The following is a 57,671-nucleotide window of genomic DNA, read 5'->3' as shown; positions in this document are numbered from 1 at the left end:
TGGTGCGCCCAGTGCACGGCAAGCGACGTCTTGCCCACGCCGGCGGTGCCGGTAATCAACACGATGGACGGCGGGTCCGCGGGCCCGGTCGCGCTATCGGGCAGGAGCCCATCCAGTACGCCCAACGCCTTGCGCCGGCCGACAAAGCCGGCCACGTTGACGGGAAGATGGCGGGGCACCCGGGTAGGCGGGGCCGGGCTCGGTACGGCGGGCTCCTCACCACGCAGGATCGTCTGGTGCAGCCGCTGCAGCGTGGTCCCCGGCTCGACCCCGAGTTGCTCGTCCAGCAGCGTACGGGCACGACGAAACAGCTCGAGGGCCTCGGCGCGCCGCCCGTCGCGGTAGAGCGCGAGCATGAGGCACTCGTACAGATTCTCCCGGTACGGATGCGCCTGCACCAGGTCGGTGAGATCGGTGATCACCTCGCGGTGCCGGCCCAGCGCCAGCTGCGCACGCGCCCAATCCTCGTGGGCGTCCAACCGCAGCCGGTCCAGCCGGTCCGCCTCCGCGGCGAGCGTCTCGCACCCCGCGAACTCGCCGTACGCGGCGCCACGCCACAGCCCGAGGGCGGCCCGCAAGGTGGCCTCCGCCTGCCGCGTACTCCCGTCCTGCAACGCTTTGCGGCCATGGGCCGCCAGCTGGCGGAAGCGGGTCGCGTCGAGCCGGTCGCCAGCTACGACGCCGTACCCGTTCGGGTCGGTCCGCAGCCACTGCGCGCCCAGGCAGCCTCGAAGGCGGTGGACGTACAGCTGGATGTTGCGGCGTGCCGAGGCCGGCGGCCGGTCGCCCCAGACGGCCGCGACGAGCGTCTCGGTCGACGTGGTCTGATCCGCCCGGGACAGCAGGAGCGCCAGCGTCAACCGCTGCTTGTACGCCGCGGCGAGAGCGACCTCTGTCCCACCGCGGGTGACGCGGAGCGGACCCAGTACGTGAAATTCCACGGCGACCTCCGTGGACAGCGTGTGCGTGCCGGTCGGGGATGGTCAACGTCATTCGGGCGCCGCCGAATGACGCTGATAGCCCGACGGCCGATCCCTATTCGTTGACTAAGCCGTACCGGTAGGCCAGCGCCACCGCCTGGACGCGGTCGCGGAGGCCGAGTTTGAGGAGTACGCCGCTCATGTGGGTCTTGACCGTGCTCTCGGCAACCACCAGACGGGCTGCGATCTCGGCGTTGCTCAACCCGTACGCGGCGAGGCTGAGCACGTCGCGCTCCCGGGTGGTCAGGCGCGCGATGGTGGTGCGCGACGGCGGCGGCAGGGGCGAGGTGGGGCCGAGGCGGGACAGGACGGCGCGGGTCACCGCGGGGTCGAGCCAGCCGTCGCCGCTGGCCAGGGCGCGCACCGCCTCCGCCAGCCGCTGTGGCGCGGCGTCCTTGAGGATGAAGCCGGCGGCTCCCGCCCGGACGGCCGCGACGACCGCGTCCTCGTCGTTGAAGCTCGTGAGCATCAGCACCTGGAGGCGGCCGTCGCCGGCGAGCAGCGTGCGGGCCAGGTCCACGCCGCTGGTGCCCGGCATCCGGACGTCGAGCACGGCCACGGCGGGGTCGGTCAGGCGCCACGCCGCCAGCGCCTCGTCTGCGTCGCCGGCCTCGGCGACGACCTCGATGTCAGGCTCCGCCGCAAGGAGGAGGGCCAGGCCGGCCCGGACCATTGGCTGATCGTCGACGAGGAGGACCCGGATGGCCACCGCGACCTCCCTTACCGCTACGGCTGTGGGCACCTAGGCTATTGACCGCGTTATGCGGGCGCCATGGAGGCGCCGATCATCCGACAGGAGCATCGATGCTGTGCGTCGTTTCGCTTCAGAAGCCCGGCGCCCCCGATTTGCGCAGCGGCCACCTCGGGCCGGGGTTGCTCATCGGGCCGACCATCTTGCTCGTCACCGCTGACGTGCTGATGGCGAACAGGCGCGGCTTCGACGTCGTGATCGGTCCGGTCGCCGCCGGCCAGGGTCCGGTCGAGGTGAGCAGGGCCCGGCCTTTCCCGGACGGGCGGGTCTCCGTCGTCCGCCTGAAGGGGTACGAGAAGACGGTCGCGCTCGGCCACGCGCAGCTGTTGGGGCCGTCCAGTTACCCGGGGCGCGCCGCCCGGCTCGACCTGCTGGTGGAGTCGGTCACCGGCGGCGCCGTTCCGGGCCAGGGGCCTTGGGGTGTCTACGCCCCGATGGTGCCCGAGCAGATCCGATGGCTTCCCGACGACCGGTGGTTGAGCGCGACGCAGAACGCGATCGGACCGGATCTCCCGCCGGTCGACCTGTCCGTGCCACCGCACCTGTTCCGGCCGTGGCTGTGCCGCATGTCGCCGTGGTGGGATCCGGACGGCCCGAATCCGTCCTTCGTGGACTGATGCGACGGGTCGGCCCGCGCGACGCCGCTCTCGTCGCGGTATGCATGGCGGTCGACCTGTTGCTGTCGGCCAACTTCGGGCCGACACTCACCCCGGCGGAAAAGCTCGTCATCCTCGGGTACGCCCCGGTGGGCTGCCTGTTGCTGCTGTGGCGGCGGCAGCAGCCGCTGGCGGTGTTCCTCCTGGCGACCCTGCACGCGGTGGTCGGCATCGCCGTGGTGACCGGATACCGGCCGTTCGTCGCCTGCCTCGTCGCGCTCTACGCGACCGCGCGGTACGGCCGCCGCACCGACTCGTACCTCGCGTTCGGCGTCGCGTTGGTCCCGATCGCCGGCGCCGTCCAGGACGAGGCGGTCACGCTGCCAGCCGATGCGCGCGTCGCCGGGACCGTCGCGACGGCGCTGACGTACCTGCTGTTCTTCGTCGTCGCCTGGTGGCTGGGCCGGTGGCGGGCCGCGGCCCAGCGGCGGGTCGCGACGGCCGCCGCGCAGGAACGGCAGCGGCTGGCCGGCGAGATGCACGACGTGGTCGCGCACACCGTGACCGTGATGATGTTGTACGCGGCCGGCGCGCGCCGCGCGGTTCACCGGGATCCGTCGGCGGCCGAGCGCGCGCTGGGTGCGATCGAGGAGAGCGGAGTTGCCGCGCTCGGAGAGCTGCGGCAGCTGCTGGATGTCCTGGGCGCGGGCCCCGCGACGGGCGGGCAGGACGACGCGGTCGGGGTCGTGGAGATGGTCCGTGGCGCCGGTGTCCACGTCGACCTGGCCGGGGCGGAGCTGCTCGCGGGCGCCGACGAGGCCGTGCGCCGGGTCGGCCATCGTGTGGTCCGCGAGGCCCTGACGAACGCGGCCCGCCACGCGGGACCGGAGACGCGGATCGAGGTGCGGATCGCCGCCCGCGGCCAGCAGCTGGAGATCGAGGTACGCGACACCGGGCGGCCCGGTGCCGCAGCCTCGCCGGACGGTCGCGCCGGCACCGGCCGGGGCCTCGACGGCCTGCGCGATCGCTTGCGGGTACTGGGCGGCACGCTCGACGCGGGCCGAAACCCCGACGGCGTCGGATGGTTCGTCCGCGCGGTCCTACCACGGACAGCGGCCCGGGGCGGTCCGGCCGCCACCTGACAGCCGGGCCGCCGCGGGCCGGAGCGCCGGACGGTCACGCCAACGCGGCCAGCATGATCGTCATCTTGATCCACCCGCCGGGAGCGCGGACCTCGACGTTGCCGTAGCAGGTCTTGCCGCTGGCGAAACGGCACGCGCCGCCGGTAGGCCGCTCGTAGATCCATCCCACGATCCACAGCGGGTCGCGGTAGTTGTACGCGAACACCCGCCCGGTCGACGGCTCGATGATGAACTGCAGCTGCGCCGGATCGGCACCCGGCTGCGGGTTGACGTCGATCTGGTCATCAGGGAACGCGCAGGGGTCGTCGCGCTCCACGACGTTGATCCGCCCGGAGATCCACTCCTGTGCCGGGTAGTCCGGGCTGGTGAACGTCGTCACCTCGCCAGCCACGTCCACGTAGTGGTCGGCGGTGAGCGACCATGCCTCGTGCGGCGAGGGATTGGAGTACTCGTGCTCACGCCACGCGACCCGCGCCTGCTCGAACATCCCCACATCGGTCTTGACGAGGTATTCGGGCGAGCCGCACCAGAAGTCGTCCTCCTCGCGCAGCAGCCGGCTCATGGACGTGACGTCGATCGATACGAAGGCCCGCAAACCCGTCGCGGCCTGCGCAGCCTGTGGCGCCACGACAAACCCGACGCCCAGCAGAGAGAGCACCGCCAGCGTGACGACACCCCGGCGGAAGAACGCCGGCCGTCGCGGCATCCGGAATCTACCGTCCTGCATGGAACCTCCTTCAACGAGCGGCGCGGCGGTCGCGCCGTCAAGGCTCCACACTGGACTTTTGCGGCCCGCTACGCCTCCGGCGCAGGGCGGTACTCGCGGCTCCCACCCAGGACGGAGGTGGGCCGGAAGACGCCGTCGGGGTCGTACCGGTGCCACAGCTGTTTGCCCCGCTCGCCGATGGCGCCGGGGTAGGCGCGGTCGAAGGCCGCCGCTGGACCGGTGCCATCCTGCTCGCCGGGCTGCGCGGCGCCAGCCGGTTCGGCGAATACCGGGCCAGCGTCCCCGGCATCTCCGACCGGCTACTCGCCCAACGCCTACGCGAGTTGGAACTCGACGGGCTGGTCGAGCGCACCGTCATTCCGAGCACGCCGGTGCAGATCCGGTACGCCCTCGCCGCCGACGGCGAGGAGCTGATGCGCGTGCTCCAGCCACTGATCGAGTGGAGCATGCGCCGCCAGGCCCGCTGAGGCGAGCCTAGTCGTCATCGCCGTCATCGCCGTCGTCGTCATCGTCCTGATCGCCGCCGGGGCAGCCCGCGAGTCCTATCAGGGCAGGCACGGCGCCGGCTGCCAACAGCGCCCTGCCAAAGAACGCCCGCCGGCCCAGCGTGTCGTCGGTTCTCGGATCGTCCATCTGATTCACCTTCCGTGCTCAGTGGGTGTGTGGGTGGGGAGTCCGCGTAGCAGAACGTCGAGGAAGAGGTCGAAGCGCGGCTCGGTCGGCCCGAGGTCATGGGGTGTCTGCCGGGCGCCGAGCCATTGCACGATACCGAGGCCGAACACGAGCCAGCAGCGCGGCGTGAAGCGCGGGCCGGAAGATGCGGCAAACGTCGGCCCGCGGCAGGGCGGCGACGGCGGGGATCGGGCTGAGGTATCGGGTGAAGATCAACCCGCCGATCACGCCGACGGCGGCGGTGGCGCGCTCGGTCGCGTCCGGACCGCCGAGATATTCAGCAACGCGGACGAGTAGCTCACTTTCCAGGTAGCCGCGGAACGCGCGCATCGTGTCGTCGTCCTGCAACGCCATCCGGTTTTCGGTGGGTGCGGTGGCGTCCCAGAGCGCGGTCATGGTGGTGAGGAGCCGGTCGGCGAGGCCGGCCCGGTCGCCGCGCAGCGCCTGGTCGAGGGCGGCCGGCTCGACACACAGCAGGTCCAGCGACTGGCCGAACAGGCCCTGCTTGGAGCCGAAGTGGTAGCTGATGAGGGCGGAGTCCACACCAGCGGCCGCGGCGACCGCGCGGACGGTCGTGCCCTGGTAGCCGTGCTCCAGGAACAGGCCACGGGCGGCTGCGGCGATGCGGGCCTTGGTATCGGGGTTTCCCCGGGGGCGGCCACGCGTTTTATTCAGCACGGTTGAATTTTGCGCCGTCCGCGCGGCACCGTCAACACCACGAACCTCGTCCACAAGGAGCGAGCACATGCGAACCGTCATCTTCGGCGCCTCCGGACCGACCGGCCGCCAACTCACCGAGCAGGCCCTGGCCGCCGGCCACGAGGTCACCGCGGTCACCCGCCACGCGGGCGGCATCCAGGCCCGTGCCGGGCTCACCGTGGTGACCGCCGACGTCGCCGACGCCGAGGCGGTCGACCGCGCCGTCGCCGGAAGCGACGCCGTGCTGTCCAGCCTCGGCGTTCCGCTCTCCTCGAAACCGATTCACGTGTACTCGCACGGCAACGCGAACATCGTCGCGGCGATGCACCGGCACGGCGTCAAGCGCCTCATCACGGTCAGCTCCAGCGTCATGGACCCGACCTGGCGGCCGACCGGCGAGCACTTCTTCAACTACGTGATGGACCCCCTCGTCAACCGGCGCATGGGCCGTACCGCGCACGAGGACATGCGCCGCATGGAGGCCATCGTCCGCGACAGCAACCTGGCCTGGACGATCGCCCGACCGTCCGGACTGTTCGACCACCCCACCGCGACCAGGTACCAGGTGGCGCAGGACGTCGCCGACGGGCTGTTCACCGCACGGGCCGACCTGGCGGCGAGCATGCTGGCCCAGCTCACCGACGACCGGTTCGTCCAGCGTGCGATGGCGGTCATCACCACCGAGGTCCGGCCCAGCATCGCCGGCCTGATCTGGCGCGAAGCCGTAGCGAAGCGGGCAAAGTAGCCTGATGGCCATGACCTGGCGCCACCTGCCCCCTCCCGCGCGCGCGATCGCGGTCGCCGCCTCGGACGCCGTCGACCTCGTCCAGGCGGATGACCGGGACGCCTTTGAGGTGGCCGTCAAGGCCCTGGCCGGGACGGAAGGGGCCGGCCTCGTGCTGGGTGCGGTGGTCCGGCTACTGCTGGAGGACCTGCACCCGGACGGGCTGGCCGGCGACGACATCCGCCGGATCGGTGCAGAATGCCTACGGGCGGGCGCGGGGTGGGAGCCGCCCCCCGACCCGCACCTGGTGCTCGTCCTGTTGACCGGTGCGCTGGGCGTCCACGACCAGGACGAGGATGCGCCCCGCCCGGCCCCGGAGTTGTGGACCCGGCACGCTGCGCTGCTGGTGGCCCACCTGTTGACGTCGGCGCCGTACCCACTCGCCCGGTACCTCACGGCCGCGTTCGCCGAAATCGAACGCGCCGAACTGCACGACTAGAGACGTCTCGCGGTGAGGGTGAGAAAAAAATCGAGGGATTTCGAGCTGCCGCGACGCCCGTCGTGGTCCAAGCCGTCGCTCCCGCGGCCTCACCCTCCGCGTCCCACAACCCACGGCCCCGGCCCCCGGGGCTGGCAACCACAGAGGGTAGGGCGAGAACTCGATCCTGAACGTAACCTCAATCCCCGACCTACGCTGCCTGGCCCGCGAGACAAGCCCACCGGGGTCCAACAGGGACACCGCTCGCGGGGATACGGGGTCGTCAACCGCGGAGGGTGCGGCCGCGGGAGCAACGGCCCGGACCACGACGCACATCGCGGCAGCTCAAATCGATCTAGGAGATATCGTGGGTATCGAGTCCGATTTATACCCACGATAGTTCCTAGATCGACGCCGACCTGTGGTGATCATGAGGTTGGCGTCAGGGCAAGCGCTCTCCCTGACGCTAACTTCATGATCACCGCAGGCTGGCGTCGATCGCTCGACTTGGTGGGGCAGGGCGGGATCTCGCGCACCGGGAGCCGATGCAGGATCGGTGCCGTTTCGATGAGTCGCCCGTGCGACGGTGCCCGCAAGCGGTCGACCGCCAGGTGGCCGGAATCGATCCACAGTCTGGGGAGAGCCGATGAGAACGGGAGCCAGAATGCTGGTCGCGGCGAGCGCGGCCGTGATACTCGGGGTGTCGCTTGGCGCGTCGGCGCAAGCGAGCGCGCCGGCGATGACGTTTCAGGACGAGGCGGCCGCGATCGAATGGGACCTCGCCGTGATCGCCAAATCGAAGGGCTGGACCGTGGCGGAGGCCCGCGCCCAGCACGAGGCCGGCCTGCGCCTCGACCGGGTGCGGGACGCGGTCGCGTTCAGGCTGGGGGAGTCGGCCGTCGTCGGCGGCATGCTCGCCGAGGAGCCGCTCGGCGTGCCCAGTCTGCTGATCAAGGGGACGGCGACCGCCGAGGTACGCCAGCTCGCCGCGGCCAGCGGCGTTCGGATCCTGGACGGCCAGCCCTACACCGCGGCGCAGTTGCGGAAGCGGGCGTCCGTCGTGCACGACCGGCTGGTCGGCATGGGGTATCCCGAGGTCGTCACCGCCGTGGACATCGCCACCGCGGGTGTCTCGGCGACGGTGACGGCGCAGAGCGGCCTGCCCGCCACGGGTGCGGCGCTGGCCGCCTCGCTCCCCGCCGACCTGAACGACTTGGGCGACGGCGTGGCGCTGGCGGTGTCCGGCAAGCCGGCGGTACGCCGCGAGACGGCGGCGTTCGGCGGCCTGCGCAACCGCTTCAACGGCGCGGCCCGGTGCACCAGCGGCTGGTCGGTGATCAATTCCAGTGGCACCACCGGCGTCTCCACGGCCGCGCACTGCAGCGTCAACCAGATCACGCACGACGGCGTCAACCATCCCCTCGCCCTGCAGGCCCAGCACATCGGCAGCCAGGGTGACGTCGAGTGGGGTACTACCACCTTCCCGGAGCCCGACGACTTCCATCCCAACGGTTTGGTGATCCGGGACGTCGGCGCCGTCGAGCCCATCGCCAACATCACGCTCAACGAGACCATCTGCGTCTACGGCCGCACCACGAACGCCGAGGAATGCTCCACTGTGGACGCGCTCGACGTGACGATCACCGACTCGCTCGGCACGTCGAAGCGGCTGGTGGCGATGGGCCACGTGACACAGCCGGGCGACAGCGGCGGACCCTGGTACAACGGCGTCCGGGCCTACGGTTCGCACGTCGGCGAGGCGAGCATCGACGGCGAGCCCCGCTCCGTCTTCCAGGTCGCCGATCTCTACGACGAGGCCCTCGCCGTCCGCGTCCGCACCACCTAGGCACGGAGGCAATAGCACCGCGGCGCGTACGGGCGAAAGTGGCGGGCGTCGCTGGACAGGCCGTACGCTCGCGGTGCTATGAGTGACGACTCGTTGATCACCAGCCTGTCCGCCGCCATCGAAGCGAGACCCGATGATCTGCGGTTGCGCCTGCACCTGGGTGGGCTGCTGGTGGAAGCCGGCCGGACGCAGGAAGCGATCGCGCACGCCGCGCAGGTGCTCGCCCGCGACGCTGGCAACGTCGAGGCGCAGGCGTTGATGCAGCGGGCGCTGTCGCCGGCCCCGCCCAGCGAGGCGTCCGGCGGGTTCGGGGCGGCCGACGACGACCCGCTGTCCGCGTTGGACAGGGAGCTGTCGCAGGTGCTGCCGCCCCGCTTCGCCGCGGCGCCCGACGACGTGGCCGGAGCCCGCAGCGATGATCGTATGTTCGAGGTCGAGTCGTCGACGGTGCGGCTTGCCGACGTGGGTGGAATGACCGACGTCAAGGAGCGCCTGGAGCTGGCATTCCTCGGGCCGTTGCGCAACCCCGAGCTGCGCAGGCTGTTCGGCATGAGCCTGCGCGGCGGGCTGATGCTCTACGGCCCACCCGGCTGCGGAAAGACGTTCCTGGCGCGGGCCATCGCCGGCGAGATGGGCGCGAAGTTCCTCTCGGTATCCATTGTGGATGTCCTGGATATGTGGCTCGGCAACTCCGAACGCAACCTGCACGAGCTCTTCCAGACGGCCCGCCGCAACAGCCCGTGCGTGCTGTTCCTCGACGAGGTCGACGCGCTCGGGCTCAAACGGTCCAAAATCCTCTCCAGCGGATTGCGCAACGTGGGCAACCAGCTGCTCGCCGAGCTTGACGGCGTGGATGCCAACAACGACGGCCTGTTCGTGCTCGCCGCCACCAATACCCCGTGGGACGTCGACCCCGCGCTGCGCCGGCCCGGACGCCTGGACCGGATGGTGCTCGTACTGCCGCCGGACGCGCCGGCCCGCGCCGCGATCCTTCAACTGCACCTGCGGGACCGCCCGATCGCCGGCATCGACCTGCCGAAGATAGTCGCGGCCACCGACGACTTCTCCGGCGCCGATCTGGCGCACCTGTGCAAGAGCGCCGCCGAGTACGCGATGGCGGATTCGCTGCGCACCGGCGAGGTCCGCATGATCGAGCAGCGCGACTTCGATCGGGCGCTGCGGCAGGTGCGACCGTCGACCGGTTCCTGGTTCGCCACCGCCCGGAATGTGGCAACGTTCGCCAACGACGGCGGCGTCTACGACGACCTGGTCGCCTACCTGAAAAGGCGCAAGCTGCTCTGATGAGCGACGCCGCCGCGGGGGAAACGCTGCGCCGGGCCCTGCACCTGGCCGGGCTGGGCCGGGTCGACGACGCCGTGCCGCTGGTACAGCGGGTACTGGCCGACGAGCCCGGCAACGTCGACGCGTTCCAGGTGCTCGCGTACTGCATGCAGGTCGGACGCCGCTACGAGGAGATGCTGGCGGTGGCGGGGCAGGCGGTCGCGGTGGCCCCGGACCACCCGGCGCTCCACCGGCAGATGGCGCAGGCACTCGTCGGCTTGGGCCGCGGCCGGCAGGCCGCCGACGCCGCCCGTCAGGCGCAGCGGCTCGACCCGGACGACGTACGAAGCGAGCTCGTGCTCGCCGAGGCGCTGCTGACCGCTGGCGGCACGAAAAACATCCTGGCCGCCGCTGCCGCCACCACGCGGGCGCGCCACCTCGCGCCCGAGGACATGTCCGTGTACGTCGGTGCCGGCGACGTCCAGCTGCGGATGTGCGAGTTCGACCGGGCCCGGGCCGCCTACCGGCACGCGTTGTCGCTCGAGCCCGACAGCCCCGCGGCGCAGCAGCGGCTGGCCGCCCTGGACGCCAGCCGCGGCCTGACGCACCGCGCTCTGTCCACACTGGGGGACACCGTCCACGCGGCGCCGACCGACCCCGAGGCGCTGCGCACGGCGACACTCGGCATCCACCGGCTGCTGTGGCTGCTGACCGGAGCCGCCTGCGTACCCCTGCTGGCTACCGCGATCCTGGTCCTGACGTGGCGCGACCTCGTCGGCGGCGGGGCTGGCGTCGCGGGTGCGTTGGCGACGGTGACGTTCGCTATCGGTGGAGTCGTCGCGTTCGGCCGCTGGCGGCTGCGGCGCCTGCCCCGGTCCACCCGCGCGCTGATCCGCGTCAACCTGCGCAGGCGCCCGGTCAGCACCGCGCTGGTCCGTCCCCTCTCGATGGCCCTCGGGGTGCTCCTGCTCGCGCTCGCCCCACGGTCGGGCCCGACCGCCACCCTGGTCGCGGTCGCGCTCGGGTTGACCATCGGACCGCTGCTGCTGCTCGTGCTGGACGCCCGTGCCCTGGTCACCGTCGAGGCGTACTTCCTTATCCGCCGCCTCTGGTTTCGGCTGCTCGCCAGGCGAGCAGCCGCCGGTAGGCAGCTAGGCCGTCGGGCACCCACTCCCACTCGGTGAGGCGCCGGTCCAGTTCCGGCTCGGTCAGGAACGCGTGCCAGGCCACCTCCTCCGCCTGCGGGTGCACCGGTGCCTCGCACCGGACCTGGTAGATCGCCGTCCACCAGGTGTGCTCGGGCGTGTCGTACAGGAACCGGAACAGGGGCTCGGGCCGGGCCAGGCCGGTGACCCCCAGTTCCTCCTCGGCCTCGCGCAACGCGGCCTCGTCGTACGTCTCGCCGGCGCCGACCACGCCGCCGACGAACATGTCGTACAGGGAGGGGAAGACCAGCTTGCGCGCGGTGCGGCGGTGCACGAACACGCGTCCGGCCGGGTCCCGCGCCAGCACGAACACGCAGCGGTGCCGCAGCCGGCGGTCGTACGCCTCGCGCCGTGGGGCCTGACCCACGACCCGGTCCTGCTCGTCGACGATGTCCAGCACCTCGTCCGCCGACAGCGGCTCCTCGTCTGCCACGAGACCATCCAAGCACGGGGTCAGGCGGGCGATCTGGGCGCGGATGCCGCCCGCCTCGGGGGCGTTCAATCCGGTGTAGAGGGTCAGGGCCTTGTCGTAGTGGTGATGTGCGTGGGCGCGTTGGCCGAGGGCGTGGTACGTCTCGCCGAGTCCGGCGTGGGCGCGGGCCTGTTGGTCACGGGCGCCGATGTCGGTGGCGATGGCCAGCGCCGTGCGGTGGTGCTCCAGGGCGTCCGCGAGGTGGCGGGCGGCGTGGGCCGCTTCGCCGAGACCGTTGAGCGCCCAGGCTTGGCCGTCGCGTTCGCCGATCTCGTGGAAGAGCGCGAGCGCCTGCCGGAAGGCGTCGGCGGCCGGTCCGGGCCGGTGGAGTCGAATGTGGACGGCGCCGAGGTTGTCCAGGGCGTGGGCCTCGCCGGACCGCCGTCCGAGCTGGCGGAAGAGGGCCAGGGCCTGCTCGTGGTGCTCGGCGGCCATCGTGTACTGGCCCAGCCGCTGCTCGGCCAGCCCGAGGTTGTCCAGCGCGTTCGCCTCACCGGATCGGTCGCCGGCCGGCTGCAGCAGGGCCAGGGCTTGCCGCAGGTGTCGGGCGGCGGCCGCGTGCCGGCCTCGGCGGGTCTCCACGACGCCCAGGTTGGTCAGCGCGCGGGCCTCGCCGTGCGGATTGCCGGTCCGGCGGTACGTCGCGAGTGCCTGCCGGTGGTGGCCCGCCGCCGGTCCGTGCTGGCCGAGGATCGCCTCGATCTGGCCGAGACCGATGTGGACATCGGCCTGGCCCCGGCGGTCGCGTGCCCTTCGGAAGAGGCTCAGGGCGTCCCGAAGCCGCTCGGCGGCCGGACCGTACTGCCCCAGCCGGATGAGGGCGGTGGCGAGGCCGCGTAGGGCGTGCGCCTGCCAGGCCGGGTCACCGGTCCGCTGGGCGGCCCGGTGCGCGTGGCCGTGCAGGGCGATCGCGTCGGTGTGGTGGCCGCCTTCGAGGTAGCGGAACAGGGTGATCGACAGTTGGGCGCTGTGGGCGGGCCAGCCGTGGGTGGCGGTGTAGGCGGCGATCGCTACCAGGCAGGCCCGTTCGCTGTCCAGCCAGGCCCGTGCCCGGTCCGCGTCCGCCAGGTCGGGCACGAGGGTGGCGGGCACGGGGATCGGCGGCCGGTGCCGGGTATCGGCGGGGTACAGGCCGGTCATCGCGGCCGCGGCGGCCGTGAGGTAGTAGTCGAACAGGCGGCCGAGGGCCGGCGTGGCGGCGGCGTCCGGGGCCTGTGTGGCGAGTTGCTTGGCGTACGCGCGAAGCAGGTCGTGCATGCCGTACCGGCCGGGGCCGGTGGGACAGACCAGATGCGCGCGGGCGAGATGGTGCAGGGCCTCGCGGGCCGATGCCACGGCGACGCCGGCCAGGGCGGCGACCGCGTACGCGTCGGCGTCCGGCGCGGGATGGCAGCCCAGGAGCCGGAACACCCGAACCGCCTCGGCCGGCAGGTGCCGGATCGACCAGGACAGGACCGCCGTCACGCTGGACCGGGGGTCGCCGCCGGCGTCCAACAGGCCGTCGCCCCGCTCGCCGGCCAGCTCGGCTACCAGAGCGGACAGCGGATCGGCGGGCCGCGACACGGCCAGCTCGGCGGCCACCCGCAAGGCCAGCGGCAGGCGCGCGCACAGCTCCGCCAGGGCCGCCGTGCCATCGGGATCGGCGTCGCTGCGGGCTCCGATCAACCGGCGCAGCAGTACGGCCGCGTCGGTCGCCGGAAGCAGGTCGAGGTCCAGCCGCCGAGCACCGTCCCGGACCACCAGCCCGCGCAGGTTGTCCCGGCTCGTGACCACCACCACGCAGCCGCCCGTGCCCGGCAGCAACGGCCGGACGTGTTCGGCGTCGGCGGCGTTGTCCAGCACGACGAGCATCCGCCGGCCGGCGAGCTCGGTGCGGAAGCGGGCCGCCCGCTCGTCGAGACCGACCGGGATGTCCCGCGCGGGCACCCCCAAGGCGGTCAGGAATCCGGCCAACGCCTCCGCTGCCGGCAACGGCTGATGCGGGTCGTAGCCGCGCAGGTTCACGAACAACTGCCCATCCACGAACCGGTCGGCCACCCGTTGGGCCCAATGGACCACCAAGGCGGTCTTGCCCACGCCGGCGGTGCCACACAGCGCGCAGATGGTCAACGCGGATGGCTGCCCGCCCGCGGCCGTCAGGAGCCCGTCGAGCCGAGCCAACTCATGGTCCCGGCCGGTGAACGCCGCCACGTCCCCGGGCAGCTGCGCCGGGACCGCCGGTGGGCGCCGGGAGAACGGCGGCGCGGAGTCGCCGCGGAGGATCGCCTGGTTCAGGTCGGCCAGCTCGTCGCACGGATCGGCGCCGAGCCGCTCGGCCAGGTCCCGCCGGAACCTGGCGAAGTGGTCGAGCGCCTCCGCCGCGCGCCCGGTGAAGTGCAGCGCTCGCATCAACGCCAGCAGCAAGGGCTCGGCCAACGGATACTCGTCGTGCAGCTCGGCGAGGGGTCCGATGATCGCGTCGGCGTTGCCCAGCCGCAACTCGGTCGCGGCCCACCGGGCGGCCGCTTCGAGCCGCCGCCGCCGCTGCTCCTCGCGTACCCGCGAGATCCACTCGCCGCGCAGGTCGGCCAGCGGCGTACCACGCCACAGCGCCAGGGCGTCGCGCAGGAGCTGCGCCCGGGTGGCGTCCGGGCAGCGCGGGTCACCCGCCCGGCCGACCAACCGATCGAACCGATGCAGGTCGACGTGCTCGGGATCCACCTCCAGCACGTACGCGCCATGCTGTTGCCGTATCCGCCAGCGGGCACCGTACGCCTCGCCGGCCACCGAGAGCACCCGGCGCAGATTGGCGACGTAGCTGTACAGCCCGCTGCGCACGCCGCGCGGCGGACTGTCGTCCCACACGCGGTCGATGAGCGTCTCGGCCGTGACCGGGCGTCCGACGTCCACGAGCAGTGCGGCGAGGACCATGCGTTGTTTGGTCGAGCCCAGTCGGACGTCCTCGCCCGCCACCCACAGCCGCAGTGGACCCAACATCGCCAGGCCCAGGCCGCGCCCCTCGGACCATCCAAGCATTTACCAAGGTTGTATGCCAGGTCCGCCCGACACCATCGGCCTCGCGGTCCGCCATCCATCGCAGATTCCGTCGGCGGCCATCGCCATTCGCGCGTATGGAAGGGGATATCGATGCGTCGTGCTACCGACCGCGTTCGAATCGCGGCCGTACTTGCCCTGCTCATGGCCGCCGCTCCGGTGGCGCCGCCGGGCCGGGCGCAGGCCGCGCGGCCCGCCGCGCCGGCTCCGCTGTCGGAGGCGGCGGCCTCGGCGCGGGCCCAGGCGACCGGAAAGCCGGTGGAGGTCGGGGCGCTCACGTCGGAGACCCGCAAGGTGATGGCGAACCCGGATGGCACGTTCACCGCCGACCTGGCGGCCGGCCCGGCGCGGTTCAAGGACTCGGCCGGTGCCTGGCGGGACGTGGACCTGACGCTGGAGCGGCGCCCGGACGGGTCGGTGGCGCCGCGTGCTCACCCGCGCGGACTGGTGCTGTCCGGCGCCGCGGGCGGCGGCATCCACGACCTGGCGACGCTGGGATCCGGGCCGGCGCGGGTGGCGCTGGGCTGGCGCGGTGCGCTGCCCAAGCCGCTGCTGTCCGGCGTCACCGCCACGTATCCGGACGTGCGCCCGGGAGTGGACCTGGTGGTCGAGGTCCGGCGTACCGGCTTCGAGGAGTCCCTTGTGGTCCGGAGCCGGTCCGGACTGTCGGCGGTGGGCTCGATCGCGCTGCCCTGGCGGGTGGCCGGGGTGACGCCACGCGCGGCCGCCGACGGCGGTTTCGAGCTGCGCGGGCCGGGCGGAGGCTCGGTCGGGCGGATCCACCCGGCCCGGATGTGGGACGCCAGGGTCGCTCCGGGCTCGGGCGAGCACACGCACGTGGCCGCGGTGCCGATGCGGACGCTCGCCGTGGCGGACGGGTTGGGCACCGATGTGAGCCTGGTGCCGGACGCCAAGCTCCTGAGTGACCCGAAGCTTCAGTTCCCGGTCACCGTCGATCCGGCGGTGACGTACTACCCGGCCGGCTTTGACGCCTTCGTACAGAGCAACTTCACCACCGACCAGTCCGGGGCGAGCGAACTGAAGCTGGGCTTCACCGATGACACCGGGTCGTACACCGCTCGCTCGTTCCTGCGCTGGGACACCTCGGCGCTCATCGGCCGGCACGTGCTCGGGGCCACGATCTACCTGTACGAGACGTGGGCCTGGTCCTGCCGGGCGTTCCGGTGGCAGGTGTACGTCACCGGCTGGGCCGACACGTCGACGCGGTGGTCGAACCAGCCGTGGTGGGGCGGCCTGCTCGACTGGGGATCGACCATGACCAAGGGGTACGACCCGTGCGGCAGCGCCGATGGTTGGGTGACCTCCGACGTGCGCAACACCTTCCAGTGGGCCGCCGACAATTCTGTTTCCCTGTTTACCACCGGGATCCGCGCGGACCCGGCCGACGAGGGCAACCACGACTCCTGGAAGCGGTTCCACTCCGCCGAGGCGGCGAACGACCCGCACGTGGCGGTCACCTACAACACCAAGCCGAACACGCCCGACACCTTGCGGATCGACGGCAAGACGTGCGGCACCGGGGCCGGCCGTCCCGCGGTCGACACCGTCACCGGCCAGCCCGCGATGCAGGCCCGGCTCACCGACCCGGACGGCACCGAGGCGTCCCTGACGGGCTCCTTCTACCTCGCCGAGCTCGGCACCGCGCTGCCGGCCACCCCCACCGTGGTGGCCTCGGCGGTGGCCAGCGGAAACAGCGCGACGGCGGTGATACCCACCGCATTCGCCTTACAGGAAGGGCACGTCTACCACTGGCAGGCGCGTACGTATGACGGCAACGACCACTCGGTGATGACGGGCGACTGCGAGTTCATTGTGGACAACGGCGGACCGACAACCGCCCCACTCATCTCCTCGACCGACTATCCGGCCGACGGCAACTACCACGGCGGGCTGGGGGTGACCGGTTCCTTCACCCTCAGCGCCAACGGTGCCCCGGACGTGGCCAAATACCGCTACTGGTGGGAGGGCAAGCCCTTCCGCGAGGTGGCGGCGCCGACGCTGAGCGCCACCGTCACCGTGCCGATCACGCCGCCGTACCCGGACGTCGCGCGCCTGCTCGACGACGTGACGGTGGCCGGCCCGCGGGTGCTGCATGTGGCCAGTGTGGACCCGGTCGGGCACGTCGGGCCGGACCGGACCTTCTCGGTGCTGGTCGGCTCGGCACCGGCCCCGGCCGGGTGGTGGAAGCTGGACGACGGCGCGGCCGCGACGCAGCTGGCCGACTCGTCCGGCCGCAACCGGCCACTGACCGCGGAGGCCGCGGCCCCGGCCAAGCAGAACACCGGCTGGGGCGACGGCGGCAGCGCGTACACCTTCAACGGCTCGACGACGGCGCTGAAAGCCGGACAACCGGTGCTCAACACCGCGAAGAGCTTCAGCGTGTCGGCCTGGGCCCGGTTGACCGCGTTCCAATCAAGTTCGCAGAACGTGGTGTCGCAGGACGGCGCCCGGATGAGCGGCTTCCAGCTGTGGTACGCGCAGGTGGAGAACCGGTGGCAGCTGCAGATGGCCGAGGACGACGTGGACTTCGCCAGCCGTACCGAGGCACTGTCCACCCGGGCCGGACAGATCGGGGCCTGGACACACCTGGCCGGCGTCTACGACGCGGAGACCAAGCAGATGAGGCTGTACGTCAACGGGTCCCTGGAGGCGGGCGCGACCCTGGCCCGCGGCTTCAACGCGACCGGGTCGCTGCGGATCGGCCGTGCACAGTGGAACGGCCTTTCGGTCGACTGGTTCAACGGCGACATCGACGACGTACGGGTCTGGCAGCGGGTGATCGACCCCCGCGAGATCGCCGCCCTCGCCACGGCGGAGGTCGGCCGCTGGACGCTGGACTCGACCGTCGCGGACACCTCCGGCTTCGGGCACGACCTGAGCCCGGAGGGCAACGCGGGGTTCGACTATGTGGGCAACGATCCGGCCGACGCCGGCTCGGCGCTGCTCGACGGCTGGGGCAGCTGGTTCGCGACCGCCGGCCCGGTGGCCCGCACCGACCAGTCGTTCTCGGTGTCGGCATGGGCGCGGGTGTCGGCGGTGCCCACCGGCAACATCACCGCGATCGCCCAGGACGGCACCGGCCAGAGCGGCTTCTACCTCGGCCTGAAGCACGACGGGACCGCGCCGCACTGGAGCATGTCCATGGTGGACACCGACGCCCAGGCGACGGGTTGGGTGACCGCCGCGGCCGCGCCGGTGATCACCAACGCGGACGTGGGTCGCTGGTATCACCTGGTGGGCGTGTTCGACCGGCCGGCCCAGCAGATCCGGCTGTACGTCGACGGCGTGCTAGCCGCGACCGCGACTCGTACGGCGTTCTGGTCATCCACCGGCGTATTCACCGTGGGCCGCGCCCAGTGGTACTCGTCGGTCGGGCCGCTGCAGGTCGACTTCTGGCACGGCGCCATCGACGACGTGCGGGTGTACGCCGGCGTACTCACCCCGAACCGCATCGCCATGATCGACGACGGTCAGCTGTGATGGGGAGGCTTGACATGCGTAACAAGGTTTGCCTGGCGGGCGCGCTGGCGCTGTCGATGGTGGCCGTCCTGCTGCACCACGTACCCGCGCGGGCCGACGCGAAGTACCAGCCACCGCGGCCGGTGCTGGAGAAGCCGGTGCCCGGGGGCCCGCGCCGGAACGCCCGGCGCCCAAGCAGGCCGCGGTCAAGGCGTACGCGCCACCGGCGCCGGTGTGGCCGGCGCCCGGCGCGGCCGAGGTGGTGGTGTCGAGCACCGAGCCGGCCACCCGACTCGGTCCAGCGGAGGCGGCCACACCGATGCGTGCCGGCGCGCTGCCCGTGTGGGTGTCCCCACCGGCGGCCCCGGCAGCGCCGCGGCCCCGGCCCGGGTTCGCGTGGAGATGCTCGATCACGCGTCGGCGGCGAAGGCCGGGGAGCGGTCCTCGCCAGAGTGTCGCGTGTGGATGGACGGGCTGTCCGGTCGACGCTGCGGCTGCGGTTGGAGTACCAGCAGTTCGCCTCAGCGTACGGGGCCGACTGGGCAGACCGGCTGCGGCTCGTGGCGTTGCCGGAGTGCGCCCTGAGCACCCCCGAGCGTACGCAGTGCCGGGGCACCGTACTGCGTACCAGCAACGACGGCAGCGCGGTGAGCGCCGACGTGAGCCTGACCACCGCGAGCCTGGTCCTGCTGAGCGCCGGCACGTCGAGCGGATCGGGCGACTACGCGGCCAGCTCGCTGTCGCCCTCGTCGGTCTGGTCGGCCGGCGGCTCGTCCGGGGACTTCTCGTGGTCGTACCCGCTGCGGGCGCCGCCCTCCCTCGGCGGACCGGCGCCGTCGATCACCCTCGCGTACTCCTCACAGTCGGTGGACGGCCGGATGGCCGCGTCCAACAACCAGCCGTCCTGGCTGGGTGAGGGCTTCGAGTACTCGCCCGGCTACATCGAGCGGCGCTACGTCGCCTGTTCCGACGACATGGGCGGCACCGCCAACAACACGATGGCCAGCGGCGACCAGTGCTGGAAGACCGACAACGCGACCCTGTCCCTCAACGGTGGTGGCGGCGAGCTCATCTACAACGCGGACGAGGGCCGATGGCACCCCCGCAACGACGATTCCTCGAAGGTGCAGCGGATCGCCGGCGCCGACAACGGCGACAACGACGGCGAGTACTGGGTGGTCACCACCGCCAACGGCACCCGGTACTACTTCGGCCTGAACCGGTTGGCCGGGTGGACCTCCGGCAAGGCGAAAACCAACTCGGTGCTGACCGCGCCGGTGTACGGCAACAATCCGAACGAACCCTGCAACGCCACCGCGTTCACCGCGTCGTCGTGTACCCAGGCTTGGCGCTGGAACCTCGACTACGTCGTCGATCCGCACGGCAACACCATGTCGTACTGGTATGTGCCCGAGACCAACCTCTACGGGCGTAACAGGAGCACCACCGATCTCGCCTCGTACGTGCGGGCGTCGACCCTGCAGCGCATCGACTACGGCACCGACCAGCGCACGCAGGTCGCCGGGGTCGCCACCGACACCGTGTACACCGGGGCCAAGGCGCCGGCCCAGATCGTGTTCACCCCCGCCGACCGGTGCCTGTCGGCCTGCGCCACCCATGATGCGGCCCACTGGCCAGACGTGCCGTGGGACCAGGAATGCACGGCGAGCCCCTGCGACGTCAGCTCGCCGACCTTCTGGACCACCAAACGGCTCGCCGCGATCACCACCAAGGTGTTGCGAGGCAGTGACCACTCCGATGTGGAGTCGTTCACGCTGACCCACTCGTTCCCCGACCCCGGCGACGGCACACGGGCCGGGCTGTGGCTGGACCGGATCGGGCACACCGGTCTGGTGGGCGGCGAGATGACGCTGCCGGACGTGGCCATCACCGGCATTCCGCTCAACAACCGGGTCGACACCGCGTTGGCCAACGGGCTCAAGCCGATGAACTGGCGCCGCATCAAGACCATCACCACCGACAGCGGCGGGCTGATCGACGTCACGTACTCGCCGGTCGACTGCGTGTCCACGTCCCGGATCCCGAGCGCACCCGAGTCCAACGCCCTGCGGTGCTACCCCGTCCGCTGGACCCCGCCGGATCCCGGCCGCGAGATCGTCGACTACTTCCACAAGTACGTGGTGGCCCAGGTGGTCGAGAACGCCATCACCGAGCCGGCCAGCGGCAGCCCGTTGACCGCGACCACCGCGTACGAGTACGTGGGTGCGCCGGCCTGGCACTACACCGACGACGACGGGCTGACCAAGGAGAAGTACCGCACCTGGTCGGACTGGCGCGGCTACGGCACGGTGCGGGTCCGCAAGGGCACCGGCGCCGAACAGACGCTCACCGAGAACAGGTACTTCCGCGGCATGGACGGAGACCACCTGCCCTCGGGGCTGCGCAGCGCCAGCCTCGCCGACTCGAAAGGCTTGGCCACGCTGTCCGATGTGGACGGATACGAGGGCCTGCTGCGGGAGAGCATCACCTATAACGGACCGAACGGACCGGCGGTCGCCGGCGAGATCCACAACCCCGTCCGGTCCGCCCCGACCGCGAGCCGCACCATCAACGGCGTCACCGTCCATTCGCGACACGTCGGCTCGTCCGGCACCCACACCTGGGTCGCCCGCGACGGTGGGCGGGCCGACCGGTGGAGCCGCACCGCGACCCAGGTCGACTCCTTCGGGATGCCGGTCGCGGTGACCGACTACGGCGAAGACGCGGTCACCGGAGACGAACAGTGCACGCTGACCGACTACGCGCGCGACACCAACAAATGGCTGATGACATACCAGTCCCGGGCCCGAACCTACGCGTTGACCTGCGCCGAAGCGACCCAGCCGGGCCGGGTGCTGACCGCCGACGACGTCGTGGGCGAGTCCCGCACCTCGTATGACAACCAGCCCTGGGGCACGGCGCCGACGGCCGGCGACGTGACCGCCATCGAGCAGCTCGCGGACTGGAACGGCACGACCGGGAGCTACCTCACCGTGGCCCGGACCGGCTACGACGCGTACGGCCGCGGCGTCGACGCCTGGGACGTGGACGGCAACCACACCGCGACCGCCTTCACCCCGGCCAGCGGTGCGCCGGTCACCCGGATCACCGTCACGAGTCCGGCCGGCTGGACCTCCTTCACCGACCTGGACCCCGCCTGGGGAGCCACGGTCGCCTCCGTCGACCCGAACAGCCGGCGCACCGACCTCTCCTACGACCCGCTCGGCCGGCTCAGCGGCGTGTGGCTGCCCGGCCGCAGCAAGGCCGCACAGCAGGGCGCCACCACCACCTACACCTATTCGCTGTCCACCACCGCGCCGAACGTGGTCACCGAGTCGACCCTCAACCAGGCCGGCGGGTACACCACGACCTACACCCTGTACGACGCGCTGCTGCGCCCCCGCCAGACCCAGGTGCCGGCCAGCGGGAGCGCCGGTGGGCGGATCGTCACCGATACCTTCTACGACACCGCCGGCCGGGCGTACCAGTCCTACGACGCCTACCACGCCGCCGGCGCCGCGTCGGGCGTACTCTTCCTGCCGGCCAGCGGCCACGACGACATCCCGGCCTGGAACCGGACCTACTACGACGGCGCCGGCCGGGCCACCGGCAGTGTCTTCTTCTCGCGCCTGGTCGAGAAGTGGCGCACCACGACGGCGTACACCGGGGACCGCACCGACGTCACGCCACCGGCGGGGGCGACGACCACCTCCACCATCACCGACGCCCACGGCCGGGTCGTCGAACGGCGCCAGTACCACGGACGCCAACCCACCGGCACCTACGACGCCACCCGGTACACCTTCAACCGGAAGGGGCAGCTGACCAAGGTCACCGCGCCGGACGGGGCGCACTGGGACTACGGGTACGACCTGCGCGGCCAGCAGACGTCGGTGGAGGACCCGGACAAGGGCCGCTCGACGACGACCTACGACAACGCGGGCCAGGTGACCTCCGTCACCGACGCGCGCGGGACCACGCTGGCCTACCGGTACGACACCCTCGGCCGCCGGACCGGCGAGTACCTCGGGTCCACATCGGGCACTCAGCTCGCCGGCTGGGCGTACGACGAGATCTTCAGCGGCACCGGCGAGAACATCAGTCGCGGGCTGCTCACCAGCAGCACCCGCTACGTCGGCGGAGCCGCGTACACGACCGCCACCACCGGATTGGACGCGGTCGGACGCCCGTCGCGGCAACAGGTGACCATCCCGGCCAGCGAGGGCGCCCTGGCCGGCACCTACATCTCGTCCAGCACGTACAAGGTGGACGGCACCCTGGCCACCACGACCGTGCCGGCCATCGGCGGCACCGGTGGCCTGCCGGCGGAGACCCTCACCTACGGCTATGACGCGCTGGGCAAGCCGGCCACCCTGTCCACCTCGATAGGGTCGACCAGCTACGTCTCGGCGACCAGCTACACCCAGTTCGGCGAGGTGTCCGACACCACGCTGCGCAACGCCAGTGGACCGGTCGTCGACCTGCTCCGGTCCTATGAGGACGGTACGCACCGGCTCGCCCGGTCCTGGATGACCCGGCAGACCAACCCGGCCACCCTGTCCGATCTCACCTACACCTACGACCCCGCCGGCAACATCGCCAAGACCGCAGAGGTCTCGGCCGTGGCCGGCGCCGAGACCCAGTGCTACGGCTACGACTACCTGCGCCGGCTGACCGGCGCGTGGACGCCCCAGTCCGGCGACTGCGCGGCGGCGCCGGCCGCGAGCTCGCTCGGCGGTCCCGCGCCGTACTGGCTCAGCTGGACCTTCGACGTGTCCGGCAACCGCACCGGCCAGGTGAACCACACCGCCGCCGGTGACTCCACCACCACGTACCACTATCCGGCCGCCGGCCAGGCGCGGCCCATGGGCTCACCGCCACCAGCGGACCCGGCGGCGCGAGCGCCACGTACGGCTACGACGCCGCCGGCAACACGGTCAGCCGCCCGGCCCCGACCTCCGGGACCCAGAACCTGACCTGGGACGCCGAGGGGCATCTGGCCGGCGTCACCGACGGGTCGGGCGCGACCACGTTCGTCTACGACGCCGACGGCAACCGGCTCATCCGCCGCGATCCGCAAGGCGCCACGCTCTACCTGGGTGGCCAGGAACTACGGGTGGGCACGGGCGGGCAGGTGTCGGCCGTGCGCTACTACGCCCACGGCGGCCAGACCATCGGCATGCGCACATCGACCGGCCTGACCTGGCTGCTCCCCGACGAGCAGGGCACCGCCCAGACCAGCGTCGACTCGGTGACCCAAAACAGCCAGCGGCGCCGGCAGACCCCGTACGGCGGACCGCGCGGCACCGCACCGTCGTGGCCCAACGACAAGGGCTTCGTCGGCGGCACCCAGGACAACACCGGGCTGACCCATCTCGGCGCCCGCGAGTACGACCCGGTCATCGGGCGATTCGTCTCGGTCGACCCGGTCATCGACGACTCCGATCCGCAACAGATGCAGGGCTACTCGTACGCCTCGAACAACCCGGTGGTGTACTCGGACCCGTCCGGGCTGCTGTACCAGCCCCCGACGGCGGCAGCGGCCACACCCTGACCGGGCCGGCCGCCATGTATTCCTGCTACTACAGCGGCATCGGCTGCAACGCGGCTCCCGCCCCGACCACGCCCACCGTCACGCCGAACCCGAAGCCCGAACCGAAGAAGTGCGGCGTCCTCGACGTCAAGTGCAACGTCAAGAAGGCGGCCAAGGCGGCCAACAAGGCCATCCAGGCCACGGTGAACTGGGTCGACGAGCACAAGGCGCAGATCGCCGGATTCGCGGTCGGATTCGCGATCGGCTCCCTCTGCACGGTCGCCACCTTCGGCATGGGCGCGGTGGGGTGTGCCATCGTCGCCGGCGCGGTCGGCGGTGCGCTCGCTGCGGCGACCACGTACGGAGTCGAGGTAGCCGAGGGCAAACACAGCTTCGACCTCGGGGACTTCGGCAAGACGGTGGGCTTGGGCGCGGTCTTCGGCGCCGCCGGCGCGGCGCTCGGCTACGGAGCCGCGAAGGGACTCGGCAAGATCGTCGAGCATGTCACCCGCCCGGTGCCCAAGCCGGTGCCGCCGACGCCGAAGATTCCGCCGGCCAAGCCGTCCGGCAATACCCCGAGGCCGGGGTACCCAAGAACCGGATGGGTCCCTCGGAGGAAAAGTTCGCGAACTCCGACGACGCGCATAAGTTGGGGGCAGATGAGGCGGCCAAGGCGGAGGATGCGGACCTGGGGCAGACGCGCACGTACGCGGGCGTGCCGCCCAAGGAGACCGCAACGGCGCTGGATACCTCGACCGGTGCGGGCGGGTTCAACGTGGCGGCGAGCCTGGTCATCATCGGGATGCGGGTGAAGGGATTCGGACGCTGGATGCGCGGTCTGCCCCAGTACCCGCGGGGCAAGGTCCCCGACCCCAAGCACCCGACGGGAAACCCCTATGAAAATCCCAACATGAAATAGAGCGATGCCGGCCAGATCATCGAAGCCAACAAGTAGATCTAGAGAGCTTTCGGGGTCAGGGTGGGGATAGTCCGGTAGCGGTGAGGTAGCCGTCGATGATGCCTGCGCGGTATTGCATGCGTTTGAGGCGGTTCTTCACGGCTGCGGTTAGTGCGGTGGCGGTGGTGGCGGGAAGGTTGGCCAGGCTGCGTTTCATCGTGGACCAGACCTTCTCGACCGGGTTGAGTTCAGGGGCGTAGCCGGGCAGCAGGTAGACCCTCAGCCAGGGCCGGTCGGCGATCAGTGCGCGCATCCGTGTGGACTTGTGTCCTGATAGCCGGTCCCAAACCAACACGATCGGCGCGGCGAGTTGTCGGTGGGCGGCGTCCAGCAGGTCGGCGAAGTCGGGTTCGCGGAAGCCCTTCGGGTCGCCTTTGCGGCCGCGGTAGGTGCGGGTGCGGTAGATCAGTCGGCTGGGGTGGCCGGGCCGGTAGCAGACCAGCCCGGCTATCGATACCCGGACGTTGCCTTTGGCGGTGACCTTGACGACCGGGGTGTGGCCGCGTGGGGCCCAGGTGGTCGCCTTGGCGGGGTGAAGAGTTTGGCCGGCTTCGTCGGCGAAACAGATCCAGGCGTTCAGCCTGCCCGCGAGTCTTTTACCGCTGGCCACTGATATCGGCGCCAGCGGGCGATGGCTTGCTCGTCCCGCTCGATCGCTCGCCGGGTCGGCAGTTGTGGGCTGAACCCGAGCCGCCGCATCGCTTCCCAGGTCGTGGTCACGCTGACCCGGACCTTGAACATCAACCCGATCAACGCCGCGACCCGGGCCAAAGTCCAGCGCTGGTCCTCGCGGTAACCAGCCGCGGCCGGACCTAGTTCCAGCCGCGCCTTGAGCTTGGCCAACTGCGCGTCGGACAGTGTCGGGTCCGGGCCCGGCGCACCTTTGGACGCCAACGCCTGCACGCCACCGCCCTGCCAGACCCGCCGCCACTGGTACGCCGACTTCTGCGACACCTCTAACCGTTTGGCGACCTCGACCGGCGCCACCCCTTGGGCGAACAGGTCCGCGGCCTGCCGGCGGACCTGCTCGCGCCGCACTCGCGCGGACTGGTTGACGCCGCCGCCATCGCCGTACCTCATACCCCAAGCCAAGCGGACAAACCAGCAGAAAGCGATCACCCGCAAGAAGCATTGTGGACAGACAACAAACCCTAACCCCGAAAGCTCTCTAGACGAGAAATGGCTGAGATCGAACCATTTCTCGTCTAGATCTAGAGAGCTTTCGGGGTCAGGGTGGGGATAGTCCGGTAGCGGTGAGGTAGCCGTCGATGATGCCTGCGCGGTATTGCATGCGTTTGAGGCGGTTCTTCACGGCTGCGGTTAGTGCGGTGGCGGTGGTGGCGGGAAGGTTGGCCAGGCTGCGTTTCATCGTGGACCAGACCTTCTCGACCGGGTTGAGTTCAGGGGCGTAGCCGGGCAGCAGGTAGACCCTCAGCCAGGGCCGGTCGGCGATCAGTGCGCGCATCCGTGTGGACTTGTGTCCTGATAGCCGGTCCCAAACCAACACGATCGGCGCGGCGAGTTGTCGGTGGGCGGCGTCCAGCAGGTCGGCGAAGTCGGGTTCGCGGAAGCCCTTCGGGTCGCCTTTGCGGCCGCGGTAGGTGCGGGTGCGGTAGATCAGTCGGCTGGGGTGGCCGGGCCGGTAGCAGACCAGCCCGGCTATCGATACCCGGACGTTGCCTTTGGCGGTGACCTTGACGACCGGGGTGTGGCCGCGTGGGGCCCAGGTGGTCGCCTTGGCGGGGTGAAGAGTTTGGCCGGCTTCGTCGGCGAAACAGATCCAGGCGTTCAGCCTGCCCGCGAGTCTTTTACCGCTGGCCACTGATATCGGCGCCAGCGGGCGATGGCTTGCTCGTCCCGCTCGATCGCTCGCCGGGTCGGCAGTTGTGGGCTGAACCCGAGCCGCCGCATCGCTTCCCAGGTCGTGGTCACGCTGACCCGGACCTTGAACATCAACCCGATCAACGCCGCGACCCGGGCCAAAGTCCAGCGCTGGTCCTCGCGGTAACCAGCCGCGGCCGGACCTAGTTCCAGCCGCGCCTTGAGCTTGGCCAACTGCGCGTCGGACAGTGTCGGGTCCGGGCCCGGCGCACCTTTGGACGCCAACGCCTGCACGCCACCGCCCTGCCAGACCCGCCGCCACTGGTACGCCGACTTCTGCGACACCTCTAACCGTTTGGCGACCTCGACCGGCGCCACCCCTTGGGCGAACAGGTCCGCGGCCTGCCGGCGGACCTGCTCGCGCCGCACTCGCGCGGACTGGTTGACGCCGCCGCCATCGCCGTACCTCATACCCCCAAGCCAAGCGGACAAACCAGCAGAAAGCGATCACCCGCAAGAAGCATTGTGGACAGACAACAAACCCTAACCCCGAAAGCTCTCTAGAGATTCTGAGCTACCGCGACGTCCGTCGCGTTCCGGGCCGTCGCTCCCGCGGCCTCACCCTCCGCGGTCCACAACCCACAGCCCCGGCCCGCAGGGCCGGCAAACCACGGCGGGCAGGGGTGAGAGGTGGAGTGCCGCCGCGAATCCGCCCGGCACCGCGCGCCGGGGTCGATTGTGGACCGCGCAGGGCGAGGCCGCGGGAGCAACGGCCCGGAACGCGACGGACATCGCGGTAGCTCAGAACTCGAACCTGAACCTGAACCTAACCTGAAAACCGCTTTAGACCGCGCTATTGCTCGGCTCCGCGCTGCTGCCGAATAGCCGCCGGTACGTCGCCGGACTGTGCCCGAAGTACTGCCGGAAGCGCCGGCTCGCGTAGTTCGGGTCCGGCCAGCCGACCATCCGCCCGATCGTGGCCACGGGCAGATCCGTCTCGATGAGCAACGCGGCGGCGCGTTCGGCGCGCAGCCGGCCCAGGTAAGCGATCGGCGATGTGCCCAGCTGCGCGGTGAACTGCCGGGCCAGGTGTGTCGAGGAGACGTGGACGGCGGCGGCGAGGGCGCCCAGTGTCCACTGTGTCGCGACGTCCTCCTCAAGGAGCCCGGCGGCCGCGAGCGCGGCCGGATAGGCGCGGTGCACCGGCGCGGCCTCCCGATCGTGGCCGGGATCCGTGGCGGCGACCGCGCCGAGCACGCACAGCAGCAGGCCGAGCCGCATGGCGTAGCGGGGGCCGGGGGCACCGCCGGCCATCTCGGGGAGCGCGCTCTCGACCGTTTCCAGCACGCCGGCCGGCAGCTGCCATGGCTGGTCGTCCGGCGCACCGGCGGCGCCGGCCAACCGGGCGAGCTGCGGCTCCTCGCGTACCCAGGCCAGCTCCCGCCGGAACACCTCCGGCGCCACGTAGAGGTTGCTGACCGACAGCCCTCGGCAGTCCTCGTAGCCGTGCCAGTCGCCGGGACGCAGGAGGATCACCGATCCGCGCCGCAGCCGCCGGACCCCGCTCGCGGCGCGGTGGGTGGCCGTGCCGTGGGTCACCACGGCCAGCTCGATGAAGTCGTGACTGTGCGCCGTGGTCTCCGGCAGCCGGTCGAACCGCTCGGCGGCCACGGCGACGGCTACGGCGGAGAAGACCTCGGCCCGCTGTACTCGGTGCATGAGTAGATTGTGCTACCAGTGCGCTCCGACTGTCCTAGCACCGTGAGAGGCCCGCATGCCAGCGTGGCAGTCACACGAAGCCAAACTTAGGAGCGCGGCATGATTGGTGAGGACCTCGTCGAGGCGTACCGGCGTGACGGTTTTGTCCACATCCCCGGGCCATCTCGGCGGCGGAGGCGGAGCGGTTCCGGGTGGCGGCGATAGCCGCGCAGGATCGGATCGCGGACCACCACGAGGCGGCGACCTTCACGCAGTTGCTGCAGCTGTGGCGGCAGGACGACACGTTGCGGGAGCTGACCTTCCACCCCAACCTGGCCGGCATCGCCCGGCAACTGGCCGGCGTCCCGCTGCGCCTGTGGCACGACCAGTTGCTCATCAAGCCGCCACACAACGGCGCGGCCACCGAGTTTCACCAGGACCAGCCGTACTGGCCGCACGCCAACTCCCGGCACGCGCTGTCGGCCTGGGTGGCACTGGTCGACGTACCGGTCGAGCGCGGCTGCATGACGTTCATCCCCGGGTCGCACGGGCTGCGCGGCCTGCGCCCGCAGGACCTGACCGACAGCGCCGACCTCTTCCGGATCGCGCCCGAACTGGCATGGCAGCGGCGGGTCACGATGCCCCTGCGCGCCGGCGACTGCACCTTCCACAACGCGTACCTGGCGCACACCGCCGCGCCGAACCTCACCGACGACCCCCGGATCGCACACGTCGTCATCTATGTGGACGCCGACCTGACCTACCTCGGTGCTCCGGGACACGTGGTGACCGACCCGCTCCACCTCACCGTCGGGCAGCGGCTGCCGGACAGCGACTTCCCGCCTTTTGTTTGACGCAACAAAACTGTTCACCTTCCTAACGGAAGATGTAGACATATCAATGGCAAGTCCGTTAGGGTCGGACAACGTAGTCATCGAGGTGGCCGTCGGCGCGGCCACCTCGCAGTCCGAAGGTTGTGTCCTCGCCTGGGGAGTGGCACCTCCTTGACGCTGGCATCGCCTGCTGTCGATCTTCGGCCCTGATCTCGGACCATCCCTGCCCGCATGCGGGCCCGGCGGCGACCGCCGCCCGGCTCGGCACGCGGGTCGGCTGACGCTGCCCGTCTACGCCATCCGTCGAAAGGTTGTGTCGGACATGCCATCGACCCCTGCGCGCCTGCTCGCGGCGGTCGCCGTCCTGTTGATGAGCACACTCATGGCCTCGGTGCCGGCGGCGTCCAGTCCGCCGGGCGCACAACTCCAGGCTCAGGTGCTCACGTGGACGGCGAACGACAGCTTCCAGGCGTACGCCTCCGTACCCACCACCGCCGTCGCGGGACCGACCACCATCGTGTTCGAGAACAGCGCCGCCACCGGCAACACCACCGGAATGCAGCACACACTCACGTTCGACACCGGCAACCCGGCCTACAACCGGGACGTGGACCTGAACATCCTGGCCGACCCGTTCGACACCAATCGCGGCCGGTGGACGGTCGACGTGGTGCTCACGCCCGGCACCTACCGCTACTTCTGCGCGATCCCCGGCCACGGCACCATGACCGGCCTGCTGGTGGTCACCGGCGGCGGCGCGGACACCACCCCGCCGGCGGTGACCGCCCAGGTGACCGGCGAGCGCGACGGCGACGGCGGGTACGTCGGCGCCGCCACCGTCAACCTGTCCGCCACCGACACCGGCTCCGGTGTCGCCCGGGTGGAATACGCCATCGACGGCGGCGCGTACGGCACCTACTCCGGCCCGGTGACGGTCAACGCGCCCGGCCAGCACACGGTCAGCTACCGCGCCACGGACGTCGCCGGCAACACGTCCGAGCCGCAGTCGGTGTCGTTCCGGGTGGTGGCGCCGACGGACCCGGACACCACCGCGCCCACGGTCACCGCCTCGGTCACCGGTGACCGCGATGGCGACGGCGCGTACGTCGGGACCGCGACCGTGACGCTCTCCGCCACCGACACGGAGTCCGGTGTGGACAGTGTCGAGTACTCCCTCGACGGCCAGGCGTACGCCGAATACACCGCCCCGCTCACCGTCAACACGCCGGGCCAGCACGCGGTCAGCTACCGGGCCACCGACGTCGCCGGCAACATCTCGCCGCCGCAGTCGGTGTCGTTCCAGGTCGTGGACGAGCCGGACCCGGACACCACCGCGCCCACCGTCACCGCACAGGTGGCGGGGGACCGCGACGAGAACGGCGGGTACGTCGGCGCCGCCACCGTGACACTCACCGCCACCGACGCCGGGTCCGGTGTGGACGCCGTGGAGTACTCGCTCGACGGCCAGCCGTACGCGGCGTACACCGCGCCGGTGCGGGTGGGCCAGCCGGGCCAGCACGCGGTCAGCTTCCGCGCCACCGACAAGGCCGGCAACACGTCCACGCCGCAGTCGGTGTCGTTCCTCGTGGTGGACCAGACCGAGCCGGACACCACCCCGCCGGCCATCACGGCAGCGCTCAGCGGCGACCGCGACCAGAACGGCGCGTACGTCGGCGCCGCGACAGTCACCCTGACCGCCACCGACACCGAGTCGGGCGTCGCCACGGTGGAGTACTCCGTGGACGGTCAGGCGTACGCCGCATACACCGCCCCGGTCGCCGTCAACGCGCCGGGCCAGCACGCGGTCAGCTACCGGGCCACCGACGCCGCCGGCAACACCTCGCCGCCGCAGTCGGTGTCGTTCCAGGTCGTGGCGCCGCCGCAGGACACGACCCCACCGGCCGTCACGGCCACCCTCAGCGGAAGCCGCAACTCGGACGGCGCGTACGTCGGCGCCGCCACCGTGACGCTGACCGCCACCGACGCCGGCTCGGGCGTCGACCGCGTGGAGTACTCGGTGGACGGTCAGCCGTACGCGGCGTACACCGCGCCGGTGACGGTCAACCAACCCGGCCAGCACGCGGTCAGCTACCGCGCCACCGACAAGGCCGGCAACACGTCGACCGCGCAGACGGCGTCGTTCACCGTGGTCGCCACGCCCAGCCCGGACAACACACCGCCGACCGTGGCCGCCGCCATCACCGGGCAGATGGACGGCAGCTGGTCGTACGTGGGCAGCGCCACCGTCACGCTCACCGCCGCCGACACCGGCGGTTCCGGCGTGTTCCGCGTCGAGTACGCCCTCGACGGGCGCGGCTACGTCGTCTACACCGGACCTGTCACGGTCAACACCGCGGGCCAGCACACCTTCAGCTACCGGGCCACGGACCGGGCCGGCAACGTCTCCGGCACGGCGTCGACCACGTTCACCGTCGTCGAGAGTGGACCGCAGCCGCCGTCCTGCCGGGTCGCCGACACCCGGCCGACGGTGTGGATCGGCACGAAGAACAGCACCGTACCCAACCGCGCCGTGCAGGGCGGCTGCTGGATCAACAACCTCATCGAGGACGAGAGGCCCTGGCCCGACCACGCCGCGTTCATGGAGCACGTCCGCGCGGTCGCCGAGCACCTGCACCACCGTGGCGTGGTCACCCTCAAACAGCACAACACCCTGGTACGCACCGCCTCCGACTCCGGCGTCGGCAAGCCCGAGGCCCAGCAGGGCTACCAGCCGCTGCTGGACCGCACGCCCGCGTCGTTCCCCTTGTGGGAGCAGGTCGGGGCGGGCGGCTTCACCCGCAACGCCGACGGGTCCATCACCAGCCGCCCGGTCGCCGGGCTCGGCATGCTCTGGTTCCCGGTCCGCGCGTACGGCGACTTCTCGCTGAGGCTGCAGTGGCGCGACGACGCGCCCGGCGACGGCCGCGCCAACAGCGGTGTCTTCGTCCGCTTCCCGCAGGTGCACCAGCACCCGCAGGAGCCCCGCCCGGAGTGGGTGGCCATCAAGTACGGCCACGAGCTGCAGATCAACGACCGGGCGGACGGGGATGCCTACAAGAGCGGATCCGTGTACGGCTTCGACCGGGTCGGCCTGGACGGCGCCGGCGTCAGCGCGAAGGGAGCCTGGAACGACTACGAGATCCGCGTCGTCGGCCAGCACTACTCGGTGTTCCGCAACGGCGTGCTGATCAACGAATACGTCAACGACCCCGGCGCGGTCTTCGACCCGCCCCGCCCCGACGACCCGGGCGGCGCCGGCCGGCAGAACCCGACCGGCTACATCGGACTGCAGAACCACGGTGCCGCCGACGTCGTGAGCTTCCGCAACGTCCGCGTCGCCGCGCTGACCCCGTGAGATTGGACGGACCTTGAAAACACGAAGGCTATTGGTCCTCGCGGTGGTAACAGTGACGTTCGTCGTCGCCGGCGGAAATGCCGTCGCGGGTCAGAAAGCAAGCCAGGTCACCGGCGTCAACGCGATTGCCGCCGCGCGCTCGGCCGAGCGGCCGCAGGGCTGCGTCGCACCCGACCGCGGCATCGACCTGTACGCGGTGGAGCTGCCCAAGGACCCGGTGACGGGCCAGGTCCGGCTCGGCTACGGCCTCACCCCGCTGTCGGCCTCGTACCCCGGGCCGACCATCGAGATGATCGAGGGGGAGTGCCTCGCGATCACCCTGCACAACCAGGTGCCGGTGGCGACCCTGGAGCAGCTGCGCACCGACCCCAAGCACCCGATCGGCGTGTCCCTGCACGCGCACGGGGTCAAGTACACCCAGATGTCCGACGGCACGGTGCACAGCGACTCGTACGTGCCGCCGGGCGGGTCGCGCACCTACATCTGGTTCGCCAAGCCGCGTAACGCCAACGACGGCTCGCAGGGCACGGCCGGCTATTGGTGGTACCACGACCACGTCGTCGGCGGCCCGCACGGCACCCAGGGCATCGCCACGGGCCTGTTCGGCGGGCTCGTCGTACGCCGGCAGGGCGACCAGCGGCCGGACCGCACGTACGTGCTGGCCTTCGGCGACCGGCAGACCATCAACCTGCGGCGCAGCCCGGAGGCCGACACGTGTGACCCGCAGAACCCCCAACCCGGCCCGACCTGCCTGGTCGCCCGGCTCGGGGAACGGGTGGAGTTCGTGGTGATCGGCATCGGCAACGACATGCACACCTTCCACGTGCACGGCCACTCCTGGGCGGACACCCGCACCGGCCGAGTCGACGGCAGCAAACAGCTCGTCGACTCGGTGCCGGTCGTCGACAACAAGACCCTCGGCCCCGGCGACACCTTCGGCGCCCAGATCGTCGCCGGCGACTCGGTCGGGCCGGGGCACTGGATGGTGCATTGCCACATGCAGTTCCACTCCGACCTCGGCATGTCCACCACGCTGCACATCTTGGACGAGAACGGCGTCGTTCTGACGCACGGAAACCACGGCTGACCCGAGGAGGAGTAGAGATGAAACGGTTCTTCCGGCGCGCGGCTGCCCTGGCCTGCGCCGCCACGCTGGCGCTCGGCCTGCTTTCCGTGCCCGCGTCCGCCGCCCCCGCCCCGGTCGTGCTGCCGCCCACCTGGGGCGCCAACCGGGTCAACGTGCTGGTCTTCCACGGCGTCGCGGAGCAGCAGGACGACCCCGTCACCCGCGCCGTCAACCTCATCAAGGAGCTGGGCGCCGAGGAGGGATTCTTCGTCCACACCTCGACCGACCCGGCCGTCTTCAACCCGGCGAACCTGGCCCGCTACCGCAGCGTCGTGTTCCTCTCCGCGAACGGCGTTGCGCTGGGCGACGCGCAGGAGGCGGCGTTCCAGGCGTACATCAAGGGCGGCGGCGGCTTCGTCGGCGTCCACGACGCGGCCCGCGCGCAGCCCGGCTCGGAGTGGTTCACCGGCCTGATCGGCACCCGGCCGGCCGCGGGCCTGCCGAACGCCGAGAAGGTCGTGGAGGTCACGGCGAGCGGCAGCAACCCGCCGAGCGAGACCGCCGCCCAGTTGGTCGACGGCGCCGTCGGCACCAAGTGGCTGGTCCGCACCCCGAACGGCTGGGTCGTCGCCAAGCTCGGCGCCCCGGTCGTCGTGTCCCGGTACGCGCTCACGTCCGCCAACGACTTCCCCGGCCGGGACCCGAAGGACTGGAACCTGCAGGGCTCGGCCGACGGCGCGAACTGGACCACATTGGACACCCGCAGCGGCGAGACCTTCCCGCAGCGGTTCCAGACCAAGCAGTACACGTTCACCAACACCACGGCGTACCAGTACTACCGGCTGAACATCACCGCGAACGGCGGCGAGCCGCTGACCCAGCTGGCCGAGCTGTGGCTGATCGGGCCGGACGCCGGCCCGCCGCCGGAGGCCACCGTGCAGGAGGCGGTGGTCAGCGTCACCGACCGGCAGCACCCGGCCAACGACGGCCTGCCCCTGACCATCAAGCGCTCCGACCAATGGATCAACTGGGATCCAAGCCCGGTCGGCCGGGTGCACACGGTCGCCCAGGTGCAGGAGCACACGTACAACCCGGGGCTGAGCCGCAACGGCGCGTTCCATCCAATCTCCTGGTGCCGCGACTACGACGGCGGCCGGTCCTTCTACACCGGCATGGGCCGCACCGAGGCGAGCTACACCACCGACACCCGGTTCCAGAGCCACCTGCTCGGCGCGATCCAGTGGACGTCCGGGACCGTGCGCGGCGACTGCCAGGCGACGATCGCGGCGAACTACCGCACCGAGCGGCTCACCACCACCAACCAGACCGGGCAGCTCGACCAGATCGGCGAACCGCACGGCCTGACCATCGCCCCGGACGGCAAGGTCTTCTACATCGGCAAGGCATCGTGCGCGACCGCGCCGGTCGTGGACTGGGCCAACCCGAACGTCGGCCTCGGCTGCGGCACCATCCACCAGTGGGACCCGCGGACCAGGCAGGTCAAGCTGCTCACCACGCTCGCCGTGATGGGCAACCGGGGCAGCGGCAGCGAGCTGGTCAAGAACGAGGAGGGACTGGTCGGGATCACGCTCGACCCGAACTTCGCGGACAACGGCTGGGTCTACGTCTACTGGATGCCGCACCAGTCGATCGACCGGGACAAGCGGATCGGCCAGCGGACCGTCTCCCGGTTCACGTACGACGCGAGCCAGCAGACCATCGACCACAGCACGCGCAAGGACCTGCTGCACTGGGACACCCAGATCCACAGCTGCTGCCACGCCGGCGGCGGCATGACGTTCGACGAGTCCGGCAACCTCTACATAGGAACGGGTGACAGCAACTCCTCCGGTGGCTCCAGCGGGTACTCCGGCAACAACTGGACCCAGGAGTTCGCGGGCACCTCGTTCCAGGACGCCCGCCGCACCGCCGGCAACACCAACGACCTCAACGGCAAGATCCTGCGCATCCACCCCGAGCCGGACGGGACGTACACGATCCCCGACGACAACCTCTTCACCGGCCTGGAGCAGGGCGGCGGCAAGACCCGCCCGGAGATCTACGTGATGGGCGTGCGCAACATCGCCCGGATCGCCTGGGACCCGGTCAACGACTGGCTCACCGCCGCCTGGGTCGGGCCGGACGCCGGCGCGCCGAGCCCGGAGCTGGGCCCGGCGAAGTACGAGACCGCGACCATCATCCAGCACGCGGGCAACCACGGATGGCCGTACTGCATGGGCAACCGGCAGCCGTACCGCGACCGGTCCAACGTGGACGCCGAGGTGCTGACCGGCTGGTACGACTGCGACAACCCGAAGAACGAGTCGCCCCGCAACACCGGCCTCGTCAACCTCCCGCCGGTCCGGGACAACATGATCTGGTACTCGCCGCAGGGCGGCGGACCGGTCTTCCCCAAGCGCGCCGACGGCAGCGGCCTGCCGACGTACGTGCAGTCGGAGTCGACGTACACCCAGCCGTACCTGACCGGTGGCGGGCAGGCCATCATGGATGGTCCGACCTACCACCGTTCCGAAGTGGACACCGGCAGCGGCGTTGCCTGGCCGGCGTACTGGGACAACAAGTGGTTCATCGGCGACGAGTCCAACAGCAACAATCGGATAGCCGTCACCGTCGACCCGGGCACGGTCGACCACGCCGGCGCGCCCGCGTTCGCCGAGGATCTCAAGCCCATCATCCAGCCCGGCACCGGCGGCACGCAGCTACAGTCCTGGATGGACGCCAAGTTCGGCCCGGACGGGGCGCTGTACCTGCTCGACTACGGCAACGGCTTCTTCACCCTGCACCCCAACCAGAAGCTGACCCGCGTCACGTACCAGGGCGGCCCGGCCACCCCGCACCCGAGCCTGGCCACGGCCCGTTCCATCGCGCAGGCCCAGCCTCGGACGGTGGCGTTCTCCGCGGCGAAGGTGGGCGGCGTGGCCTGGGAGTGGGACTTCGGCGACGGCAAGACGTCGACGGCACCGCACCCCAAGCACACGTACAAGCGGTACGGCACCTTCCAGGCGACGCTGAAGGTGACGTACGCCGACGGCGAGGTCGTCACCGCGACGATCCCGGTCACCGCCGGCTGCGCCGCACCCGACGCCCGGCCCACCGTCTGGCTGCTCGAGGTCGACACCGGCGTCGGTAACCATCCGGCCGGCGGCGGCTGCACGGTCAACGACCTGATCGACGACGAGGCGATGTGGCCCAACCACGGCTCCTTCGTCAACCACCTCGACGAGGTGCTGGCCGAACTGACCGCCGCGCACGTCGTCGACAACCGCGAGGCCGGAGTCCTGCGCCGGTCCGGGGCCCAGTCGGCGATCGGCTCGACACCCGGGTACCAGGCCATCTACGACAACACGGCGTACTCCCTTTCCGGGTGGCGCCAGGCGCCCGGCGGATCGTTCCAGGTCCGGCCGGACGGGTCCATCCGCAGCCAGGGCGGCCTCGGCATGCTCTGGTACGCGGACCGGCCGCTCGCCAACTACTCGATCAAGATGCAGTTCCGGGACGTCTCGCCGGAGGGCGTCCGGGCCAATAGCGGCGTCTTCGTCCGGTTCCCGGACCCGCGGACCCCGGTCGACCAGCGGCCGCCGGGCAGCTGCGGCACGATCGGCTCGGCCCGCTCGTCGCCCGCCTGGGTCGCCATCTACTGCGGGCACGAGATCCAGTTGTACGACGGCGAGACGGGTGAGCCGCAGAAGACCGGATCGGTGTACAACTTCGCGCCGAACACGCTCGACCGGGCCGGCGCGACCCCGAAGAACCAGTGGAACGACTACGAGATCAAGGTGGAGGGGCAGCACTACACGATCATCCGGAACGGTGTGGTGATCAACGAGTTCGACAACACGCCCGGGAAGCAGTCGTCCCGCGCGGGCGACCCGGCGACGGACCTGCGCCAGTTCGTCAGCGGCTTCATCGGGCTGCAGAACCACGGCACCAACGACCTGATGGAGTTCCGCGACATCCGGGTGCGGGAGTTCTGACCGCGGTCGCCCCGCCCCGACCCCGGGGCGGGGCGATCTGCGTCGCCCTTACGTTCCCTCGGTGCCGACGTTGAGGATGTTGCCGTCCGGGTCGCTGAACCAGACCGCCTTCATCCCCTCGCTGACCATGACGTCGTCCTTCCACTCCATGCCCTCGTACTCGAAGGTCTGGAAGGTGATGCCCTTCTTGCGCAGGGCGTCCACCTCGGTGTCGAAGTCGTCATCGCTCACGGTGAAGGTGACGGCGGTGGCCTGGTTGGTGCCGGCGTACTCGGATTGGTAGACAAAGAGATTCCCCGTGCCGCACCTGTACATGATCCCGCCGGGAACCTCCTGCGTGGGAGCGAGACCGAGGGTGCCTTCGTAGAACTTTCGGGCCCCTGCCATATCTTTCGTCGGCAGTGTCGCGATCGGTGTGCTATCCGACAGCATGGCAAATCTCCTCTGCCGTTGAGCCCCTGTGCCTTCACTCACGCTACGCCGGCCATCAGCGGTCGGCAGGCAAACGCCAACCCCTGCGCGCGGAGGTGCCCCAGCACCTCGAGTACGGCGGGCGACACCCGCGCCTGCCGGCGGTGCAGGGCCACCATGGTGACGACGGTGGTGTCGCCCACCAGCGGCCTGGTCACGATCAGGCCGGCCCGTTCGAGCGGATCGCCGAGCACGCTGTAGTCGGGCAGGACGGTGAGCCCGATGCCCTCGGCGACCATCATCTTGCCCATCTCGGCGCCGTCGGTGGAGTGCCACGCGGCGGGCAGGTCGGAGCCGAAGAGCCGGTGGGCGAACCGGTACATGAGATAGCCCGAGCGCATCGCGACGAATCGCTCCCCGCGTAGGTCGTCGGCCGAGACCTCCGCCTGGGCGGCGAGGGGATGCCCGGCCGGCAGGACCGCCGCGGGGCGGCCCACGAGCAGGGCGGTGGCCTCCAGGTCGGGTGGTACGTCGTCGCCGTCGAGCAGGTTGACCAGGCCGAGGTCGAGGGTGCCCTCGGTCAGCGACACGTGGATCTCGTCCTGCTGCAGGTTGCGCACCTCGACCGCCGCACGGCTGTTCGCCGCCTGGAAGGCCCGTACGGCGGGCAGGACGAGCGAGGCCGTGCCGGCGTTGACGGTGCCTATCCGCAGCAACCGGCGCGTCGCCAGCTGGTCGCCGGCGGCGGCCTTGAGCCGGTCGACCGACTCCAGCACGTCGACGATGGGCTGGAGCAGCTCCCGGCCGGCGAGGCTGATCCGCGCACCGGAGCGGTGCCGGTCCAGGAGGGTCACGCCGAGCTCCCGTTCGAGCTTGCGGATGGCCTCGCTGATGGCCGGCTGTGATACGTGCAGCTGCTCACTGGCGCGGCGCAGGGAGCCGAAGCGGGTCACTGCGGCGAGGTACTCGAGCTGCTCAATGCGCATGACGCACTCCGGAGGGTGATCGGGGGCGTCGCCTGGGTGATCGGCAACGCCTTCCATGGGACGGCTTGCGCCGCAGTGGCCTACTAACCCTATAGTGTTAGTAGAGATTCCGTCGATCTTTCAAGGAGGTGGCCGATGAGCGAGCTCGCTCTTGTCTCCCGTCGGCACGTCGACCTCCTGCGCACCGCCAGCTGTCTGTGTCGATGAGCTGACGCGGCCGCCGGCCGTGCCGCCGTGCGAACCCTTATCCCGCCCTTCGAGGCATCAGACCGCTGACCGTCGTACCGGAGAAACGCATGTCTAAGAAACGCCTGATCCTCAATCTCTTCGAGATGAACTGCGTCAGCCACATCACCCATGGGTTGTGGCGGCTGCCGGACAACAACCGGGAGCGGTTCAACGACATCGAGTACTGGACCGAACTGGCCCAGTTGCTCGAGGAGGGCGGCTTCGACGCGGTCTTCCTGGCCGACGTCATCGGCACGTACGACGTGTTCCGCGGCTCGGCGGCCACCTCGATCCGGGAGGGCCTGCAGATCCCCAACAACGACCCCGCGTCGGTGGTACCGGCCATGGCGGCGGTGACGAAGCACCTTGGCTTCGGCATCACCTTCTCCACGACGTACGAGCCGCCGTTCGCGTGGGCCCGCCGGATCAGCACCCTGGACCACCTCACCAAGGGGCGGGTGGGCTGGAACATCGTCACGTCGTACCTGCCCAACGCCGCCCGCAACTTCGGGCACGACGGCGAGGTCGAGCACGACACCCGGTACGAGAAGGCCGACGAGTACCTCGACGTCCTCTACAAGCTGTGGGAGGGCTCGTGGGACGACGACGCGATCGTCGCCGACCGCGAGGGCAACGTCTTCGCCGACCCCGCCAAGATCCGCCCGATCCACCACGAGGGCCGGTGGTTCAAGGTGGAGGGCCCGCACCTGCCCTCGCCCAGCCGGCAGCGCACCCCCGTGCTGTTCACGGCGACCGCCAGCGCGGCCGGCACGACGTTCGCCGGCAAGCACGCCGAGGTGGTCTTCACCGGCGGACCCAACGTGGAGAGCCTGCGCAAGACGATCGCCGGTATCCGGGAGGCGGCCGTCGCGGCCGGCCGGCGGGCCGACGACGTCCGCTTCGTCAGCATCGCCGGGGTCATCGTGGCCCCCACGGAGGCCGAGGCCAAGGCCAAGCTCGCGCGCTACCAGGACCTCGCCAGCCCCGAGGGTTACCTGGCCCACACCAGCCTGCCCTGGGACCCGACGGCCTTGCCGCCGGAGCTGAGGCTCAAGGACGCGACCGACAACGACGGCGGGGTCGGCCGCTGGCGCGTCTTCGACCCCGAGCAGACCGTCGGCGAGTTCGTCGCGGGCTTCGGTGACCTGGGTCGCCAGCCGCTGCTGGCGGTCGGCAACCCCGAGCAGGTGGCCGACGAGATCGAGCGCTGGCTCGACGAGGTCGGCATCGACGGCATCAACCTGCTCCAGTACCACTCCCACGACACCACCCGCGACTTCATCGAGCTCGTCGTGCCCGTCCTGCGCGAGCGCGGCCGGCTGCGCCGCGAGTACGACCAGCACGAGACCCTGCGCGACCGCATCTTCGGCGAGGGGGACCGGCTCCCCGACCGCCACTTCGGCACCCGCTACCGCGGCGGTGCCCATCTACCGGTGAGCGGCATCGCCGACCCGGCCCAACCACACAAAAAGGAAGCACTGGTATGAGAAAGCCCCTCGCTGCTCTCGCTAGCACTGCCCTGCTCGCGCTCACCGCCTGCGGCAGCACCAGCGTCGGCGCGGCCGGCGGGACTCCGAAGACCGGCGGCACGATCATCTACGGCCACGTCCAGGAGCCGCCGTGCATCTTCGGTGGCTGGATCCAGCAGGCGTACATCTCCCGCCAGGTGCTCGACGGGCTCGTCACCCTGGCCGAGGACGGCAGCATCAAGCCGTGGCTGGCGACGCAGTGGTCGGTGTCGCCGGACGGGACGACGTACACCTTCACCCTCAAGGACGGCGTGAAGTTCACGGACGGCACGCCCGTCGACGCGGAGGCGATCGCCTGGAACTTCGACTACTGGGAGAACCAGGGCGGCAACGGCACCGCGAAGGTGTCCATCGACCCCTACTACAAGTCCGCCAAGGCCGTGGACGCGACCCACGTCGAGATCAGCCTCAACAAGCCCTACCCGCCGTTCCTGACCCTCATCACCCAGGGGTACTTCGGCATCCAGTCGCCCACGGCGTTCAAGGCCCGTACCGAGAAGGAGAACTGCGAGAAGCCGATCGGCTCGGGCGGCTTCATCGTCAAGGAGTGGAAGCACGGTGAGGAGGTCGTGCTCACCAAGAACCCCGACTACACGTCGTGGCCGGCCACCGCGAAGCACGAGGGCCCCGCGATCGTCGACGAGGTGCGCTGGAAGTTCGTCGCGGACGGCGTGTCCCGTTACGCCTCGCTGAGCACCGGCGAGTCGCACGTCGTCTACGAGGTGCCGACGGTGAGCTGGAAGGACGCGGAGTCCAGGTACCAGACCATCCGCTACATCACGCCCGGCAAGCCGGTGTCCTTCTACATCAACACCAAGGTCGGGCCGTTCACCGACAAGCTGGTCCGCCAGGCGTTCGCGTACGGCGCCGACCGGAAGGCGGCGGTCGAGGCGGGCTTCCACGGGGTGATCCCCTACGAGGGCAACCCCGCGGTCAGCCAGGCCACCCCGGGCTACGACGCCGAGGTCGCCAAGGCGTACGCCTACGACCCCGCCAAGGCGGGCCAACTGCTCGATCAGGCCGGCTGGACGGGCAAGAACGCCGACGGGATCCGGACCAAGGACGGCAAGGCGCTGACCATCAAGCTCGTCTACGGCGCCGGGTTCATCTTCACCCAGGAGGGCGCGACCGTCCTGCAGGTGCTGCAGGAGCAGTGGAAGCAGGTCGGCATCGGCGTCGAGCTGGTCCCGGCGACCATGGCCGAGCTGTGGGGCGGCAAGTTCTCCGACCCGAGCACGTTCGACGCCACACCGTCGTACTGGACCAGCCCCAGCTCGGCGATCCTGTGGATCGTCTGGCGTCCGTCCACAACGGACAATCCCAACGGCAGCAACCGGTCCTTCTACAACAACGAGACGCTGTCGCAGACGATCCAGCAGGCCAACACCGAGCAGGACGTGACGAAGGCGAACGCCCTCTACGGCCAGGCGCAGAAGATCATCCAGGACGACGCGGCGGGCATCGGGCTCTACACCCAGAACTCCACGTACGCGATCGCCCCGAACCTCAAGGACGTCTGGCTCGAGAAGAGCCAGGGCGAGCCGGTGTTCTCCGATGCCTACTTCACGGAGTGAGACGGCAATGATCAGAAGGATCGTGGTCAAGGTGGCGTCCTCGGTGGCCGTCATCGTGGCGGCCGCCTCGGTCACCTTCTTCGCACAGCTGGCGGTGCCCGGCGACCGGGCCACGGCACTGATGAACCTGCAGACGGGGCAGGACAAGAAGTGGACGGCGCAGGAGTTGGCTCCGCTCAACGACCGGTACGGCTTCGACGACCCGATCGTCGTGCAGTACCTGCACTACGTCACCGGCCTGTTCCGCGGTGACCTCGGTACGTCGTACACCCAGAAGCGCCCCGTGCTTGAGGTGATCGGCGGGCAGCTGCTGCCGAGTCTGACCCTGACCGTCGCGGCGCTGGCGGTCGCCTGGCTGCTGGCGCTCGGCGTGACCCTGCTGACCGTCAAGCGGGGGCGGCTGCTGTCCGGCCTCGGCAGCGCCTGGGAGGCGCTGACGGCCAGCCTGCCGCACTACTGGGTCGGGGTCGTCCTGCTCGTGGTCTTCGCGGTCCAGCTCCGGGTGTTCCCGATCATCGGGGCACCAGCGCGTGGGGCACGGTCCTGCCGGTGCTGACCCTGGCGATCCCGCTGGCCGGCTTCCTCGGCCAGGTCACCCGCGACGAGTTCGAGCAGGTGCTGGACCAGCCGTTCGTGACCACGGCCCGGACCCGGGGGATGTCCGACCTGGGCGTACGGCTGCGCCACGTCCTGCGGCACGCCGTCGTCCCGGCGATCACGCTGTCCGGCTGGGCGCTCGGCGCGCTCATCGCGGGTGCCGTCATCGCCGAGAACATCTTCGGCCGGCCGGGGATCGGGCAGGTGCTGGTCACCGCGGTCAACACCCGCGACCTGCCCACCGTGTCCGGCATCGTGCTGGTGGTGGCGGCCGTGTACGTGGTGGCCAACCTGCTGGTCGACCTGGCCTACGCGGCGATCGACCCGCGGTTGGGAGGTGCCCGGTGACCGCCCAGACGTACGCGCCGGCCCGGGTGATTCCCCGGCTGCCGTCGATCGGGACGGTGCTGGCCCTGCTGGTCGTCGGGTTCGTCCTGGTCGCGGCGATCGCTCCCGGTCTGCTCACCGACCGCAGCCCCACCGCGATCGACCTGGCCTCGACCCTGCAGCCGCCGTCCTGGCAGCACCCGTTCGGCACCGACGACGCCGGCCGGGACCTGCTCACCAGGGTCATCTACGGTGCCCGCCAGTCGATGGGCATCGGCCTGGGCGCGACCGGGCTGGCGTTCCTGATCGCCATCGGGCTGGGGTTCACCGCCGCGCTGGCCGGCGGTGCGGTCGACGCGGCCATCACCCGGCTGCTCGAGGTCGCCTTCGCGTTCCCGGCGCTGCTGCTCGCCCTGCTGGTCATCACGGTCCGCGGCCCGTCGCTGGCGACCGAGATCATCGCCGTCGGCATCGGGTCGGCACCCGGGTACGCCCGGATGGTCCGCGGCCAGGTGCTCGCCGTACGCCAGGCCGGCTTCATCGAGGCGGCCGCGGCCCTCGGGCACCCACGGTTGTCGGTCATCCGCCGGCACCTGTTCCCGAACGCGATGCGGCCCCTGGTGGCGGTCGCCACCCTGGGTGTCGGCCAGTCGGTCGTGTGGGCCTCCGGGTTGTCGTTCCTCGGCCTGGGCGTGCCTCCACCGAGCTCGGAGTGGGGCGCGCTGCTCGACGCGGGCCGCCTGCACATCACCACCTCCTGGTGGCTGGAGATCCTGCCCGGCCTCGTGATCGTCCTGGTGGCGCTCTCGGCGACGTCGCTCGGGCGCACCCTGCAGAACCGACTCGGAGGAGCCTCCCGATGACCACTGTGGACAGCCGTCTGGAAGACCGGATAGACGTGGAAACCCGTACCGCCCCGCTGCTGCGCGTGGAGAACCTGCGGGTCTCCTTCGCGGGCACCGATGTGGTCAAGGGCATCTCGTTCACGGCCCGGCCGGGCGGCTGCCTGGCCATCGTCGGCGAGTCGGGGTCCGGCAAGAGCGTGACCGCCCGCACCCTCGTGGGGCTGACCGGTGCCCACTCGCGCGTCACCGCCGACCGGCTCGACCTCGCCGGCACCGACCTGCTGCACACCTCCGAGCGCGCCTGGCGGTCGCTGCGCGGCAGCCGGGTCGGCTTCGTCCTCCAGGACGCCCTCGTCTCCCTCGACCAGCTCCGCAGGGTCGGTGACGAGGTGGCCGAGCCGCTGCGGCTGCACGGCTGGGGCCGGCGCGCCGACCGGGCCGCCAAGGCGATCGAACTGCTCCGGTCGGTCGGCGTACCCGAGCCGGAGGTTAGGGCGCAACAGCGGCCGTACGAGCTCTCCGGCGGCCTGCGCCAGCGCGCCCTGATCGCCTCGGCGATCGCGCTGGATCCGCCGCTGCTGATCGCCGACGAGCCGACCACCGCGCTCGACGTCACCGTGCAGGCCCAGGTGCTCGACCTGCTCGCCGCCTCCAAGGAACGCGGCACGTCGATCATCCTGATCAGCCATGACCTGTCCGTCGTGGCCCGGATGGCCGACGAGGTCGCCGTCATGCGGGACGGCGAGATCGTGGAGTACGGCCCGGCCAGCCAGGTCCTCTACGACCCGCGGCACGAGTACACCCGGATGCTGCTCGATGCGATCCCGTCGGAGCACACCCGGGGCACCCGGCTCACCACCCCGACAGCGCGTACCCGCCGGCCGGTGGACGAGGGCACACCGGTGCTTGCGGCCAGCCACCTCACCAAGGTCTTCCGGGGCCCCGACAAGGTGGACCGCACGGTCGTCGACGACGTCTCCTTCGAGCTGTTCGGCGGCGAGACGCTCGGCATCGTCGGCGAGTCCGGCTCGGGCAAGACCACCCTCGCCCGGATGGCGTTGGCGATACTTGGGGCCACCGCGGGGGAGGTGCGGCTGCGCGGCGAGCCGTGGTCGGCGCTGTCGCCGGCCCAGCGCCGGCCGCTGCGCCAGCAGGTGGGCGTGGTCTACCAGGACCCGCTCAGCTCCTTCGACCCGCGCTGGTCCGTCGGGCGCATCCTTATCGACGCGCTGTCCACCGCCGCCCGCCCGCCAAGCTCCAAGACCGAGGCCCGGGAACGCGCCGTGCGCCTGCTCGAGCAGGTCGGCCTGCGCGAAAGCCACCTGAACGCGGCGCCGCTGCGCCTGTCGGGCGGGCAGCGGCAGCGGGTCGCCATCGCGCGGGCGCTGGCCCCGGCGCCGTCCGTCATCGTCTGTGACGAACCGGCCTCCGCACTCGACGTCTCCATCCAGGCCCAGGTGCTGGACCTGCTCACCGACCTGCAGGACGACCTGGGCGTGAGCTACCTGTTCATCTCCCACGACCTGGGCGTGATCCACCACGTGAGCGACCGGATCCTGGTCATGAAGGACGGCCGGGTCGTCGAGCACGGCACCGCCGACGACGTCTTCGACCGGCCGCGGCACGCCTACACGCGGCGGCTGCTCACCGCCGTACCCCGGCTGCGGTCGTCATGACTGAGCTAGCTGGCGCTCGCCTCCGCTCGCGCGGGTGCATGACCGGAAAGGTGCCCGTGCTCGCGGCGGCCGAGGCGGTCGCGGTCGCCGCCGAGCTCGCCGCCATCTTCGCCCGCGACGCCGCCGAACGCGACGCGAACCGCCTGATCCCGCTGGTCGAGCTGGACAGGCTCAGCGAGTCCGGGTTGCTGGCGATCACCGTCCCCGCGCCGTACGGCGGGGCCGACCTGCCCACGGAGACCGTGGCGGAGGTGTTCCGGCTGCTCTCGGCTGGCGACCCCAACATCGGCCAGATCCCGCACAGCCACTTCGTCTACGTCAACCAACTGCGCCTGCGGGGCACCGACGCCCAGCAGAAGCTGCTTTTCGCGGAGGTCCTCGCCGGTCGCCGCTTCGGCAACGCCCAGTCCGAGGCCAACACCCGGCACGTGCGCGACATCAGGACCACCCTGACCGCCGACGGCCCGGGGCGCTGGCGGCTCAACGGTCGCAAGTTCTACGCCACCGGCGCCCTGCTGGCCCACCGGATCCCCGTGCTGGCCCACCTGGGGCCGGACGGCCCGCTGCACGTCGCCTGGGTGGACCGGCACGCCGGGGGCGTCGAGGTCATCGACGACTGGAACGGACTGGGCCAGCGCACCACCGCCAGCGGCTCCGTGGTGCTGCGCGACGTGGACGTACCCGACGACCTCATCACGCCGTTCGCGGTCACCTTCGAGGGGCCGCAGACGTACGGCGCCTTCGCGCAGGTGCTGCACGCGGCGATCGACGCCGGCATCGCCCGCGCGGCGCTGACCGACGCCGCCACCTTCGTACGCGAAAAGAGCCGGCCCTACCCGGACGCGCAGGTCGAGCGGGCCGCCGACGATCCCCTCGTGGTGCAGGCGTTCGGGGAGATCGAGCTGGCCGTGCGGGGATCCGAGGCGCTGCTGGCCGAAGCGGCCCGAGCCATCGACCGGGCCAACGCCGACCTGACCGCGGCGTCCGCGACGGCCGCGTCCCTGGCCGTCGCCGCGGCGCGGGCGGCCACCACGCGGGCCGCCCTCGATGCCGGCAGCCGGCTCTTCGAGGTGGCCGGCACCCGGTCCGCCGCCGCCGGGCTGGGCCTGGACCGGCACTGGCGCAACGCCCGCACCCACACCCTCCACGACCCCGCCGCGTGGAAGGTCCAGCACCTCGGTCGCTGGGCCGTCGACGGCACCCCGCCCCCCAACCACGGACAGGTGTGAGCCATGACCGACCTGAAGTTCCACTGGTTCCTCCCCACCAACGGCGGCGACGGCCGGCACATCGTCGGCGGCGGCCACGGCACCCCGGCCGGTACCGGCGGGCGCCCCGCCTCGGTCGCCTACCTGGGCCAGATCGCCCGGTCGGCCGAGCAGCTCGGCTTCGAGGCCGCCCTGACCCCGACCGGCGCCTGGTGCGAGGACGCCTGGATCACCACCGCGATGCTGAGCAGCGTCTCCGAGCGGTTGAAGTTCCTGGTGGCGTTCCGGCCCGGCCTGGTCTCGCCGTTCCTCGCCGCGCAGATGGCCGGTACGTTCCAGAATCTGTCCGGCGGCCGGCTGCTGCTCAACGTGGTCACCGGGGGCGAGAGCCACGAGCAGCGGATGTACGGCGACTTCCTCGACAAGGACGCCCGCTACGAGCGCTGCGGGGAGTTCCTCGACATCGTCCGCGCGCTGTGGTCCGGCAAGCCCGTCGGGGTCGAAGGAAAGCACTTCCAGCTGTCCGACGCGGTCCTGGCCCAACTGCCCGACCCGGCGCCGCTGATCTACTTCGGCGGCTCGTCGCCCGCGGCCCTCGACGTGGCGGCCCGGCACGTCGACGTCTACCTCACCTGGGGTGAGCCGCCGGCCGCCGTCGCCGAAAAGGTGCGCCGGGTGCGTGAGCTGGCCGAACGGCAGAGCCGGACGCTCGCCTTCGGCCTGCGGGTGCACACCATCGCCCGGGACACCGCCGAGGAAGCCTGGGCGGAGGCCGACCGGCTGCTGGCCGGGATCTCCGAGGAACGGATCCGTGAGGTCCAGGCCGGCCTGCGCCGCAGCGAGTCCGAAGGCCAGCGCCGGATGCTCGCGCTCAACGGCGGGACCAAGGACGGGCTGGAGATCTACCCGAACCTGTGGGCCGGCGTCGGACTGGTACGCGGCGGCGCCGGCACCGCGCTCGTCGGCAGCCACCAGCAGATCGCCGACCTCATCGAGCAGTACGTCGAGGCGGGCGTCACCGAGTTCGTGCTCTCCGGCTACCCGCACCTGGAGGAGGCGTACCGGTTCGGCGAGGGGGTGCTGCCCGAGCTGTCCCGCCGGGGCGCTGGCGGCACCCGGCGCCCGTCCGGCAGTCGGCGTCCGCCGTACCCTTCGGCGCCGCGGCGCCGACCGAAAAAGGAGTCGCGTCGTGACCGTGCTGCGCACCAACCAGGACCTCGACCCCCACCGGTTGCGGGAGGTGTTCGGCATCTTCCCCAGCGGGGTGGTGGCCGTCGCCGCCCTCGTCGACGGCGCGCCCGTCGGCCTGGCCGCCAGCTCGTTCACCTCGGTCAGCCTCGACCCGCCGCTGGTGTCGTTCTCCATCGCGAACACGTCGAAGACGTGGCCCGACCTGCGCCGCGCGGCGCACCTGGGCATCACGATCCTGGCGGACCACCACTCCACCGTGGCCCGCCAGCTGGCGGGCGCCGTCGGCCAGCGGTTCGACGGACTGCCGCTGACCGCGACGGGCGAGGGCGCGGTCACCCTCGACGACGGGCTGGCCACATTCGACACCACGATCCATCGCGAGGTGCTCGCCGGCGACCACACCATCGTGCTGCTGCGCCTGCACGCCGTACGCCACGCCGGGCAGGCGGATCCATCGCCGCTGGTCTTCCACCGCAGCCGGTTCGGCCGGCTCCAGCCCGGCTGACGCCCGCCCGCCTGACGGCCGCCTGGCCGACTGGAATGTGGACGATCGCCCGTTCGCTGTCCACTGTGTACGTCTTACTGTTCTTGTTGTGCATGTGGGGGTGCTCGGGCCGACGGAGCTTGCCGTGGATGGTGTGCTCGTCGACCTCGGTGGTGTCAAGAAACGCATGGTAGTGGCGGCTTTGGCGCTCCACGCCGGCCGTCCGGTCTCGGTCGACTCTCTGATCGACGTCTTGTGGGGCGAAGACCCGCCGCCGACCGCGGTCCCGACGCTCCATGTCTACGTCGCGGGAGTCCGCCGGCTGTTCGAGCCGGACCGTCCGGCGCGCGCCCGGCCCCGCGTCGTGGTGACGGTGACCCCGGGCTACGCCCTGCGGTTGCCGGTCGGTGCGGTGGACGCGGCGGCGTTCGACGCGGCGGTGGACGAGGCACATCGGCGGTTGGGGGCCGGTGTGGTCGCCGCCGAGGTGCCCGCTCGCCCGCGGCTCGCCGCCGAGGAGTTGGTCGGGCTGGTCGGCCAGCTGGACGGCGCGCTGGCGTCGTGGCGGGGCGAGCCGTACGCGGACCTGGCCGATGTGCCCGCGGCCGTCGCGGAGCGCGCGCGGCTGGAAGAGCTGCGGGCGGTGGCGCTGGAGGACCGCGCGGTGGCGCGGTTGGCGCTCGGCGAGCACGGTACGGTGGCCGCCGAGCTGGAGGCGTTGACGGCCCGGCATCCACATCGCGAGCGGTTGTGGCTGCTGCGGGTCCTGGCCCTGGCCGGGTCGGGCCGGCAGGCCGACGCCCTGGACGCGCTGCGGCAGGTGCGCCGGATCTTCGCGGACGACCTGGGACTGGATCCCGGAGCCGCGCTGCAAGGGCTGGAGGCCGCGGTGCTCCGCCAGGACCCGGCGCTGATCTGGCGCCCCGACGAGGGTACGGGCGCGCGGCAGGCACCGGGCCCTGTCCCGAGCCTGCCGGCGGTCGATGTCCATGACTCTCCGGTGCGGTGGCCCATGGTGGGCCGGGTGGACGAGCTGGCCGCTCTGTTCGGGCTGCTGGACCGGGCGCTCGCGTCGGTACCGAGTTTCGGGCTGCTGGTCGGCGAGGCGGGCATCGGCAAGACCCGGTTGACCGAGGAGTTGGCGGCGCTGGCCCGTACCCGGGGGTTCGCGGTGCTGTGGGGGCGGTGTTCCGAAGACGAGGGTGCGCCGCCGATGTGGCCGTGGGTCGGTGTGCTGCGCGCGCTCGCCGACGCGGTCCCGGCCACGGACCTGCCCGCGGCCGCCCGCGACGACCTGGCCGAACTCTTCGAGCTGCTGGCGATCGGTCTCGGGCGGGGTACGGAGCCGGCCCATGACCCGAACGTGGCGCGGTTCCGGCTGTGGAGCGCGGCGACCCGGCTGCTGGTGGCCGCGTCCGGAGCGCGGCCGCTGCTGATCGTGCTGGACGACCTGCACTGGGCCGACCCGTCGTCGCTGCGGCTGCTCAGCCACCTGGTGGAGGAGTTGACCGGCGGCCGGGTCGCCGTCCTCACCACCCGGCGGCCCTACCCGGAGCCCACCGGCGCGCTGGCGCGGGTCGCGGAGCTGCTGGGGCGGCAGCACGCGCTCCGGCTGGACCTTTCCGGCCTGTCGGCGGCGGCGACGTCCGCGCTGGTGGAGGCCGTGGCCGAGCGCAAGGCCACCGCCGCCGAGGCGGAGACGCTGCGGGAACGCACCGAGGGGAACCCGTTCTTCATCGTCGAGCTGGTGTGCCTGATGGGGGACCGGCGGGACGCGCTGCCGTCGGCGGTCACGGACGTCGTCACCCGGCGCGTCGCCCGGCTGCCGGGGGCGACCGGTGACGTGCTGCGGACCGCCGCCGTCATCGGCCGCCGCTTCGACCTGGCCCTGCTCGCCGACGCGGTCGGCCGGGACGAGGAGGCCATCCTGGACGACCTCGACCCGGCCCTGGCCGCCGGCGTGGTCGGCGAGGAGGAGACGGTGGACCGGTTCCGGTTCGCGCACGCCCTGGTCCGGGACGTCGTGTACGCCGGCCTGCCGGCCGCGCGACGGGCCCGGCGGCACGCGGTGGTCGCGCGGTCCCTGTCGGCGCGGGACGGCGCCGCCGAGCGGCTCTCCGAGGTGGCCCGGCACTGGCTGGCCGCCGGGCCGGCGCACGCGCCGCGGGCCTGGCGCGCGGCCGCGGCCGCCGCGGCGCATGCCGGGGACCTGTGCGCGTACGAGGAGGAGGCGGCGCTGCTGGCGGCGGCGCTGGAGGCGCAGCGCGGCGACGGCGCGGCGACCCCGCTCGACCGGTACGACCTGCTGATGCTCCGGGCGGAGGCGTGCCGGTGGCTGGCCGACCGCAACGGGCTCACCGAGGCGATCACGGCCGCGGTGGCCGAGGCCGAGCGGATGGGCGACGTCGTGCGGGTCGCCCGCGCGGCGGTGGCCGCGACGGAGGGAGCGTTCTTCCAGCTGCGGCCGTACGGCCAGACGGACGAGGAGGCGATCGCGGTCCTGCGCCGGGTGCTGCGCGACCTGCCGCCGGACGACGGCGAGCCGCGCTGCCGCGCGCTGCTGACCCTGGCCGGCGAGCTGTACTACGGCGACGCGTCGGCGTACCGGACGGCCCTGGTGGAGCAGGGCATGGCGATGGCGCGCCGGATCGGCGACCCGGCGCTGCTGGTCTGGGCCTGCCAGACCGCCTTCGTGGCCACCTGGCGGGTCGACACCGCCGACCTGCGGATGAGCTTGTGCGATGAAGGGCTGGCCGCGGCGCAGGAGCTCGGCGACCCGGTGCGGGAGGCGATCCTGCGCACCCAGCGGGCGATCGTCGCGGCCGAGCTGGGGCGGATCGCGGAGTTGCACGTCGAGGTGCGCCGGGCCCGGGCCGTCGCCGACCGCCTGCGGCTGGACCACCTCTCGATCATCCTGACCGAGGTGGAATGGCCATGGCTGGCCATGCGCGGACAGGCCGGTGACGTCGAGCGGCTGCTGGCGCGACAGCGACGGTTCGCGGAGCTCACTTCGGTCCCGCAGTACCAGGTCGTCCTGTCCATCAGCATGGCGCACGGGTTGCAGTGGCGGGGTCGGGCACACGAGATCGCGGACATCTACCAGGAGGCCATGGACCGCAGCGCCCTGCCGATGGAGATGAACACGCTCTGGGGGCTGGCGCGCGGCGACCGGCTGGCCGAGGCGCGCGTCGCGTACCAGCGGTGGGGCATCCCGCTGACCAGCAACGACTGGGGGAGCCTAATGGAACGTTGCCAGGCCGCGGAGGTCGCGTTCGGGCTGGGCCTCGCCGAGGCGGCGGCGGAGATCTACCGCTGGCTCGCACCCTACGCCGGCCGGTGCTGTACCGCGGGTTTCGGCGGCGCGCTCGGCCCGGTGGACGCCTTCCTGGCCCTGGCCGCGTCGGCGGCCGGCGAGCGGGACGCGGCGGCCCGGCACGCCGACGACGCCCTGCGGCTGTGCGCCGAGTGGGACATCCCGCTCGCCGCGCAGTGGGTGCGCGAGCAGCGGGAGCGCGGCGGGTTCTGACTCAGACGCCCTACGCCCGCGGGTAGCCGAACGCGGCGCGCTCGCGCCGCTCGAACGGGCGCCGCCAGAACAGCCGCCACAGGATCGCCAGCGGTCGCGGGACCGCGGCACGGATCCGGGTCCGCTCGGCCGCGGACAGGCCGGCCAGCACCCACGGCACCATGAACGGGATGTCCCGCGGCCGGTACGCCGACGCGAAGTGCTCCTTCCCGACGCGTTCCCAGTCGGCCGGGGTGAGATGGCGCTGCACCAGCGCCATCGCCTCGCTCTCCTCGTGGGCCAGGTGCCGGGACAGCCGCTCGCCCAGCGCCACCACGCGTACCTCCAGCGCGTCGAGGGCGTCCGGATCGGCGTGACCGGCGAGCCGGTCGAACCCTTCGGCGCAGGAGCGCAGCAGCGGGTCGATCTCGGTGTGCTCGGCTTCCATCGCCGCCAGGGTCGCCCGCCCGGCCGCGTCGCCGTCGGCGTCGACCCGCGCCAGCAACAGCGGCCACAGCCCTTCGTCCTCGCCGTGGTGATGCTTGTGCAGGATCCCGGCGAACCGCGCCCAGCGGGCGGCCAGTGCCGTCCACGCGGCGCGGTCCTCGGCCGGTGTGTGCAGCACCGCGGCCCGGAACGCCGCCAGGTCGCGGCGGAACGCGTGATGCATGACGTACATCCCGCCCAGGTCGACCGGACCGGGCGGAGCCGCCGCCTGGCCCGGCAGCGTGATCTGTTCGACCCTCGTCGCGGTCATGTCGCCGCCCCTTTCCGCGTCGCACCCAGGCACGTGCCGGGACGCGCCCACCGTGCGCCCGCGTCCTTGGCGCCGGCTTGCGCCCGGCTTAAACCCGCCGCGCGAGGGCTTAAGCGCCGCCCAGCCACGCGGCAAGCGGCTCGTGCGACGGTCCAGCGGATTCGACAGCCATGACCGAGGAGCACACGATGCGCACCACTCGAAGACCACGGTTCGGCCCCACGATCGGCCTGGCCGCCGCCGTGGCACTCGCCGTACTTACCCAGACCGGGGCGGTGCCGTTGACGCCGGCCGCGTTCGCGCCGGCGGACCCGCTGCCGCGGGCGTACCAGGTGACCAGCGTGGCTGAGGCCGGCACCGCCGCCGACGGCGTCGACTATCTGGCCCTGTCCGCCGACGGGGGTACGGCGGTGCACCTGGCGCCGCGCGGCGAGGACCCGCCCGTGCTGGTCGCCACCACAGTGGACACCGGCGACCAGGAGGTCGTCGGGGTGGGCCTCGCCGGCCAGCCGGTACCGGAGGTGGTGGCCGCCGCGGTGAGCGCGGACGGCCGTACCGTGGCGTTCTTGGCACAGGGATCGAGCGCGGCGGAGCTGAACCTGCCCGCGAGCGCCGACCCGGAGATCACCCAGGCGGTGTTCGTCCGCGACCGGCTGACCGACGCCACCGTCTGGGTGCCGATCCCGGACCTGGGCGTGCCGGCGTCGCGGCACCTGCTGAACGGCATCGCGCTCAGCGCCGACGGCACCCGCCTGGCCACCCGGATCTCGTTGCCGCTGCCCGAGTACGCCGGCCTGGCCGCCGAAGGCGTGCTGCTGGCGACGCTGTCGGCCGGCACCGCGCCGGCGTCGCGGGTCGTCCGGCCCGAGGACCTGGTGCCGCCCGGGTCCGACCCGGCCGCCGTCAGGCCGGAGGTTCGCGGCTTCGCCCTGTCCGGCGACGGCGCGGTGCTCGCCGTGAACGCGCGGCGCGCGAGCGCGCCGGTGCTGCTGCGGTTCGCCGCCGGAACGGGCGCGCGGCTGCCGGCGGACCGCGCGTTGACCTCCGCGCAGGGGTCGGCCTGGTGGCCGAACCTGGACCACACCGGGCGCCGGACCGCGCTCGGCGGCAGCGCGAACGGCGTGGTCATCGCCGATCTGACCGCCGGGCCGCAGGCCGACGTCACGCTGGACCCGCGGACCGTCGCGCCGTTCGTCTCCGGCGACCTGGACATGCTCGGCAGCGCGGCCCCGTCCCGCGCGACGCTGAGCGCCGACGGCTCCACTGTGGCGTTCAACTGGGTGGGTGCACTGTGGACGCAGCCGGCGCAGGCCGGCAAGCCGGCCCGGCTGGCCAGTCCCGGCCTGGACGGCCGGATCGCCGACCCGCTCCCCGGCGAGATCCCCAGCTATCCGGACGCGGCGATCGCGCCGTCGATCGGCGCCGACGGCGCCGTGCTGGCGTTCCTGTCCACGAGTACGGCGTTCGTCGCGCCGCGCACGGATGAGCCCGGACCGCCGCGCCTGTACCGGTCGGTGCCCGCCGACGCGCCCGCCCCGAGCTGGCCCGACGGGGCGCGGCTGACCACCGTGCCGGGCACCACCACCGTCGAGGTGACCTGGCCGGCGGCGAACGGCACCCCGGCGCGCTACGAGGTCGCCGTCAACGGCACCGCGGCCGCGACCGTCGCGGCGCCCACCACCCGGACCGTACTGACCGACCTGCGACCCGGCTCCACCGTGGACATCGCGGTGGTGGCCCGGGACGGGTCCGGCCGCGCGTCGGCGCCGCTGACCGCGCAAGTCACCCTGCTCACCGACCTGCCGCCCGGCGACGCGCCGCTGTCCGCGATCGCCGGACCCGGCGCCCGCGTGGGCCTGCAATGGGAAGCGGCAACGATGTCCGGCCTCACCGGCTACCGGATCCTGCGCGGCGGGGCCCGGCACACCGACCTCACCGCCGACACCACCTCCTATGTGGACACCGGCGTCGCGAACGACACCGGCTACACCTACCGCGTCGCGGCCCTGCGCGGCGACGAGGAGATCCGGCTCACCCGGGACGCGACCGTCCACATCGACAAGCTGACGATGGGCCAGACCGCGACGCACCTCCCGCCGGTCCTCGGCACCGGGTACCTCGCGCTGGGCCGCCAAGCCACCTTCGCGGTCGTCGGCGCCCCGGGCTTCACCGGCACCGCCGAGCTCACCGTGCGCACCGCGACCGAACCGGCCAAGCAGGTACGCGTCACGCTCGCCGAGAACGAGCCCGGCCGGTACACCGGCGCCTGGACCATCGCCGAGGGCGTGGTCGAGGTCGCCGGCGGCACCCTGCGCCTGGCCGACGGCGGGGGAGGGGCCCTGGACCGCCCGGTCGCCGGCCTGCCCAAGCCGGTCGGCGGCCTGGTGCGCGCACACGTCGACGCCCCGGCCGGCGACGCCGCCGGCGTACGCGTGCAGATCTGGAGCGACAGCGGGAAGACCGGCAGCGTGCAGCTGCTGGCCGGCGACGCCGACCTGCAACTGCCGGTCGCTCCGGCGGACGACCACCGGCTCACCGCCACCCGGCCGGACGGGCTACCGGCCACGCCGGCCCGCACGCTGGCGGTCGGCCGCGGCGAAGCCGTCGCGGTCGACGTCGCGCCGAGCGTGCCGGCGTCCGCGACGGTCACCGTCCTCGGCGGCGACGGCCGCCCGATGTCGGGGGTCGCGGTCGACGCCGCCGGGCCGTCCGGACCCCGTGCCGCCGTCACCGACGACAACGGGCGGGTGCTGTTCGCCGGCCTGGACGCCGGCGCCACCATCACCGCCACGGCACGGCTGTCCGCGGGCCAGCTCGCCGCGTACGGACTGGCGGGCAAGCCGGGCGCGCGGGCGACGCTGCGGCCGGGCGACAACCCGATCCAGGTCGCCGCGACCGCGCTGCCGCGGGTCCGGGTCACCGGTACGGTCGTCACCCCGCAGGGCAGGCCCGTCCGCGCGAGCGTCCTCATCATCCAGAACCTGCACGGCTCCGGCATCAGCGTCCGGACCGAATCCGGCGACGACGGCACCTGGAGCGCCGCCGTCCATGGTGGACTCGACGCACCGACCAAGATCACGGCGGACTTCGCCGGTGGCATCGCGGCCACCCTGGTCACCGTCGGCGACCAACCCCCGCCGCCGGTGCGCCTGGTCGTGCCCGGCACGCACGGGTACGTCGTACGGCCGACCCTGCGGGTGAAGATGCTCGACGCCGAGGCGACCGAGCAGCCGCTGAACTACAACAACGCCACCCACTTCGGTGCCACGCTGACCTGGCCGGATGGCAGCGCCACGGTGGGCGAGACCACGCCGATCCGGGTGACCCCGGGCACCGGCGTCCAGCTCTGCGTCGACGGCGCCCAGGTCGGCCTGCCCAAGGGTTGCGCCGAAACGACGGCCGGCGACAACCCCCACCTGCCGATCGTGGTTGCCGTCGAGGAGCGCGCCCGGTTCACCGCACGGATCCTCGACCCCACCGGCGCGCCGGTCACCGGCCGTACCCGGGTCAACATCCGGGCCGTCGACGGCACCGCCGAGCTCAACAAGGAGGAGGACGGCGCGGACGTCTCGATCAGCGCCCGGGTGCCCGGGGCGTACGTGCTGACCGTCCGGTCCGGTACGGCCACCTTCCGGCGGGTCGTCCAGGCCGTGGACGGGCAGATCACCCAGCTCGGCGACCTGCGACTGAGCGCGGTGGGCATCCTGGACGGGGCGAAGTCCGGGTTCTCCGCCGTCGACGACGCCGTCCTGCCCGGCGGTCTGGTCCGGCTCCGCGCGGACCTCGCGTACCGCAGCCCGACGACCGCCGGCACCGCGCGGATCACGCTGCCCGACGGCGTCACGGTGCCTGAGGGAGGAGTGCTGCTCGGCGACGCGCCCGCCACCTACACGATCGAGGAGGGGCAGCCGGACGTCCTGGTGGTCCAGCTCCCGCCGGCGCCGACCCGATCGCTTCGGGTCTTCGCCCACGCACCCGGGCAGGCCGGCCTGCGCCTCGGGTTCGGCCTGTCGGTGACGGCCGGACCGCAGACCGAGCCGGTCAGCACGGTCACCGTGCTGTCCGGGCACGTCAGCCTGACCGCCGGCGCCGCCAACGCCGCCGGGCGGGTCGCCGTGTCCGGCCGCGCCCCCGCCGGGTCCACCGTCGTCGTACGCGAGGAAGGCGCCGAACTCGTCCGCGCGACCGCCGGCCCCGGCGGGCTGTGGCACGCGGTCCTGGACCTCGGCGCGGGCGACGACGTCCGGCACCACCTGCTCCGCGCCGAGGCGGCGGTCGGCGACCAGGTCCTGGCCTCCAGCCCGGTCCAGGTCACGGTCGACCCGCACGCCGCGACGCTGCTGGCCGTGACGATGGCCCAGAACAACCGCGAGGTCACCTTCCGGCCCGCGGACGGCGTCGCCCGGTTCCCGTTCACCGCCGAGCCGGGCCCGGGCATCACGCTCACGGCCAGGTTCAGCGGCGCGGTGACGAACGTCGCCGGCCGCCTCGACGACACGATCGCGCCGATGCAGCCGGTGCCGGGCGAGGCGAACGCCTACCAGGTGCACTTCCCGGTGGGCTTCGACGGGCTCGGCGACGTCTCGGTGCTCTTCGACCCCATCGTGGAGCGCCCGACCCTGCCGGTACCGCCGATGCCGGCGGACACGCTGATCGACCCCGAGGACGCCACCCTGGCCGACCCCGTGGTCGACGGTGCGACGGTGTACCAGGACTTCACCGCGCCGGCACCGCGGCTGAGCCCGGGGGCCCGGCTCACTGGCCGCTTCACCGTCACCAAGCTGGACGGCTACCAGCCCAGCGCCGAGGATCGGGCTCGGGCCAAGGCGGCCGGCGTGGCCGTGTACGAAACCTCCATCCAGGCGTCGACGCCGGACGATGTCGCGCGTACCGGCGAGCTGGCCGTGACGGCGTCGATGGTCGCCGACCTGTCCACGTTCGGTTCGGCGGAGCCGACCCAGTTGGGCCGCACGGCGGCGGCGCTCGGCTTCTACACCGGCGCTGCACG

The 57,671-nt window shown here is 71.8% G+C and carries 41 protein-coding genes and 2 pseudogenes (2 of these 43 running past the window's edge); 28 read left to right on the top strand and 15 right to left on the bottom strand.

Annotation, left to right across the window (positions count from 1 at the left end; all coding sequences use genetic code 11):
* Both Prum_RS02470 and Prum_RS02465 read right to left on the bottom strand, forming a co-directional pair.
* Positions 1–941: the 5' end (the start) of an AfsR/SARP family transcriptional regulator gene (locus tag Prum_RS02470; RefSeq protein ID WP_173073589.1), read on the bottom strand. Its footprint begins 1,852 nt before the window's first position; 941 of the gene's 2,793 nt are visible here — the first part of the coding sequence; it begins with the start codon at positions 939–941; its stop codon lies off the left edge, out of view.
* 94 nt (positions 942–1,035) lie between these two features.
* On the bottom strand, positions 1,036–1,689 hold the full coding sequence (locus Prum_RS02465; protein ID WP_173073588.1) for a response regulator: 654 nt from the start codon (positions 1,687–1,689) through the stop codon (positions 1,036–1,038).
* 95 nt (positions 1,690–1,784) lie between these two features.
* Here Prum_RS02465 and Prum_RS02460 point away from each other — a divergent pair, with 95 nt between their 5' ends.
* Together Prum_RS02460 and Prum_RS02455 are read left to right on the top strand one after the other, a co-directional pair.
* Positions 1,785–2,348: a hypothetical protein gene (locus tag Prum_RS02460; RefSeq protein ID WP_173073587.1), complete on the top strand. Its 564-nt coding sequence runs from the start codon at positions 1,785–1,787 to the stop codon at positions 2,346–2,348.
* A complete protein-coding gene (locus tag Prum_RS02455) occupies positions 2,348–3,469 on the top strand; it encodes a sensor histidine kinase (protein ID WP_173073586.1) in 1,122 nt (373 codons plus the stop codon). Before Prum_RS02460 ends, Prum_RS02455 begins: the two co-directional genes overlap by 1 nt.
* 34 nt (positions 3,470–3,503) lie before the next feature.
* Here Prum_RS02455 and Prum_RS02450 read toward each other — a convergent pair whose 3' ends face one another.
* The gene (locus Prum_RS02450; protein WP_173073585.1) at positions 3,504–4,196 is read right to left on the bottom strand and encodes a hypothetical protein; all 693 of its coding nucleotides are present in this window, start codon (positions 4,194–4,196) and stop codon (positions 3,504–3,506) included.
* Positions 4,197–4,345: 149 nt separating this feature from the next.
* Between Prum_RS02450 and Prum_RS02445 the strand changes: the two genes are divergently transcribed.
* A complete protein-coding gene (locus Prum_RS02445; protein ID WP_173073584.1) occupies positions 4,346–4,663 on the top strand; it encodes a winged helix-turn-helix transcriptional regulator in 318 nt (105 codons plus the stop codon).
* A 7-nt stretch (positions 4,664–4,670) separates the two neighbouring features.
* On the opposite strand, the gene Prum_RS02440 is transcribed toward Prum_RS02445, so the two are convergent.
* Positions 4,671–4,829, bottom strand: coding sequence for a hypothetical protein (locus Prum_RS02440; protein WP_178132635.1), 159 nt, complete (start codon positions 4,827–4,829; stop codon positions 4,671–4,673).
* Between the two features lie 96 nt (positions 4,830–4,925).
* Positions 4,926–5,546: a TetR family transcriptional regulator gene (locus Prum_RS53535; protein WP_281368830.1), complete on the bottom strand. Its 621-nt coding sequence runs from the start codon at positions 5,544–5,546 to the stop codon at positions 4,926–4,928.
* Between the two features lie 67 nt (positions 5,547–5,613).
* Between Prum_RS53535 and Prum_RS02430 the strand changes: the two genes are divergently transcribed.
* The 5 genes from Prum_RS02430 to Prum_RS02410 all read left to right on the top strand — a co-directional run bounded on the left by Prum_RS02430 (position 5,614) and on the right by Prum_RS02410 (position 11,080).
* Complete coding sequence (locus Prum_RS02430) at positions 5,614–6,312, top strand: NAD(P)-dependent oxidoreductase (protein ID WP_173073583.1); 699 nt, start codon at positions 5,614–5,616, stop codon at positions 6,310–6,312.
* A gap of 10 nt (positions 6,313–6,322) precedes the next feature.
* The gene (locus tag Prum_RS02425) at positions 6,323–6,790 is read left to right on the top strand and encodes a hypothetical protein (RefSeq protein ID WP_308785326.1); all 468 of its coding nucleotides are present in this window, start codon (positions 6,323–6,325) and stop codon (positions 6,788–6,790) included.
* Positions 6,791–7,415: 625 nt separating this feature from the next.
* A complete protein-coding gene (locus Prum_RS02420) occupies positions 7,416–8,615 on the top strand; it encodes a S1 family peptidase (protein WP_173073581.1) in 1,200 nt (399 codons plus the stop codon).
* Positions 8,616–8,693: 78 nt separating this feature from the next.
* Positions 8,694–9,917, top strand: coding sequence for an ATP-binding protein (locus Prum_RS02415; RefSeq protein WP_173073580.1), 1,224 nt, complete (start codon positions 8,694–8,696; stop codon positions 9,915–9,917).
* Complete coding sequence (locus Prum_RS02410; RefSeq protein WP_173073579.1) at positions 9,917–11,080, top strand: tetratricopeptide repeat protein; 1,164 nt, start codon at positions 9,917–9,919, stop codon at positions 11,078–11,080. Before Prum_RS02415 ends, Prum_RS02410 begins: the two co-directional genes overlap by 1 nt.
* On the opposite strand, the gene Prum_RS02400 is transcribed toward Prum_RS02410, so the two are convergent.
* A complete protein-coding gene (locus Prum_RS02400) occupies positions 10,992–14,588 on the bottom strand; it encodes a tetratricopeptide repeat protein (protein WP_178132634.1) in 3,597 nt (1,198 codons plus the stop codon). The two genes, Prum_RS02410 and Prum_RS02400, sit on opposite strands and share 89 nt — an antisense overlap.
* Before the next feature lie 111 nt (positions 14,589–14,699).
* Between Prum_RS02400 and Prum_RS02395 the strand changes: the two genes are divergently transcribed.
* From Prum_RS02395 to Prum_RS02380, 3 genes and pseudogenes are all read left to right on the top strand, one after another.
* Positions 14,700–18,107 carry a LamG-like jellyroll fold domain-containing protein gene (locus Prum_RS02395; protein WP_173073578.1) on the top strand — a complete coding sequence of 1,136 codons (3,408 nt, stop codon included), beginning with the start codon at positions 14,700–14,702 and terminating at the stop codon, positions 18,105–18,107.
* Complete coding sequence (locus tag Prum_RS02390) at positions 18,107–23,062, top strand: hypothetical protein (RefSeq protein ID WP_503826921.1); 4,956 nt, start codon at positions 18,107–18,109, stop codon at positions 23,060–23,062. The genes Prum_RS02395 and Prum_RS02390 overlap by 1 nt, the downstream gene beginning before the upstream one ends.
* A pseudogene (locus Prum_RS02380) lies at positions 23,050–23,640 on the top strand (RHS repeat-associated core domain-containing protein); the annotation flags it as partial. The gene Prum_RS02390 and the pseudogene Prum_RS02380, both read left to right, overlap by 13 nt.
* A gap of 28 nt (positions 23,641–23,668) precedes the next feature.
* On the opposite strand, the gene Prum_RS02375 reads toward Prum_RS02380, so the two are convergent.
* Positions 23,669–23,977 carry a hypothetical protein gene (locus tag Prum_RS02375; protein ID WP_173073574.1) on the bottom strand — a complete coding sequence of 103 codons (309 nt, stop codon included), beginning with the start codon at positions 23,975–23,977 and terminating at the stop codon, positions 23,669–23,671.
* A gap of 243 nt (positions 23,978–24,220) precedes the next feature.
* Between Prum_RS02375 and Prum_RS02370 the strand changes: the two genes are divergently transcribed.
* Positions 24,221–24,538 (top strand): hypothetical protein, encoded by a 318-nt coding sequence (locus Prum_RS02370; protein ID WP_173073572.1) that lies wholly within the window; start codon positions 24,221–24,223, stop codon positions 24,536–24,538.
* A 55-nt stretch (positions 24,539–24,593) separates the two neighbouring features.
* Here Prum_RS02370 and Prum_RS02365 read toward each other — a convergent pair whose 3' ends face one another.
* The 5 genes from Prum_RS02365 to Prum_RS02345 form a co-directional block, all read right to left on the bottom strand.
* Entirely contained in the window at positions 24,594–25,187 is a 594-nt protein-coding gene (locus tag Prum_RS02365) for a transposase (RefSeq protein WP_173073570.1), read from the bottom strand.
* A complete protein-coding gene (locus Prum_RS02360) occupies positions 25,154–25,657 on the bottom strand; it encodes a winged helix-turn-helix domain-containing protein (RefSeq protein ID WP_173073568.1) in 504 nt (167 codons plus the stop codon). Before Prum_RS02360 ends, Prum_RS02365 begins: the two co-directional genes overlap by 34 nt.
* Before the next feature lie 148 nt (positions 25,658–25,805).
* Positions 25,806–26,399: a transposase gene (locus Prum_RS02355; protein ID WP_173073570.1), complete on the bottom strand. Its 594-nt coding sequence runs from the start codon at positions 26,397–26,399 to the stop codon at positions 25,806–25,808.
* Positions 26,366–26,869, bottom strand: a complete 504-nt coding sequence (locus tag Prum_RS02350) for a winged helix-turn-helix domain-containing protein (RefSeq protein ID WP_173073568.1) — start codon at positions 26,867–26,869, stop codon at positions 26,366–26,368. Before Prum_RS02350 ends, Prum_RS02355 begins: the two co-directional genes overlap by 34 nt.
* Positions 26,870–27,241: 372 nt before the next feature.
* On the bottom strand, positions 27,242–28,117 hold the full coding sequence (locus tag Prum_RS02345; RefSeq protein ID WP_173073565.1) for a helix-turn-helix transcriptional regulator: 876 nt from the start codon (positions 28,115–28,117) through the stop codon (positions 27,242–27,244).
* 161 nt (positions 28,118–28,278) lie between these two features.
* Here Prum_RS02345 and Prum_RS02340 point away from each other — a divergent pair, with 161 nt between their 5' ends.
* From Prum_RS02340 to Prum_RS02325, 4 genes are all read left to right on the top strand, one after another.
* Positions 28,279–28,950, top strand: a complete 672-nt coding sequence (locus Prum_RS02340) for a phytanoyl-CoA dioxygenase family protein (RefSeq protein WP_218577676.1) — start codon at positions 28,279–28,281, stop codon at positions 28,948–28,950.
* Between the two features lie 349 nt (positions 28,951–29,299).
* The gene (locus tag Prum_RS02335; protein WP_425571459.1) at positions 29,300–32,284 is read left to right on the top strand and encodes an OmpL47-type beta-barrel domain-containing protein; all 2,985 of its coding nucleotides are present in this window, start codon (positions 29,300–29,302) and stop codon (positions 32,282–32,284) included.
* A gap of 52 nt (positions 32,285–32,336) precedes the next feature.
* On the top strand, positions 32,337–33,371 hold the full coding sequence (locus Prum_RS02330) for a multicopper oxidase domain-containing protein (RefSeq protein ID WP_173073561.1): 1,035 nt from the start codon (positions 32,337–32,339) through the stop codon (positions 33,369–33,371).
* Between the two features lie 17 nt (positions 33,372–33,388).
* Positions 33,389–37,345 (top strand): ThuA domain-containing protein, encoded by a 3,957-nt coding sequence (locus tag Prum_RS02325; protein ID WP_173073559.1) that lies wholly within the window; start codon positions 33,389–33,391, stop codon positions 37,343–37,345.
* Between the two features lie 48 nt (positions 37,346–37,393).
* On the opposite strand, the gene Prum_RS02320 is transcribed toward Prum_RS02325, so the two are convergent.
* Together Prum_RS02320 and Prum_RS02315 are read right to left on the bottom strand one after the other, a co-directional pair.
* Entirely contained in the window at positions 37,394–37,777 is a 384-nt protein-coding gene (locus Prum_RS02320) for a VOC family protein (protein WP_173073557.1), read from the bottom strand.
* A 38-nt stretch (positions 37,778–37,815) separates the two neighbouring features.
* Positions 37,816–38,742, bottom strand: coding sequence for a LysR family transcriptional regulator (locus Prum_RS02315; RefSeq protein WP_173073555.1), 927 nt, complete (start codon positions 38,740–38,742; stop codon positions 37,816–37,818).
* Positions 38,743–38,877: 135 nt separating this feature from the next.
* On the opposite strand from Prum_RS02315, the gene Prum_RS54845 reads away from it, so the two are divergent.
* The 11 genes and pseudogenes from Prum_RS54845 (at position 38,878) to Prum_RS02275 (ending at position 51,927) form a co-directional block, all read left to right on the top strand.
* Positions 38,878–38,949 (top strand): putative leader peptide, encoded by a 72-nt coding sequence (locus Prum_RS54845; protein ID WP_371871349.1) that lies wholly within the window; start codon positions 38,878–38,880, stop codon positions 38,947–38,949.
* An 89-nt stretch (positions 38,950–39,038) separates the two neighbouring features.
* On the top strand, positions 39,039–40,457 hold the full coding sequence (locus Prum_RS02310) for an NtaA/DmoA family FMN-dependent monooxygenase (RefSeq protein ID WP_173073553.1): 1,419 nt from the start codon (positions 39,039–39,041) through the stop codon (positions 40,455–40,457).
* Positions 40,454–42,073: an ABC transporter substrate-binding protein gene (locus Prum_RS02305; protein ID WP_173073551.1), complete on the top strand. Its 1,620-nt coding sequence runs from the start codon at positions 40,454–40,456 to the stop codon at positions 42,071–42,073. Before Prum_RS02310 ends, Prum_RS02305 begins: the two co-directional genes overlap by 4 nt.
* A 7-nt stretch (positions 42,074–42,080) precedes the next feature.
* Positions 42,081–42,629: an ABC transporter permease family protein gene (locus Prum_RS49100; protein ID WP_218576963.1), complete on the top strand. Its 549-nt coding sequence runs from the start codon at positions 42,081–42,083 to the stop codon at positions 42,627–42,629.
* Positions 42,623–43,018 (top strand): ABC transporter permease subunit, encoded by a 396-nt coding sequence (locus Prum_RS49095; protein ID WP_218576962.1) that lies wholly within the window; start codon positions 42,623–42,625, stop codon positions 43,016–43,018. Before Prum_RS49100 ends, Prum_RS49095 begins: the two co-directional genes overlap by 7 nt.
* On the top strand, positions 43,015–43,860 hold the full coding sequence (locus tag Prum_RS02295) for an ABC transporter permease (protein WP_173073549.1): 846 nt from the start codon (positions 43,015–43,017) through the stop codon (positions 43,858–43,860). Before Prum_RS49095 ends, Prum_RS02295 begins: the two co-directional genes overlap by 4 nt.
* Complete coding sequence (locus Prum_RS02290; RefSeq protein ID WP_173073547.1) at positions 43,857–45,518, top strand: dipeptide ABC transporter ATP-binding protein; 1,662 nt, start codon at positions 43,857–43,859, stop codon at positions 45,516–45,518. Before Prum_RS02295 ends, Prum_RS02290 begins: the two co-directional genes overlap by 4 nt.
* Before the next feature lie 38 nt (positions 45,519–45,556).
* Positions 45,557–46,747 (top strand): SfnB family sulfur acquisition oxidoreductase, encoded by a 1,191-nt coding sequence (locus Prum_RS02285; RefSeq protein ID WP_246277595.1) that lies wholly within the window; start codon positions 45,557–45,559, stop codon positions 46,745–46,747.
* Between the two features lie 3 nt (positions 46,748–46,750).
* Positions 46,751–47,919 (top strand): annotated as a pseudogene (locus tag Prum_RS48765) (LLM class flavin-dependent oxidoreductase).
* A complete protein-coding gene (locus tag Prum_RS48760; RefSeq protein ID WP_178132633.1) occupies positions 47,916–48,422 on the top strand; it encodes a flavin reductase family protein in 507 nt (168 codons plus the stop codon). Before Prum_RS48765 ends, Prum_RS48760 begins: the two are co-directional and overlap by 4 nt.
* A gap of 124 nt (positions 48,423–48,546) precedes the next feature.
* Positions 48,547–51,927: an ATP-binding protein gene (locus Prum_RS02275; protein ID WP_173073541.1), complete on the top strand. Its 3,381-nt coding sequence runs from the start codon at positions 48,547–48,549 to the stop codon at positions 51,925–51,927.
* 10 nt (positions 51,928–51,937) lie between these two features.
* Here Prum_RS02275 and Prum_RS02270 read toward each other — a convergent pair whose 3' ends face one another.
* Positions 51,938–52,663: a hemerythrin domain-containing protein gene (locus Prum_RS02270; protein WP_173073539.1), complete on the bottom strand. Its 726-nt coding sequence runs from the start codon at positions 52,661–52,663 to the stop codon at positions 51,938–51,940.
* Between the two features lie 188 nt (positions 52,664–52,851).
* Between Prum_RS02270 and Prum_RS02265 the strand changes: the two genes are divergently transcribed.
* Positions 52,852–57,671, top strand: partial view of a PxKF domain-containing protein gene (locus Prum_RS02265; RefSeq protein ID WP_173073537.1) — the 5' portion only. 1,696 nt of this gene lie beyond the right edge of the window; 4,820 of the gene's 6,516 nt are visible here — the first part of the coding sequence; its start codon is at positions 52,852–52,854; its stop codon lies off the right edge, out of view.

Source organism: Phytohabitans rumicis, from assembly GCF_011764445.1.
Lineage (GTDB): Bacteria > Actinomycetota > Actinomycetes > Mycobacteriales > Micromonosporaceae > Phytohabitans > Phytohabitans rumicis.
The sequence above is the reverse complement of the archived record's forward strand: the minus strand, read 5'-3'. Positions and strand labels throughout refer to the sequence as shown.

Excerpts from the sequence above, each read along its gene's own strand:
- Prum_RS02450 (WP_173073585.1), bottom strand. The coding sequence starts at position 4,196 with ATGCAGGACGGTAGATTCCGGATGCCGCGACGGCCGGCGTTCTTCCGC.
- Prum_RS02455 (WP_173073586.1), top strand. The coding sequence starts at position 2,348 with ATGCGACGGGTCGGCCCGCGCGACGCCGCTCTCGTCGCGGTATGCATG.
- Prum_RS02290 (WP_173073547.1), top strand. The coding sequence starts at position 43,857 with ATGACCACTGTGGACAGCCGTCTGGAAGACCGGATAGACGTGGAAACC.
- Prum_RS02310 (WP_173073553.1), top strand. The coding sequence starts at position 39,039 with ATGTCTAAGAAACGCCTGATCCTCAATCTCTTCGAGATGAACTGCGTC.
- Prum_RS02320 (WP_173073557.1), bottom strand. The coding sequence starts at position 37,777 with ATGCTGTCGGATAGCACACCGATCGCGACACTGCCGACGAAAGATATG.
- Prum_RS02430 (WP_173073583.1), top strand. The coding sequence starts at position 5,614 with ATGCGAACCGTCATCTTCGGCGCCTCCGGACCGACCGGCCGCCAACTC.
- Prum_RS02460 (WP_173073587.1), top strand. The coding sequence starts at position 1,785 with ATGCTGTGCGTCGTTTCGCTTCAGAAGCCCGGCGCCCCCGATTTGCGC.
- Prum_RS02305 (WP_173073551.1), top strand. The coding sequence starts at position 40,454 with ATGAGAAAGCCCCTCGCTGCTCTCGCTAGCACTGCCCTGCTCGCGCTC.
- Prum_RS02360 (WP_173073568.1), bottom strand. The coding sequence starts at position 25,657 with ATGAGGTACGGCGATGGCGGCGGCGTCAACCAGTCCGCGCGAGTGCGG.
- Prum_RS02420 (WP_173073581.1), top strand. The coding sequence starts at position 7,416 with ATGAGAACGGGAGCCAGAATGCTGGTCGCGGCGAGCGCGGCCGTGATA.
- Prum_RS02440 (WP_178132635.1), bottom strand. The coding sequence starts at position 4,829 with ATGGACGATCCGAGAACCGACGACACGCTGGGCCGGCGGGCGTTCTTT.
- Prum_RS02390 (WP_503826921.1), top strand. The coding sequence starts at position 18,107 with ATGGGGAGGCTTGACATGCGTAACAAGGTTTGCCTGGCGGGCGCGCTG.
- Prum_RS02345 (WP_173073565.1), bottom strand. The coding sequence starts at position 28,117 with ATGCACCGAGTACAGCGGGCCGAGGTCTTCTCCGCCGTAGCCGTCGCC.
- Prum_RS02325 (WP_173073559.1), top strand. The coding sequence starts at position 33,389 with ATGAAACGGTTCTTCCGGCGCGCGGCTGCCCTGGCCTGCGCCGCCACG.
- Prum_RS02350 (WP_173073568.1), bottom strand. The coding sequence starts at position 26,869 with ATGAGGTACGGCGATGGCGGCGGCGTCAACCAGTCCGCGCGAGTGCGG.
- Prum_RS02410 (WP_173073579.1), top strand. The coding sequence starts at position 9,917 with ATGAGCGACGCCGCCGCGGGGGAAACGCTGCGCCGGGCCCTGCACCTG.
- Prum_RS02395 (WP_173073578.1), top strand. The coding sequence starts at position 14,700 with ATGCGTCGTGCTACCGACCGCGTTCGAATCGCGGCCGTACTTGCCCTG.
- Prum_RS02285 (WP_246277595.1), top strand. The coding sequence starts at position 45,557 with ATGACCGGAAAGGTGCCCGTGCTCGCGGCGGCCGAGGCGGTCGCGGTC.
- Prum_RS02400 (WP_178132634.1), bottom strand. The coding sequence starts at position 14,588 with ATGCTTGGATGGTCCGAGGGGCGCGGCCTGGGCCTGGCGATGTTGGGT.
- Prum_RS02425 (WP_308785326.1), top strand. The coding sequence starts at position 6,323 with ATGACCTGGCGCCACCTGCCCCCTCCCGCGCGCGCGATCGCGGTCGCC.
- Prum_RS02335 (WP_425571459.1), top strand. The coding sequence starts at position 29,300 with ATGAGCACACTCATGGCCTCGGTGCCGGCGGCGTCCAGTCCGCCGGGC.
- Prum_RS02415 (WP_173073580.1), top strand. The coding sequence starts at position 8,694 with ATGAGTGACGACTCGTTGATCACCAGCCTGTCCGCCGCCATCGAAGCG.
- Prum_RS02270 (WP_173073539.1), bottom strand. The coding sequence starts at position 52,663 with ATGACCGCGACGAGGGTCGAACAGATCACGCTGCCGGGCCAGGCGGCG.
- Prum_RS49100 (WP_218576963.1), top strand. The coding sequence starts at position 42,081 with ATGATCAGAAGGATCGTGGTCAAGGTGGCGTCCTCGGTGGCCGTCATC.
- Prum_RS02370 (WP_173073572.1), top strand. The coding sequence starts at position 24,221 with ATGGGTCCCTCGGAGGAAAAGTTCGCGAACTCCGACGACGCGCATAAG.
- Prum_RS02315 (WP_173073555.1), bottom strand. The coding sequence starts at position 38,742 with ATGCGCATTGAGCAGCTCGAGTACCTCGCCGCAGTGACCCGCTTCGGC.